This window comes from Klebsiella sp. D-Nf1, assembly GCF_002810515.1.
GTDB classification, from domain to species: domain Bacteria; phylum Pseudomonadota; class Gammaproteobacteria; order Enterobacterales; family Enterobacteriaceae; genus Klebsiella; species Klebsiella variicola.
In genome coordinates this window covers 337,776-395,446 of sequence record NZ_PIOK01000002.1, presented here as the reverse complement: position 1 = coordinate 395,446, position 57,671 = coordinate 337,776, and the positions used below count along the sequence as shown (strand labels likewise).

Below are 57,671 nucleotides of genomic sequence, written 5' to 3'. Positions count from 1 at the left end.
TCGCTGATATGCAGAATGTCGGTTAAGCGCCGCTCGCCGCCGCGGGTCGCCAGCAGATTCTCGGCGATATGCCGGGCCGTCATCAACGCCCGCAGCATCGGCATCACTCCGCGCTGACGCCAGATCTGGCGGTATTCGCTGAACTCTTCCACCAGCGCGTCCCACGCCTGCTCATCCTGGTTCAGGTTTTCAATATCCAGCGCGGTCAGGCCAAACATCGAGGTCGCCAGCGCGCTGCGCAGGGTATTTTCCCGCTCCGGGGCCAGCACCGCCTGCAGCAGCCAGAGCAGCTCCTGGGCCTCCAGCGTCTCAAAAACGCTGTCGCGGTTAGAGAGGTAGACCGAGGGGATGCCCAGCGTCTGCAGCGCTTCACGCACCTGCGCCGCCTCCAGCCGGTTGCGCACCAGCACGGTGATATCCGAGGCCTGCACCGGGCGCGAGGTTTCCCCGCGCCACAGCAGCGCGCGCCCCTGCTGGCCGGCGCTCAGCAAGTCGCGGATCTGCGTGGCGCAGAGCTGCGCCATAAACGTCTGATAATCGCCAGAGCCGACGGTGTCGCCGGGCATCAGCCAGACGTTCATCGCCGGTACGTCCGCCGCGTCAACGGTAAAGCGCAGCCCCTGATTCTTTGCCGCCGCCTTCACCGGCAGAAACGGGATCTCGCGGAACATGAAGGGGTTATCGCTGAGGCTGAACAGCCGATTGACGCTGCCCACCATGCCCGGCGAGGAGCGCCAGTTGGTATCGAGGGTGTAGTGCGCGGCAACGTCGCCGCGCGCTTTCATATAGGTAAAGATATCGGCGCCGCGAAAGGCGTAGATGGCCTGCTTCGGATCGCCGATCAGCAGCAGCGCCGTCTCCGGCTGCCGGCGCCAGATGCGGCGGAAAATACGGTACTGCTGGGGGTCGGTGTCCTGAAATTCATCGATCATCGCCACCGGAAAACGCTGGCGAATGGCGCTGGCCAGCGTCTCGCCGCTGTCGCCGCGCAGCGCCTCGTCAAGCCGGCTGAGCATATCGTCAAACCCCAGCTCGCCGCGGCGGCGCTTTTCGCGGGCGACCGCATCGCGGATCTCGACCATCGCTCTCGCCAGCACCAGATCGGTGAGCGTTAGCGACGAGGCCAACAGCGACTCCACGGCGCTAAACAGAGGGTGCACCGGCGGTTCGCCACCGGCTTTGGTACGCTCATGCAGAAACGACTGGGCAAATTTCTCCAGCGCGTCGGGCAGCTGGTAGCTCAACGTCTCTTCCTGCGCCCAGGCGTTCACTTTCTCAATCCACTTGCCCTGGTTGCCACGATTGAACTTCCGTCGGTCGAGCCCGGAATTTTCCAGCACGCCTTCTATCTCGCCCACCTGATCGCGCCACTGCTGCTTGAGCGCGTCAATGCGGCCGATGATCTGCTGATGGCGTTCGGCCAGCGTCTCGTCGGGGGCTGGCGGCGACTTAAGCTGCGGCGCTTCGCCCTGCAGCCAGCGGTCAAGGGACTTCAGCAGATCGCGCGGCCCTTTCCAAACGTCGTGGATCACCGCCGCGATATCACGGGTCAGCGGATAGCAGTGGCGGCGCCAGAAGTCAGCGCAGGCTTGATAGCGCAGGCGGGATTCATCCTCGATCAGCTGCTGCTCGAACAGCATGCCCGACTCGAAGGCGTTAAGGCTCAGCATCCGTTGGCAAAAGCCGTGGATGGTGAATACCGCCGCCTCGTCCATCTGCCGTTCGGCCAGCAGCAGCGTCTTCGCGGCGTCGTCTTTATCGTCGATCTCCGCCAGCAGCGCGCTGTAGAGCGGGTTGTCGGATTCGCCGCGCAGGCAGGCGATGCGCAGTTCGTGGATGTTGCTGCGGATACGCCCGCGCAGCTCTTCGGTCGCCGCCTCGGTAAAGGTCACCACCAGCAGCTCTTCAACGCTGATGGCGCGGGGATAGGCAGACTCGCCGCCCAGCCCCAGCAGCAGCCGCAGATACAGCGCGGCGATGGTAAAGGTTTTTCCGGTGCCCGCAGAGGCTTCTATCAGGCGCTCGCCCCTCAGGGGCAAGCGCAGGGGATCCAAAGACTCAGCGGTGTCGGTCATTCATTCTCTCGCATCAGGGGTAAGGATTGCTGCAATGCGCTGACGTTTTCCCACACTTTGCCGCCTTTCGGCTGGGCATAGTCCGCTTTGCCATTCTGGCTACCGGAAATCTGGGACAGTATCGTCATGCCCTGCGGATCCACCACCGTCTGATGGAAGAAGTCGGCAAGTTTTTGCGGCGTCAGCAGTTTAATCTGAGCCACTACTTTATCACGTGAATCAAAACGCATATTACCGCGATCGAAATCTTTGCTCAGTTTCGAGGCTTCATCGCCCAGCGTCTGCGGCGCCTGCAGCATCTGGCTTATCACCGCCTGCTGGAGCTGAGCAAACTCTTCCGGCTTCATCGCCCGCAGCTTCGCCTCCGCGGTGGGGAAGAAGGCCTGGAACCGCTGCCAGAGGTAGGCCGGTTGCTTATCGCTACTCTGCAGCAGGAAGCCCATGCCCCACTGGCGCCCCACGTTCATCGGGAAGGCAAAGACCGCATAGCCGAGCTGCTCTTCGGTACGCAGCTGGTTGTAGAACCACGGCTGAATAATCTGTCCCAGCAGGGTGCTGGCGGCGGTACTGCTGAACTCATCAACATTGGGCGGCGCGAACACCGCGGCCAGCGCGGAGTCGGTGCTGTTGCCCGCTTTGTTGAAGATCGCCAGCTGCTGCCGGTTCACCACCACGTCTTTGTTGCGGCACCATTCGTTGCCGTCAGCGCCCAGCTGCTGCTGGATCTGGCGGGCCAGCGTCGTGGCGGCATCGGCGGTCATATTGCCGATCACCATCAGTTCAGGACGCCCCTTGGTTTTCAGGTTGGCGCGGTAGTCGAGCACCTCTTTAAGAGTGATGGAGGGCAGCAACGCCCGGCGCACTTCGCGCTGGAAGTACGGCACCTGGGAGACCATCTGGATCGGCATTATCGCCTGATCGTAGGCTTTGCCTTTCTCGGCGGAGTCCATCATCTGCGCATACCAGGATTTGGCCTGCTCCAGCTGCTCCTCGGTCGGCGTATAGCTGAAGTATCCCTGCAACAGATCGCTGAACAGCGCCGGAAGGTGCTGGGTATAGCCGTTGGCATTAACCATTAATCCGTTATTAGCGCCGGTGGAGAACGAAATGCCGCCGACCGCCGCCTGGTTACTGAGCTGATCGAGGGCGATGCCGGCGAGATAATCGTTGAGGGCAAACATCACCTGCCGGCGAGCGCTGTCCATCGCCTGGGGATTACGCAGCACCAGGGAGATATCCGCCTTCGGCTCGCTGGCAAAATACTGGCTCGGGGCATACACCACCCGCAGCGTCGGTTCATCCAGGATCAGCTGCGGATGCGGCCAGGCTTTATCGCTTTTGATGAGGGTGAAATCATCCGGAATATAGGGGTTGAGCACCGGCAGCTGCAGCTGGATGGCCTGCGATTTTTGCTGCCAGTCAGCGAATGTCTGCTCGCTAATCTTATCCACCTGATACGGCGCATCGACAAAATAGGCCGTCTTGTTATGCGGCTCCTGGGGGCTGATATACCAGATACGGGCGTTCTGCGGGGTCATCATCGCCAGCCGGTCTTTGATCGCCTGCGGGTCGTACTGGTCGGCAATATTCACCACGTCCAGCGCATGCTCGACCGGCACCCGGATCATGGTATCCGCCAGCCATTCCACGTAGTCCATGTCGCGGTTGATCGACGGATAGCGGAAATCCAGCGCCAGCACATGCGCCAGTTCGTCGAAGTACCGTTTGTCGATGCCCTGGGTACGCAGGAGGTCAAGGTAGCTGAAAATGGCCGCCGTCACTTCGTCGCGGTGAGCCAGGCCTTTATCGGTGAGAGTGGCAGAGATCGCCAGCACACCGCTGTTGCCGTTTACCACCGGATCGGAATCCGCGCGGATACCTTCCGCCAGCCCCTGCTTTTGCAGCCAGTCGGAGAGCGTGCCCGGGCTGCGGTTGCCGATGAGATAGGTGACCAGCTCATCAGTTTTGCTGCGGAAGCGATCGCTGTTGTTGTCGATGCGAAACTCGACGCGCAGCACTTTACGCGGCATCGCTGGAACATAGTGAATAATGATGCCTTTTTGCGCATCCGTTACCACCGGGACGGTAATTTCCGGCCTGCTGATCTGACGATTCGGCACGCGGCCAAAAGTGTCAGCAGCCATGCGCGCCAGCTCCGGCAACGGCTTGTTGCTGTAGATCACCGCTTTCATCAGGTTGGCGGAGTACCAGCTATCGCGGAAGGTGTGCAGCGCATCAAGCACCGGACTGCCGGGCTTATCGCTGAGCGTCTCGAGGTTACCACCGGAGAAGTGGGCCGCCGGGTGGGCCGGGTTGATGGTCTCCGCGCTGACCTGGGCCATACGCATCCCGTCTCGCGTCCGGGCCATCGTCAGCTCGGCGTTGACCGCGTTACGTTCGCGGTCGGCATATTTTTTATCCAGCAGCGGCGCGGCGATGGCGTCGGCCAGGCGGTCTACGGCCCCGTCTAGCGCATCATTCTCCACTTCGAGATAAAACGCGGTGCGGTAGGGCGCGGTGCTGGCGTTATGGCTGCCGCCGTGCAGCTTAAGAAACTCTGCAAGGCTGTCAGGCTGGGGATATTTTTGCGACCCCATCAGCGTCATATGTTCCAGAAAATGCGCCAGCCCCTGATGATCGGCCGGATCCTGCAGGGATCCCACCGGCACCACCAGCGCCGACAGCGATTTCACCGCCTGCGGATCGGAAACCAGCAGCACGACCATGCCGTTATCAAGGCGGATCGCCTGATACTGACGCGTATCTTTTTCGCTTTTGCGGATCGTCTCCTGAATCGGCTGCCATCCGGTGTCGGCCTGACTAAACGGCGCCCAGAGGGCGGCCAGCACAACAAAAACCTTGAACCATAAACTGCGGGGCATTCACGAACCTCATCATTAACAAACTTGCGCTGCACAGCGTGCAGCCTTTTATGTCCATCAGTCCGTGATACGTTGCGCATAATAAATGAACCGCCATTCACTGCGCAATTTTTATACTATTTAAATTTGTGTGGACTGATGGTAACGATATAGCGGTAACAGATAACGCTGCGTCTGGGCAATGATTTCTTCGTAATGCGCCGGCTCCAGCGAACGCCACAGGCGTTGATACCAGATATCGGCGCCCTCCCCGCTGACCACCATGTTACCTTCGTAGGTCTGCAGGAATTTGCTCCGCGCTTTCTGCTGCGTCTCTTCGTCCATTAAGATGACATCCTTTTCGGCGTCGTAACAGGCTTTCAGCCAGGCACCACCGCTTTCCGGCAGCAGCAGCAGCGGCTGTGACATCCCCTGCAAATAGCCATCCACCAGCGCATTAAGGTACGCCTGCGCCTCGGCGGGCGCCAGCGCCGGGAAGCGCCACTCTCCCTCTTTACGCACAAACAGCCGGCTCTCGCCGGTGCCGCCGCTGGCACAGTAGACAAGATGTTCCAGCCAAAGTTGCATCCCCTGGGAGACGCTCAGCAGCGAAGGCCGCCAGCGCAGCAGCCCGTCCGGCTGCACCTGCTGCAGCCAGCCGGTGAGATTTACGCTGCCGCACTGCAGATCGATCTCCATGCTCTGCGCCTGCTGGCGCTCGGCCATCACTCGCTCGGCCAGGGCCTGCATCTCCAGGCGCTGCGTCTCCCAGACCAGCTCGCCAAAGGCGCCATACGGCAGCTCGCCGGCGGCGCGAAAGCGGCGGAACATAGCCGAGACGTCCTGCTCCTCGATAAGTGTATTGAGCAACTGCTGATTCAGTTGATAACGGCTCAGCCCTTCAAGAGTGAAGGGTTCGTCGTCAGGAATATCGTCCTCTTCCGCGCGGAAATTGACCCGCAGACGCTGCTGAAAAAACGCGCGAACCGGGTGCTGCCAGAAACGCAGGAGCTGCTCGAACGGCAGGCTGTCAATCGGCGGCGCGGTGAGCGGCTGAATGAAGTCGCTATGCGCTTCCCCCTGCTGACCGGCGGCGGCCAGCCATTCGCGGGCGTAGCTTTTGTTCTCGTCCTCCTGAAAATTGGCGACGTCGAACGGCATGCGCGTATGCAGATGGGTGATATGAGCTTTGACACGGGCTTCGCTGGCGTCACAATCAAGCGCCTCGTCGCCAGCGAGACAGTGGCTCTGGCCGATATAATCCGCCAGCTCCTGCACCAGCACCGAGGGAAAGCGCTCGCTGTTATCCTGGATCGAACGGCCGATATAGCTGATATACAGCGTCTGTTCGGCGGACATCAGCGCTTCGAGGAACAGATAGCGGTCATCATCACGCCGGCTGCGGTCGCCGCGCTGCGGCTTCTGGCTCATCAAATCAAAGCCCAGCGGCGGCAGCGTTCGCGGATAAACCCCGTCGTTCATCCCCAGCAGGCAAACCACTTTGAAAGGAATAGAGCGCATCGGCATCAGGGTGCAGATGTTGACCGGGCCGGCAAGAAAGCGCTGACTGATCCGCTGCTGATCCAGACGCTGGGCCAGTTCGTCGCGCAGCAGCGTCAGTGGCACCTGGTCGCCATACTGTGCTTCCAGACCGCTATCAATAACCGCCAGCCATTGTTGCTCAATCAGCGCCAGCGCCGCTTCGGTCTCGCTGTCCGGCAGGAAAAAGTCATTCAGCAGATCGCGACAAACCGGCAGCCACTCCGCCAGCGGCCGCTGCTGGGCGAGGCCGCGTCGCCACAGATTAAGCTGCATCAGCAGCGACGCGAGGTTGCCCACCAGTTCGGCGATCAAACCGCTGGATTCGTCATACGGCAGCACCGACTGCCATTCTCCCTCGCGGCTGTCCATGGCGTAGCCCAACAGCATGCGGGTAAGGCCGAACCGCCAGGTATGCTGCCCGGTCGCCGGCAGGTCCAGCTCGCGAACGTTGTCGTCATCCATTCCCCAGCGGACGCCGGACTCGTTCACCCACTGACGCAGGTAGCGCAGCCCTTCTTCCGTGATATTAAAGCGCGCCGCCAGCACCGGTACGTCCAGCAGCGCCAGCACATCTTCGCTGGCGAATCGGCTGTCCGGCAGCGAGAGCAGCGTAATAAACGCCTGCAGCACCGGGTGCGACTCGCGGGCGCGCCGGTCGGAGATCGCCCACGGCAGCCAGCGATCGCCGCTGGCCGCGCCAAACACCGCCTGTATGTAGGGGCTGTAGCTGTCGATATCCGCCACCATGACGATGATATCCCGCGGCGTGAGCGTCGGATCCGCCTCCAGCATCGCCAGCAGCCGATCGTGCAGAACTTCCACTTCGCGCTGCGGACTGTGGCAGACGTGAATGCTCAGACTGCGGTCATCCAGCGCCAGCGGACGTTTGTCGCGACTGTGGGCGAACGCCTCTGCGCTCTGCCCGGCCACCGCCGCGTTGCGCAGTTCGAGGATATCCGACTGCAGGTTATGCAACAGGTTATCAGGGGCAATGTCGACAAAGGCATCCAGCTCCTCATATCGCTCCAGCCCTGCCAACAGGTAGATATAGTCGCGCCCCAGTTTGCCCCAGGAGGCGAGCAACGGGTTGCCGACATCCTGCTCCCCTGCGTCATTAAACAACCCTGGCGCCTGCTCGGTGTCGCGAAACAGGGGTAGCGCGCGCGCCTCACGGTGATGGCGTCGCTGGCGCGACAGCAGCTTCGCCAGAAACGCCGGATCCTTAATGTCTCCCCAGTAGTAGCGGCAGGGGTTGGTGAACAGCACATAGACATCAACATGCTTACCCAGCGCCTGCAGCGCCTGCAGGTAGACCGGCGGCAGCGCAGAAATCCCGCAGATGAAAACGCGCGACGGCAGCCCGGCGGGCGGTTCGTCCGCTTTCTCCAGGGTGCTGATAAAGCGCTGGTAGAGATTGGCGCGGTGCCACTGCGGTTGCCCCAGCTCGGCGGTGTAGCTCACCAGCGCCTGCCACAGCGGCGCCTGCCACTGCTGTGCGTCGCCGAGGCCATCAACCCGCTGGCCGGCCTCCCAGCGCATCAGCCACTCCGGGCGATAGACGAGGTACTGGTCATAGAGGTCCGCCACCCGGGCTGCGAGTTGAAACAGCTTGCGCTTGTCACCGTCATCGCTCAGATACTGGCGCAGCAAGATAAAATCGTCTTCCTCCAGGTGCTGCGGCAGGAGGGTCATCAGCTTCCAGCTCATGCTCTGCTTGCTGAAGGCGCTTTCACCCGGAATATCTTTCAGGACGCGCACAAACATGTCCCAGATAAAGCTCGCCGGCAGCGGGAACTCGATATTGGCGGCAATCCCGAAGCGCGAGGCCAGGGTCATCTGCAGCCACTGCGCCATGCCGGTACTCTGCACCAGCACCATTTCGGCCTGAAAAGGGTCATCCAGCCGCTGGCGCTCGACGATAAATTCCATCAACGCCTCGAGAACATCCAGCCGGTTTGAGTGGTATACCCTTAACATAATTGCTCCTGACTACTGACTGACCGGGCAATGCAGCCGGGTCATCTGCGCCCGCTTGGCAACGGGCCTACTGATCGTTACCGTGATGCTGACACATCTTTGCGTCGATGTCTGCATACGGCTTACCTGCCCGTGTGCCGGCGACGACGGCGCGGAGAGCTGGCTATAGCGCCACGCGTCGCGCCACAGCTGACGCGTCTGGTTCAACTGGTGAACCCCTTGCGCCATTCCGCGCTGATAGCCGCCCAGCGCGGTAACCGTCAGCACCATCAGTGCCATCGCCAGCACGGTCTCCGGCAGGCTAAACCCCCGCTGACGCTTCAGGGCATTTGACATAAGCTCACCTCCCTGAGCGGGCAAAAATCGCTCCAGCCGTGGGCGGAAAAACGCACCTGCCCGCCGCCCACCTCGCCGGACTGCCAGACCTGCACCTCGCCGCTGGCGCTGCTGAGCAGCAGCGAACCGTCGCTGAAGATACGCAGACAGGCACGCCAGCCCTGCTGTGCCTGCTCCCGGCAGGCCAGTGGTACCTGCGCCGACCAGGCCTGCTGTTTTCCCCACTGCAGCGCCGAATGGGCAATGGCCGTATCGCGGATCGCCTGCGTTTCGCTAGCAGTTTGCGCCAGCAGCGCCCGCTGCTGCAGGTTAAGCCCCTCGAGTAACAGGCTGCCGAGAGTCAGCAACAGGAGCACCATCAGCAGCGACGACATCCCACGCTGGCGGATCACAGGTTATACCCCGTCACCCGCTGCTCCACCTCACTCACCAGCCCCGCCTGCCGGGCAGAGCGCGCCGCCAGCGTCACGCTCAGCTCCGGCGCAAAGCCCGTGGTGACCAGACGCTGTACCGAGAAGCGCGTCACTACGATAGCGGCCGGGTTGGTGATTTTTTCCCATCCGCTGCCGCGGCAGTCGCTGGCCCCGCGCAAGGTCTCCAGCGCACCGTCGCGCAGGCGAAAGCCAGTACTCTCCGCCATTGCCGCAGGGGAGGTTTCCCATCTCCCGTTGCTGTTCGCATCCCAGCGTACAATCAGGCACTCGCCGCCGGCGGTTAGCTCCAGCCCGGCGCCGCCGCACGCTCCCCGGCAATACCCGGCGCGCTGCAGGTGTTTCCCCACGGCATGCACGCGCTGCCACAGCTCATTCTCCAGGGTCAGCTGTTCGCCCTGGCGCAGAATATGGCGCTGCAGGGCAGGCAGAAAGCGGCAGGCTCCGATCAGCAGCAGCGAGCCAATTGCCATGGCGATAAGCGCCTCCGCCAGGGAAAATCCGCGGCGGCTCACTGGCATCCTCCTGCGCTGTCGCTGGGGCATAAACGAATCCGCCCCCAGTGTGAGATCACGATGCTCCAGCTGCCGGCCGCGCTCTGCAGCCGCAGATTCCCCGCCCAGGCGGTGCTGCGCAGACCATAAAACCCGAGGCCAGGCGTAACACCGACCAACGTGATCCCCGGCCAGCGCGGGCGCAGCGTGAAGGCCGACCCGGCGGTGCAGTCCGCCCCTTCCCCCTGCGCACTCAGGCACCAGCCCTGCTCGTCCTGGCCGACGCGAAGCACACGGTCACGGTTGTACGCGTTGGCGTCATCGCGCAGAAAGACCAGAAAATCCCGCACCTGGACGGCGGTTTGCCACAATCGTTGCTGTTGCTGCCAGCGCTGCCAGCCGTACAGGCCGCCGACGCTGAGGATCATCATCAATGTCAGCGTTACCAGGGTTTCCATCAGGGTATAGCCATGTTCTCTGTTCATGGCGTCGAGTATGCCGCGGCGGTTGGCCCTGGCGCGACGACGGAAAATAGCTTTCCCGGCCAGATACGCAAAAAAGGTTTGCATACTCGACAGAAGAACATTTTTTTGCGAGCGTCTACCCAACTTCGCCTACCGCAACCGCCGGGGGGCAGTGGGCAGGCTGAAGCGAACTTATCCCTGTGGCTATGGAGATATCCTCCATTCTGATGGTGCAAAAGGCATAAAAAAACCGGCGCCATCGGGCGCCGGTTGGTCATCTCTGCTGGGGGTTAAATCGCCACCGGCGCTTTAATGCCCGGGTGCGGATCGTAACCTTCAATCTCGAAGTCTTCAAAGCGGTAGTCGAAAATCGACGCCGGTTTGCGTTTGATGACCAGCTTCGGCAACGGACGCAGTTCGCGGCTCAACTGCAGGTTGGTCTGCTCAAGATGGTTGCTGTACAGATGGGTGTCGCCACCCGTCCAGACGAAATCACCGACCTGCAGATCGCACTGCTGCGCCACCATATGCACCAACAGCGCGTAGCTGGCGATGTTAAACGGCAGGCCGAGGAACACGTCACAGGAGCGCTGGTACAGCTGGCAGGAGAGCTTGCCGTCGGCGACGTAGAACTGGAAGAAGGCGTGGCACGGCGCCAGGGCCATTTTATCCAGCTCGCCGACGTTCCACGCCGAGACGATGATCCGGCGGGAGTCCGGGTCGTTTTTCAGCTGGTTCATCACCGTGGTGATCTGGTCGATATGACGACCATCCGGCGCAGGCCAGGAGCGCCACTGTTTGCCGTAGACCGGCCCCAGGTCGCCATTTTCATCTGCCCACTCATCCCAGATCGTGACGTTGTTGTCGTGCAGATAGGCGACGTTGGTGTCTCCCTGCAGGAACCACAGCAGTTCATGGATGATGGAGCGTAAATGACAGCGCTTGGTGGTCACCAGCGGGAAGCCTTCCTGCAGGTTAAAACGCATCTGATGGCCGAAAATAGAGATCGTGCCAGTGCCGGTGCGGTCATTTTTTGGCGTGCCCTCGGTGAGCACTTTCTGCATCAAATCAAGATACTGTTTCATGGTTCCTCAAGAATTCTGTTGCTGCGGACGGCGGCGGTAAGCCCAAACCATCATAATGATACCCGCAAGCACCATCGGGATCGAAAGAATCTGCCCCATGCTGATGTACTGCACCCAGCCGCCGGTGAACTGAGCGTCGGGCTGGCGGAAAAATTCCACGATAATACGGAACAGGCCGTAGCCAATCAGGAACAGACCGGAAACGGAGCCGGTCGGGCGCGGTTTACGGATAAACAGGTTCAGGATCAGGAACAGCACCACGCCTTCCAGCGCCAGCTCGTACAGCTGCGACGCGTGGCGCGGCAGCGCGCCGTAGGTATCAAACAGCGATTGCCATTCCGGATGCGTCGGCAGCAGCGCCAGGTCTTCGGCACGGGAGCCCGGGAAAATCATCGTGTAGTGGAAGCTCGGGTCCACGCGGCCCCACAGCTCACCGTTGATAAAGTTGCCCAGACGCCCGGCGCCAAGGCCAAACGGGATCAGCGGCGCGATAAAATCGGAAACCTGGAAGAAGGTGCGTTTGGTGCGTTTGGCGAAGATAATCATCACCAGGATCACGCCGATCAGGCCACCGTGGAACGACATGCCGCCGTCCCAGACGCGGAACAGATACAGCGGATCGGCAAGAAATACCGGCAGGTTGTAAAACAGCACGTAGCCGATACGGCCGCCCAGGAAGACGCCGAGGAAACCCGCGTAGAGCAGGTTTTCCACTTCATTTTTCGTCCAGCCGCTGCCCGGACGATTAGCGCGACGGGTGGCCAGCCACATCGCAAAGACAAAACCCACCAGGTACATCAAACCGTACCAGTGGAGGGAGACCGGGCCTAGAGAAAAAATGACCGGATCGAACTCCGGAAAATGCAGGTAGCCACTATTCATCTGTCACCATAAAGACTTGTTATTCCGCCGAAAGTGGACAGCGGTGATGATCTATGCCCGATAAAAACGGGCACGCCGAAGGAGGCGAATCATAGCATAAGCCTGGGGTGCGATCCGCGCCGAACGTGTAAAAGATATGTATACGGATGCTAACAGAATGCCGTTTTCCCGGCGGTACCCTCATTTTGCCGAATGGCGCGAACAGAGGATCCCCGGGTTACGGCTTACGCCTCACCCGGGCTACCGCTATCGCCCGCCGCGGATCAGGCCGCCGAGACCGCGACGCTCCATAAAGGCCGCCACCTGATGGCGCACCTCGGCGGTCATCTGGGCATCGAGGCTGCGACGCGACAGCTCCTGCGCCTCTTCGATATCAATGCGGCGCAGCAGATATTTCACCCTCGCCACCGAGCGGCCGTTCATCGACAGATGGCGATAACCGAGGCCGATAAGGATCGTCACGCACATCGGGTCGCCTGCCATCTCGCCGCACAGTCGCAGATCGATGCCAAAGCGCTCCGCGTCATGGGCAATCATCGCCAGCGCCCGTAATACCGCAGGATGCAGGCTGTCATACATGCTGGCGACCCGGGTATTGTTGCGGTCGACGGCCAGCAGGTACTGGGTCAGGTCGTTCGTCCCTACCGAGATAAAATCGATCCGACTGGCCAACTGCGGCAGCATAAAGACCATCGACGGGACCTCCAGCATCACCCCCAGGCGTGGACGTGGGATGGCGTAGCCGATCATCTCTTCCACTTCCCGGCTGGCGCGGTCGATCAGCCGACGGGCCTCATCCACCTCCTCCAGACTGGTCACCATCGGCAGCAAAATGCTGAGGTTGCCGGTGGCGGCGTTGGCGCGCAGCATCGCCCGCACCTGGATCAAAAAGATCTCCGGCTGATCGAGGGTGATGCGGATCCCGCGCCAGCCGAGGCACGGGTTCTCTTCACTGATCGGCATATACGGCAGCTGTTTATCCGCGCCGATGTCCAGGGTACGCAGGGTCACCGGTTTGCTGTTAAACATCTGCAGCATGCCCTGATACTGCGAGACCTGCTCCTCTTCAGAGGGGAAGCCGCTCTGCAGCATAAAGGGAATTTCGGTACGGTAGAGGCCAATGCCGTCAACAAAGCTGCCGAGCTTCTCTTCGTGCTCCGGGCTTAAGCCGGCGTTGAGCATGACTTTCACCCGCTCGCCGCTTTTCAGCTCCGACGCGCGCTGGAGATCGTCCTCCGCCAGGCGGCTGAGCTCGTTCTCTTCACTAATAAGGCGCTGATATTCCTGCAACAGGACAGGTTCTGGATCCACCAGCAGCTCACCGCGATAGCCATCGACAATCAGGGTATGGCCATGCAGCAGAGAGGGCTGGATATCGGCGCCCATCACCGTCGGGATCCCGAGGGCGCGTACCATAATGGCGGCATGGGAGTTGGCGGCGCCATCGCGCACCACCACGCCGACCAGACGATCCTGCGGCACTTCGGCGAGGGTGGTGGCCGACAGCTCGTCCGCCACGAGGATAATGCGCGCCGGCCAGGTGTTGGGCCCCTGAATGCTGTCGTCGAGATGGAACAGCAGACGCTGACCCAGGGTACGCAGATCGCCGGCCCGCTCTTTCAGATAACCGTCGCTGAGCGCGGCAAACTGTTCGGCGAACTTCTCAATGATCTTTTTGACCGCCCACTCAGCCACCGCGCCTTTGTCGACTTCGGCAAACAGCTCGCGACGCAGGCGGGCGTCAGAGAGGAGGTGCGAGTAGAGATCGAAAATCGCCGCCGTCTCTTTTTGCGCGCCGGCAGCATAGCGTTTGCTGTAGCGACGAAATTCGTTAGCCGCCTCTTCCAGCGCGCCGGTCAGGCGTTCGCGTTCCGAGGCGGTGTCCAGCGTCGAGGCTTCATACACCTGCTCCATCAGCGGCAGGCTGACGTCCATCCAGCCCTCGGCAATCGCCACCCCGGAAGAGGCCGGCAGGGCGCGAATGCGCGTCTGACGATACTGGCCGAACAGGGCGTTCAGCTGGGACTGGGAGAGGATCGCCGCCATCTGGGTGGCGAGGGTGACGAGGAAAGACTCTTCGCTTTCATCAAACTGACGCAGCTCGCGCTGCTGGACCACCAGCACGCCCAACAGCTGGCGGCGCTGAATGATCGGCACGCCAAGGAAGGCGCGGAAGCGGTCCTCTTTGACGGCAGGGATATATTTGAAGCTGGGGTGTTTTTGCGCATCAGCGAGGTTGATGGGCTCTGCCAGGCGGCCGACCAGCCCCACCAGGCCTTCATCGAACGCCAGCGCAACGGTGCGCCCGCGAGGTTTTTTTAACCCGCGGGTGGCCATCAGGTAATAGCAGCGTCGGTCATTGTCAGCCAGGTAAACCGAGCAGACTTCCGTCTCCATCGCCTGGCAGACATCCGTCACCAGAATATCCAGCGCCTCGTTTAAACGCGGCGCACTCGCGACCTTCTCGACTATTTCTCGCAACCGAGTGAGCATAATGTGCGTGGCTTAACCTCTTTTACGTCGATATGCAGGCGCGCTTTGCGGCTTAGGTGCACTCTCCGCCAGCGACATGGTCACGCTGGCGAACTCTTTCATCACCCGGCGGTAGACGTCGCGCTTGAACGACACCACCTGGCGAACCGGGTACCAGTAACTCACCCAACGCCAACCATCAAATTCAGGTGTACTGCTGGTTTGCATATTGATGTCCGCATCGTTGCCGATCAACTGCAAAAGAAACCACTTTTGTTTCTGGCCGATACAAACCGGCTTTGTGTCCCAACGCACCAAACGTTTAGGCAACTTGTAACGCAGCCAGTTACGGGTTGAGGCAAGGATCCGCACATCTTTACGGCTTAACCCGACCTCTTCAAACAATTCCCGATACATCGCCTGCTCTGCGGATTCTCCTGGATTTATGCCCCCTTGCGGGAACTGCCACGAGTGCTGACCATAGCGTCGGGCCCACATGACCTGGCCCTGACGATTACAGATTACAATACCGACATTTGGGCGGTAGCCATCGTCATCAATCACCGGACTACCTCAAGATAAGCTTCAATGTGAATGATTGTTTCACACTCGCCGGAAACGGTAAACCACTCTGTTCGCACACTGAGAACGGATAACATTTGAATAACTCACAGTAATTGCCAGAGTTATAAACAATGAATGCGGTTGGCGCCCTATTTTATTCACTTTTTCTGTGGATAGAGTTGTGAAGAAGTACGGAATTACCCCGGGAAAACCCGGAGTAATCTGAACATCGCACCGCTAACACCTTAAAATAATGATAGCATATTCATTAAGTTAGAATATATTCCTTTCACTTATTACAGCGTAACGTGACGATCATCACATATGCGATCCGCTGACTGATGAAAGATCGAGCAATGTCGATTTTATCCACAGATTACGCGCAGACCGCGGGCAGGTTTTCTCTAAAATTTCGATTTTCGTCGCACGTCAAGGCTGTAAATCGAACCAGTAGTGAGGCTTTTCCCCAGTTATCCCACTTTTCTGTGGATAACATGGTGTAAGATCCTGTTTATTGTCAGTGACCAGTTCTGGAAAACCTGTTTTCACGGTTTTCACCCGCGGCGAAATAAGTTTAAAAACTCATATAAATCATGGTATTGGTATAGTTACTCAGAAAACGGTAAACTCTATCCACAACGCGCAAAAATAGCGCTCATTTTTTAGCCAAAGGTAGCGACCTATGCCCACTATCGCCCCTCTCTCCTCGCCGCCGCAAAGTCAGGAACAGTTGCTGGCCCAGGCCCGTCAGCTGGCTGGCTATTCGCTGGGCGAGCTGGCGGCGCTGGCCGGGATCCCCATTCCGCGCGATCTGAAACGCGATAAAGGCTGGACGGGCATTTTGCTGGAGCTGTGGCTGGGCGCCAGCGCAGGCAGTAAACCCGAGCAGGATTTCGCCGCGCTGGGGGTCGAGCTCAAAACGATCCCCATCGACAGCCAGGGACGTCCGCTGGAGACCACCTTCGTCTGTGTCGCCCCGTTAACCGGCAATAGCGGCGTCACCTGGGAGAGCAGCCATGTGCGGCATAAGCTGCAGCGCGTCCTGTGGATCCCGGTGGAGGGTGAGCGCACCATCCCGCTGGCGGCACGGCGCGTCGGCGCACCACTGCTGTGGAGCCCCGACGAAGACGAGGAGCGCCAGCTGCGCATGGACTGGGAGGAACTGATGGATCTCATTGTTCTGGGCGAAGTTGAGCGCATTACCGCCCGCCACGGCGAGGTGCTGCAGTTAAGACCGAAAGCCGCCAACAGCAAGGCGCTGACCGAGGCCATCGGCGCGCACGGGGAGACGATCCTGACGCTGCCGCGCGGCTTTTACCTGAAAAAGAATTTTACCGCCGCCCTGCTCGCCCGCCATTTCTTGTTACAACACGATTAATTTTTTGTTCTGCGTTAGGGCTTGCATATAATTGCTGCTTTCTATTTTGCAGGACTTTGAACAATGTTATTTGCATGGATAACCGATCCTAACGCCTGGCTGGCGCTGGGCACGTTGACGCTGCTGGAGATCGTGCTCGGGATCGATAATATTATTTTTCTCTCTCTGGTCGTGGCCAAGCTCCCCACCGCCCAGCGCGCCCATGCGCGTCGGATCGGCTTAATGGGGGCGATGCTCATGCGCCTGGCGCTGCTGGCCTCTATCGCCTGGGTGGTGAAACTGACTAACCCGCTGTTCAGCGCCTTCGGACATGAGATTTCCTTTCGCGACCTGATCTTGCTGCTCGGCGGACTGTTCCTTATCTGGAAGGCCAGTAAAGAGATCCATGAATCTATCGAAGGTGAAGAAGAGGGGTTGAAGACGAACGTCCACTCCTTCCTCGGCGCTATCGTGCAGATCATGCTGCTGGATATCATCTTTAGCCTCGATTCAGTGATCACCGCCGTCGGCCTGTCGGATCATCTGTTCATCATGATGGCGGCGGTAGTGATTGCGGTGGGGGTGATGATGTTCGCCGCGCGACCTATCGGCGATTTTGTTGACCGTCATCCTTCGGTGAAAATGCTGGCGCTGTCGTTTCTGATCCTCGTCGGCTTTACCCTGATGCTTGAAAGCTTCGACGTCCATGTGCCGAAGGGATACATCTACTTCGCCATGTTCTTCTCTATTGCGGTGGAGAGCCTTAACCTGCTGCGCAATAAGAAAAACCCGCTGTAAACCACAAAATTGCAGCCTGGTCACAGGCTGCAACCCTTTTTCAGACTTTACTGCTTTTTATGTCTCACAAATCAGGCTATTAATAGAAGGGTATGGGGTGCAGCTACTCAAGAGGTGATGACGATGAAAAAATGGGCAGTATTGATTTCCGCCGTAGGACTGGCGTTCTCGGTTTCCGGTTGCAGCAGCGATTACGTCATGGCGACCAAAGATGGGCGAATGATTCTGACCGACGGTAAACCTACCGTGGATGACGATACCGGTTTAATCAGTTACGAAGATCAGCAGGGTAATAAAATGCAGATCAATCGTGACGACGTTTCGCAAATCATTAAGCGTTAATCTTTCCCCGTCGGCCCCAGCCTCTGTTGACGCTGCGCTTACCGACAACCAGTCTTTTGAGAAGAGTCGGGATACACCAGGACACCGCGGGTTCCACCCACCGCCCTCCTCGTCACCCGGCTTTTTTGATTTTTTACTTCCTCTTTTTCTCACCCTCTGCCATGTTGATACTCCTTTGTCGGGGAATGCCTGACCTTATAAATAAAAAGGAAGCTGGCTATGCAGTATCACCGTATCCCACACAGTTCTCTTGAAATCAGCACCCTCGGGCTGGGGACCATGACCTTTGGCGAGCAGAACAGCGAGGCCGATGCCCATCAGCAGCTCGACTATGCGGTTGCCAATGGCATCAATCTGATCGATGTCGCCGAAATGTACCCCGTCCCGCCGCGCCCGGAAACTCAGGGGCTGACCGAAACCTACGTCGGCAACTGGCTGGCGAAACGCGGCAATCGCGAAAAGCTGGTGCTGGCCTCCAAAGTCAGCGGGCCCGCGCGTAATAACGACAGCAGCATACGGCCTAATCACGTCCTGGACCGCAAAAATATCCGCGAGGCGCTGCACGCCAGCCTGAAGCGGCTGCAGACCGATTATCTCGACCTGTATCAGGTACACTGGCCGCAGCGCCCAACCAACTGCTTTGGCAAGCTGGGCTATACCTGGGCTGATGCCGCGCCCGCAGTGACCCTGCTGGATACCCTCGAAGCGCTGACCGAGTTCCAGCGAGCCGGGAAGATCCGCTACATCGGCGTGTCGAACGAAACCGCCTTCGGCGTGATGCGTTATCTGCACCTGGCGGATAAGCACGACCTGCCGCGGATTGTGACCATTCAGAACCCCTACAGCCTGCTGAACCGCAGCTTTGAAGTTGGCCTGGCGGAAGTCAGCCAGTTCGAAGGCGTGGGGCTGCTGGCCTACTCCTGCCTGGCTTTCGGCACACTGACCGGGAAATATCTCAACGGCGCCAAACCGGCAGGGGCGCGTAACACGCTGTTCAGCCGCTTTACGCGCTACAGCAGCGAACAGTCGCAGAAAGCGGTAGCGGCCTATGTGGATATCGCCAAACGCCACGGCCTCGATCCGGCGCAAATGGCGCTGGCCTTTGTGCGTCGGCAGCCATTTGTCGCCAGCACCCTGCTGGGCGCGACGACCATGGCGCAGCTGCAGGCCAACGTGGAAAGTTTGCAGCTTGAGCTGAGTGAAGAGGTGTTAGCGGAGATTGAAGCGGTGCATCAGGTTTATACCTACCCGGCACCGTAAGAAAGCAAAGCCCCGGGTGGCGGCGTATACGCCTTACCCGGGCTACCGAAGAGCAGACATTGGTGAACCCGTCGCCCGGTTAAGCGCAGCGCAAGCCGGGACGTTATTTACGCCGCCCCCAGACCCACAGCGCAGCAATGGCCACGGCAAAGACCGCACCAAACCCTACCCCAACGGCGACCGGCGGAACGCCCACGCTCACCGCCAGGGAATAGAGCCCCAGCATCAGCAGCATCGCCACGTTTTCGCCCAGGTTCTGTACCGCAATCGCGTTACCTGCCCCGACCGAATGTTTCCCACGCTCCTGCAGCAGCGCGTTCAACGGTACGATAAAGAACCCGCCGAACACCCCGAGCAGTAACAGCAGACCGAACGCCGGCAGCAGCGACTGCTGCACCGCAAAGGCCATCACGGCGATACCGATCAATATTCCCGCCGGCATACAGCGCGATACCGTCTCCAGGGTCACCAGCTTCGCCGCCGCCCCGGCCCCCAGCACAATCCCCACCGCCACCATCGCATTGAGATAGGTAGGCATGGCGTTGCTGGTAATGCCCAGCGCCACCGGCACCCAGATCACCAGCAGGAAGCGCAGGGTCACGCCAGCGCCCCAGAACAGGCTGGTCCCCATCAGCGAAAAACGGGTTTCGCCGTTGCGCCACAGCGTGCGGCAGGCGCTGAAGAAGCTGTGCGTCATTGGCTTAAAACGCCACGACTGCCCCGGACGCGCCGCCGGCAGCCTGGGTATCCACAGGTTTGCCACTACCGCCCCGCCGTAGACCAGCGCGCAGACGATCAGCGCCGCCAGTACGTGCCAGTCGGCGAGGATCCCGCCAGCCATCGAGCCCAGCAGGATCGCCGCGATGGTCGAGGACTCCATCAGTCCGTTAGCCTTCACTAACTTATCGCCGGTGGTCAGTTCGCCGAGAATGCCATACTTGGCCGGCGAATAGGCGGCGGCGCCAATCCCTACCAGCGTATAGCCGATAAACGGATTGACGCCAAAGCAGATACAGCCGGCGCCGAGCAGCTTCAGACCGTTGGCCACCATCATCACCCGGCCTTTGGCAAAGCTATCGGCAAACTGGCCGACAAAAGGAGCAAAAAGAATGTAAGCGCCCACAAACAACATCTGCAGGACCGGCTGGCTCCACTCCGGATAATAGAGCTGCTTCATCAGCGCCAGGGTGGCGAAGAGAAGCGCGTTGTCGCCGAAGGCCGACAGGAACTGGGCGCAGATCACCGCCATCATCCCTTTCGAGTACAGCGAAGGGTTAGTATGTACTGACTCACTCATGGGTTGTTTCCGCCTCGTCGACCATGTTTTTCAGGGTGACATAGTCTGGCTTGCCGCTGCCGAGCACCGGCAGTTGCTTCAGCCAGCGTATATCTCGCGGTAACGCCAGCTCCGGTACTCCGTGCTGGCGAGCGTAGCGCAGCAGGGCTTCGCGAGTCAGTTCATTATCGGTGGTAAACAGCACCAGCGCCTCGCCTTTGCTGGCGTCCTGTTTAATCGCTGTGGCGTGCATCTTGTCCGGCGACGCGCCGAGGGCCACCTGCTCCACCATCTCCAGGGAGATCATCTCGCCGGCGATTTTGGCGAAACGCTTAGCGCGGCCCTGAATGCGAACATAGCCCTGCTCGTCGAAGGTCACGATATCGCCGGTGTCATACCAGCCCACTTCCTTCTCACCGTGCTGGTTTTCCGCCGCTGGCGCTTCCAGTACCCCGGGGTTTTCCACCCGCAGGTAGCCTTTCATGATGTTTGGCCCTTTCAGCTGCAGTCGTCCCCCTTGCTCGATGCCAGGCATCGCCAGCAGGCGGGCGTCCATCCCCGGCAGGATACGGCCCACGGTGCCGACCTTCGCCGCCATCGGCACGTTAATCGAGACCACCGGCGCGCACTCGGTCACGCCATAGCCTTCAAGAATGCGCAGGCCGAATTTATCCTGCCACAGCTGTTTGGTGCTCTCCTGCAGCTTCTCCGCGCCGGCGACCACGTAGCGCAGGTGGTAGAAATCATACGGATTAGCGAAGCGGGCATAGTTGGCGAGGAAGGTCGAGGTACCGAACAGCACCGTGCAGTTGCGATCGTAGACCAGCTCCGGCACCACGCGATAGTGCAGCGGGCTGGGATAGAGAAACACTTCTGCCCCGGTAAACAGCGGCGTCAACAGACCGACGGTGAGGCCAAAGGAGTGGAACAGCGGCAGCGCCGACATAAAGCGGTCGTTGGCGGTAAAGTCGGCGATGGTTTTGATCTGCTCGACGTTTGCCAGCAGACTCTTATGGCTGTGCACCACCCCTTTCGGATTGCCCTCTGAGCCGGAGGTAAAGAGGATCATCGCCGCGTCTTCCGGCTGCTGCTTAACCTGCGCCAGACGCGGCGCCAGCAGATGACCGAAAATCCATAGTTTGTCCGCGGGGGTGATATCGCCTTTGAGATCTTCCAGGAACACCCAGCGCACCTGGGTCAGCTGCTCCGGCAGATGCCAGAGTTTGCCTTTATCGAGGAAGGTGCGTGAGGTAAAAATAGTGTTGATTTCCGCAGCGGCTATCGCGCTGCTGAGCCCTTTCACCCCAGCGGTATAGTTCATCATCGCCGGAATGCGCCCGCGAGCGATAGCGCCGAAAATCACCGCCGCGCTGATGCCGGCGTTGGGTAGCATCAGGCCGATCTTCTCGCCCTGCTGGCTGTATTTTTCCAGAATGCGGGCGACAAACAGGGTTTTGGTCAGCAGCTTGCGATAGGTATCCGGCTGGAAGTTGATATCCTCCACGCAGGGTTTGCGCGCGCCGAAGCGGTCCTGCGCCGCCAGCAGCGACTCATACAGGGTTTCCCGCGGACGCACTGCCATCCGGGCTTCCATCATGATTTGATGCAGCATTTCTCCGGCGATTTTCCGCCGGTCGCGGGCGCGCGGCGCCTCGGGCATCGGCAGATGGGTGGGCGGCAGCAAATGCAGCTGAATACGCGGGAACAGGCGACGCTTCACCAGCCCCTTCAGCCGGCTGAACGGCGTCAGTTCGGCGCCTTCAATGCGTAACGGCACGATGGTCGCCTGCGATTTGGCGGCGACAAAGGCGGCGCCGTCATAAATTTTCATCAGCGAGCCGCTGACCGAAATTCGCCCCTCCGGGAAGATAACCACCGGCCGCCCCTGCTCAATCAGGCGCACCAGATGTTTGATCGACATCGGTTTGGTCGGGTCCAGCGGCACAAAGTCGATAATCGGCGTCAGCGCGCGCATAAACCAGCGCTGGCTGATTGAGCTATAGACCGCAAAAACCGGTCGGACCGGCAAAAACAGTGCCAGCAGAATGCCGTCGAGGAAAGAGACGTGGTTCGGGGTAATTAAGACCTTTTGCTGGTATAAAGCCTGCGTGTCGCCGGTCAGTCTGACCCGGTATAACCCCTTGAACAGCAGTCTGAAAAATCCCAAAAGCATAACAACTCCATGTGACCGGTTGATGAGTCAAAGCAGGTTACACGAGAAGGCGTGGGAAAGCAGTGCAGCGGGGAGATTTTCGGAATAAAAAAAACCTGCGCATCTGCGCAGGTCGGTGTAAGACGTTCAGTACGAAGAGCGTACTTAAGAAACTCACCTATCAATACCTCTGGGATCTCGATTGTCGCGTTTTTCGACCGTAACGGGCCAGCGGGAAAACGCAAGGGAGTGAGCCTAAGTGCAACCAGGTATTACGATTTTCGGTATCTGTAACAACGTCGACGGCGGGCAAAAAAAAACCTGCGCATCTGCGCAGGCTGGTGTAAGTAAAGTGGTCAACTTGGCGTTGACTCCACCTATCAATACCTCTGGGATAGCCAGAATATCAACCTGATCCGCGAACAAACCAGCGAACATTCGCAACAGCACATCGCAAAGTGTAAGCAAAGGTTTGTATTTCCCTGCGCCGGTTTCAATTAGCGATGGCGTCAATGTAAACAGGTTACCCATAAGCCCGGTCTGAATCACATTTGCGCTATTCCTTCGCCGCCGCGCCTTGAATCTGCCGCTCTTTCCCGTAACATAGCAGTATGTAAACGCTTACCCTATAAAAGGCATGGTATGGCGACAATTAAGGATGTAGCCCGACTCGCAGGAGTCTCCGTCGCTACCGTCTCCCGCGTCATCAATAACTCTCCCAAAGCCAGCGAAGCCTCGCGTCAGTCCGTGGGCGCGGCGATGGAAACCCTGAACTATCACCCCAACGCGAACGCCCGGGCACTGGCCCAGCAGTCAACGGAAACCGTCGGCCTGGTGGTGGGTGATGTCTCCGACCCCTTCTTCGGCGCGATGGTCAAAGCCGTCGAACAGGTGGCTTACCGCACCGGCAACTTTTTGCTGATTGGCAATGGCTACCACAACGTGCAGAAGGAACGCCAGGCGATAGAGCAGTTGATCCGCCACCGCTGCGCGGCGCTGGTGGTGCACGCCAAAATGATCCCTGATGAGGAACTGGCGGGGTTAATGAAGCAGATCCCCGGCATGGTGCTGATCAACCGCATCCTGCCCGGGTATGAAACCCGCTGCGTAGCACTGGACGACCGCTATGGCGCCTGGCTGGCGACCCGCCATTTGATCCAGCAGGGGCACACGCGTATCGGCTATCTGTGCTCAAACCACCATATCTCCGATGCGGAAGATCGGCTGCAGGGGTACTACGCGGCGCTGGAAGAGAGCGGCCTGCCGTGCAACGACCGGCTGGTCGCCTTTGCTGAACCGGATGAAAGCGGCGGCGAACAGGCAATGACCGAACTGCTTGGCCGCGGCCGCCACTTTAGCGCCGTCGCCTGCTATAACGACTCGATGGCCGCCGGCGCGATGGGCGTACTGAACGACAACGGCATCGACGTGCCGCGGGAGATTTCGCTGATTGGCTTCGACGATGTCCTGATCTCCCGCTATGTCCGCCCGCGGCTGACCACTGTGCGCTACCCGATCGTCACCATGGCGACCCAGGCGGCCGAGCTGGCCTTAGCGCTGGCGGAGCACCGCCCGGCGCCGGAGATCACCCACCTGTTCAGCCCAACGCTGGTGCGCCGTCATTCGGTGGTGGCCCCGCTGGAAGGCGATAAATCGTAGCGATAGAGGTACACGGCAGTGGCCGGGTAATCCAGCCCCTCGCCGAGGTAGCGCCAGCCGAAGCGTTCATAGAAATCCCGGCAGGCGGAGTAGAGATAGAGCTCCCGAAAGCCCGCGCGGCGGGCATAATCGATCACATGCCGCTGCAGTTTTCCGGCCAGCCCCTGACCGCGGGCGGCGGGCGCGACGTACAGCGCCGCCAGCCAGGGAAACAGATCCTGGCGGCTGATCAAATCGCAGCGCCAGAGGCCAATCGTGCCGAGCAACTGCTCGCCTTCCACGGCAATAAAGGTCAACGGCAGCGCCTCCGCCGTCTGGCTATGCTGCACAATGCTGGCGAAAAACTCCCGCGGCAGCGTCTCGCCGCCAAAGGCGTGCCACAGCCAGTCGGTCACCTGCGGGGCGTACTGCGGCGCAGCGTACAGCGGCAGGATCGTCATACCAGCTTCCCCTGAAAAATCGGCACCGAGTCGAACAGATAGCCGTCAAAGTCGGGGGCGTCTTCATCGGACAGCTCCAGCAGACTGTTTTTGACATTTTCCAGATGCTGCCACATCGCCTGCCAGGCGCCCATCACATCGCGACGCCGCAGCGCGGCGAGCAGCGTCTGTCGGTCACCGAGCCACTTCAGCCGCCAGGCACGGCTGGCAATATGCACATTGAACTGCTGCCACAGCGGGCTGCTGTCCATCTGCAGCCAGATCCGCTCTACCGTCGCCAGCAGCATCTGGTTCTGCGTCGCCCCGGCCAGCACCAGATGAAACAGACGAGCGTTATCCTGCGCGGTGTCGTTGAGAGCGATAGCCCGCTGCTCCTGCTCGATAATCCGCTTCAGATTGTCGATATCGGCGCGGGTGGCCATTTTCGCGGCAAAGGCGGCTATATTGCTCTCCAGCAGCTGGCGCGCCTGCAGAATTTCAAACGGACCGACGTCGCTGCTGAGCAGTTGCTCCTCTTCGCTGTCGTTCTCGTGGGGAATACGCATGACGTACACCCCGGATCCCTGACGAATATCCACCGTCCCCTGCAGCTCCAGCATCAGCAGCGCTTCGCGCACGATGGTCCGGCTGACGCCGTAGGTTTCGGCAATATGGCGTTCCGGGGGCAAACGCGACCCGACCGGGTAGCGCCCCTGCGCGATCTGGGCGCGTAAGTCATCACCAATCTCCTGATAGGGCTTCTTTTCCGGCGGAATTATCGCTTTTTCCACAAAATCACCTGTGCGTTACATGCCTGCGAGTCAAATACGCCGCTATCTTAGCAAATATTGCCCCCGGCTAGCGGTATTCATCATCGATATCCAGCACCAGTTCACGCCGTTCGCCCAGCTGACGAAACCAGTGCGCCGAGGCTTTGGGTCGCCGGGCGCGATGGTTTTGCAGGTCGATTTCGATAAGCCCGTAGCGGTTTTTAAAGGCGTTCATCGGCGATACGTTGTCGGTAAACGCCCACAGCATATAGCCCTGGCAGTTGGCCCCTGCCTCGCGGGCGCGCAGGGTGTGCCACAGATGTTCGCTGATGAAACGGATGCGGTAACTGTCATCGATGGTGCCTTCGCGGTTACGGAACTGGTCTTCGTTTTCCACGCCCATCCCGCTCTCCGCAACGAACCAGGGGATGTTGCGATAGTCATTTTTTATCCGCATTGCCATATCAAAGATGATTTGCGGGTAGATTTCCCAGCCGCGGGAGGCGTTCATCCGCCGGCCGGGCAGCTCAAACGGCTCATAATACCAGGCCGGATGAAACGGGGTATGCGGATGCCAGGCCCGCGACGGGGCTTTGACCCGGTGCGGGTAGTAAAGATTAATCCCCAGCTCATCGACGGTGTGCTCGCGGATAATCGCCAGATCCTCCTCGCTGGCGTCCCACGTCACCTGATGCTGTTCGAGCAGTGCAAGAAGCTCCGGCGGCCAGACCCCGTGCACCAGCGGGTCGAGGAACATGCGGTTGTAGAACAGATCGTAGATCTCCGCCGCGCGCAGGTCATGAGGGGCGCGGGAGCGCGGATAGGTCACCTCCGGATTGAGGATGCAGCCGACGGTCCCGGGATAGCCGAGCTCACGAAACCGCTTCACGACGTTGGCGGTGGCCAGCACCTTATGGTAGTTCCACTGCATCCAGGTGCTGGTGTTCTGCTCATAGGGCCAGCGCAGGGCATCCAGATAGACCCGGGTCTGCACCACGATCGGCTCATTAAAGGTAAACCAGCGGGTCACCTTCGGGTGGTAGCGGGCAAAGACCTGCTCCGCGTAGCGCACAAACAGCTCGATCACCGTTTTCGACCCCCAGCCGCCATACTTTTCCAGCAGATAGCCGGGTAATTCATAATGCTCAAGGCAGATCATCGGCGTGATGCCGTTGGCCAGCAGCGCATCGAACAGCTGGTCGTAATAGGCCGCATACTCCTCATCCACCGTGATGTTTTCATAGTCGGTCAGAAAGCGCGACCAGTTGATTGAGGTGCGGTAGTGGGTCAGCCCGGCCAGCTTCATCAGCTGCACATCTTCCTGAAAACGGTTGATAAAATCGGTGGCCACCGCCGGGCCATAGCCGTTATGCCAGACGTGGCGGTCGTTTTTGTACCAGAGATCGGGCCAGGAGTCCTGCCCCGGTTTTTTCCCGCTCCAGCCCTCGGTCTGCCAGGCGGAAGCCGCCGCGCCAAGGATAAAATCATCGGGAATGGTCATCCGTACGGTAGTCATAGGCTCCTCAGACAGGGTTGGCGGTCTGTTGATTGTCGGCCTGACGCTGTGCGGCATCGGCACGGCGGGAGGCGATTTTGACGAAAGGCAGATAGATAAGCACCGCGGCCACGATGCAGATAAGCTGAGTCACCACCGCCCCCATCGAGCCGGCGGTGGAGAGCCAGGCGTTGATCAGCGGCGGCGTGGTCCAGGGCACCATCACCACCGCCTTGCCGGCGAAGCCGGTCAGGGTGGCGAAATAGCCGATGCTGCCGGTCACCAGCGGGGTGATGATAAACGGGATAGCGAGGATCGGGTTGAGCATGATCGGCATTCCGAAGATCACCGGCTCGTTAATATTGAACAGTCCCGGGCCTATCGACAGCTTGGCGATCTCTTTCATCTCTTTGCGCTTCGTGGCGATCATCACCGCAATCAGCAGGCCGATGGTCAGCCCCGAACCGCCAATGCTCATGTAGACGTCCCAGAATGGCATCGTGATAATGTTCGGTACCTCTTTTCCCTGCTCAAAAGCGCTCATATTGACGGTGATCGCCCCCAGCAGCAGCGGCTCGCGGATCGGCTTGATCATCTGGTTGCCGTGAATGCCGATCACCCAGAACAGCTGGGCGACGAACATCAGCAGCAGGATCCCCGGCAGGCTCTGCACCACCCGCTCCAGCGGCTGCTGCACCACCTGGTAGACCGCATCATAGAGATACATCCCCGTCAGCTGGTGAAAGAGAAAACCAAAGGTGGCGATCGCGGTGGTGGTGATGATCGCCGGGATCAGCGCGGAAAAAGAGGCGGAAACGTTCGGCGGCACGGTATCCGGCATTTTAATTTTCAGTCCCTTGCGCCCCTCCAGCCAGCAGTAAATCTCCACTGACAGAATGGCGATGAACATCCCAAGGAACAGACTGCGGGTATCGGAGAACTGGCGCAGCAGGACATCTTTCACCACGTGCATCTGGCCATCGACCATCATCTCCACCGTCGTCGGCGTCACGCAGATAAAGCAGATCACCGCCAGCAGGCCGGGAAACAGGCTTTTGATGCCGTTGATCCGCCCCAGCTCAATACCGATCAGAAACACGGCGCCGATATTGAGGAAATTGAGCGTGGCGTAGTTGAGCGCGCTGGTGATCGGCTTCAGCGCCGCGAGAAAGGAGAGCGAGGAAAAGCTGGCGAGCCCATTCTTCGGATCCAGCACCATATTGGAGATCAGTACCGAAAAGGCCCCGACGATGATCACCGGCATCAGAGTAATAAACGCCGATTTGATCGCCATAATGTAGCGATAGCTGTTGAATGTCGTCGCGAAACGCCCCAGCGCGTCGATCAGTTTGTCCTGTAATGCCATAAAAGAGTACCTCAGAGTAAAGGGCTTATTGCGGCCAGGTGAACAGCCAGAGACTTTTGGCATACCAAAACATAGTCGCCAGGCAAAAACAGTTCTGTGACAGCGCTCGCAACGCGCAGTGTGGTATCCCAAATAACTGATAAAATCGACATTGGCATGCCAGAGTATGTCGGCTCGTCAGTTCCTGCCAAAAGCGTGATCGCGATGGTTTTTCCGCCCCGCCCCGTCGATATGTCCCTTTTCGGTCTGTGATAAACTGCGCCTTACCACGTGAAATCAGGAATCGATGAATGGCTACAATGCTGGATGTCTCAATTCGCGCAGGCGTCTCGAAAGCGACGGTTTCCCGCGTGTTGAACGGCACAGGTCAGGTGAAAGAGAGCACCCGCCAACAGGTCTTTAAAGCGATGGAAGAGCTGGGCTACCGGCCGAATTTTCTCGCGCGCTCGCTGGCCAATCAGACCAGCAATAGTATCGGGCTGGTCGTCTCCACCTTTGACGGCTTCTATTTTGGCCGTCTGCTGCAGCAGGCGTCACGCCAGACGGAAGCCTGGGGAAAGCAGCTTATCGTCACTGACGGCCATGATACGCCGGAGCGCGAAGAGGAAGCGGTGCAGATGCTCGCCGACCGGCAATGCGATGCGATCATCCTCTATACCCGGCACATGAGCGAAAAGGCGATCATGTCGCTGATTAATTCGATCGCCATGCCGTTGGTGGTGATTAACCGCGATGTGGCGCAGGCCCGCGAACGCTGCGTGTTCTTCGAGCAGCAGGAAGCCGCCTTTCAGGCCGTGGAGTATCTGATTACCCAGGGCCACCGCGATATCGCCTGCATGACCGTCCCGATGCACACCCCTACCGGCCAGGCTCGCCTGCAGGGCTACCGCAACGCGCTGATAAAACATGGTATTGAGTGGGATCCGAGCCGGGTGAAGTACGGGGACTCGACGATGACCCGCGGCTACGAACTGTGCCGGGAACTGCTGGACGAGAAAGCCCGCTTCAGCGCGCTGTTTTCCTGTAACGATGATATGGCGCTGGGGGCGTCAAAGGCGCTGCATCAGGCAGGGCTGCGTATTCCGCAGGATGTGTCGCTGTTTGGCTTCGACGATGCGCCAAGCGCGAAATGGCTGGAGCCGGGGCTGTCGACGGTCTATCTGCCGATCGACAACATGATCACCACGGCTATAGATCAGGCGATCAAGCTTGCTAACCAGCAGCCGATAGAAACGATCCCGCCGTTTACCGGCACGCTGGTGTTGCGCGAGTCGGTAACGACGGGACCTTTTTTTAAATAAGCTCTAAGGCCAGCAGCTCCTGAATGGTCTGGCGACGGCGGATCAGCCGCGCCTTGCCGCCATCAAACAGCACCTCCGGCAGCAGCGGACGGCTGTTATAGTTGGATGACATCGAGGCCCCGTAGGCGCCGGTGTCATGGAGCACCAGATAATCCCCTGGGGCCACCGCTGGCAGCAGGCGGGTCTCGACTTTGCCCCCTTCCTGCTGGGTAAAGACGTCCCCGGATTCGCACAGCGGCCCGGCCACCACGGTTTCCACCTGCGGTGCGGCGCTGAGATCGCGACCATCCGCCGCCAGGGCGGTGATATGGTGATAGCTGCCGTACATCGCCGGACGCATCAGATCGTTAAAGCCGGCGTCAATCAGCACAAAGTGACGGCTGCCCATCTCTTTCACGCTGCGCACCTGCGACACCAGCACGCCGGACTCGGCCACCAGGAAGCGTCCTGGCTCAATCTCCAGTTTTACCGGGTGCCCCAGATGGGCCGCGATCTGCTCCCGGGCGCGGTTCCACAGGCCATAATAGTGGGCGGTGTCGATGGCTTCTTCACCTTCGCGGTAAGGAATCGACAGACCGCCGCCGGCGGAGATGGCCTGCAGATCCTGGCCAAAGTCGACGACCTGACGCACCATCGCGCCGCACACCTGCTCCAGGTGACCGTAGTCAACGCCAGAGCCAATATGCATATGGATCCCGACCAGCTGCAGCTGATAGCGACGCATCACTTCCAGCGCCGCCGGCAGGTGGCTGTACCAGATGCCATGCTTGCTGTTCTCCCCGCCGGTATTGGTTTTCTGGCTGTGGCCGTGACCAAAGCCCGGGTTGACGCGTAGCCAGACGCGATGGCCCGGCGACACCTCGCCCAGCTGGCTCAGCATGTCGATCGAGCCGGCGTTCACCGGGATCTGTAACGCCTTCACCCGATCGAGGGTGGCGTCGTCGATCAGATCGGCGGTAAAGACGATATCCTCTGGATTCTGCTGCGGATCGTAGCCCGCCGCCAGCGCCCGCTCGATCTCCCCCAGCGACACCGAGTCCACCTTCACCCCCTGCTCACGCATCAGACGCAGAATATGAATGTTAGAGCAGGCTTTTTGCGCAAAACGCACCACGTCAAACTGGCTGAGCTGGGCAATCTGGCGGCGAATAATCTGCGCATCATAGACCCAGACCGGACAGCCAAATTCCGCGGGCAGGCGCAGCAGGTTGTCTGCGGTCAGGTCAGTATCGGTGGCGTAAAGCGAGTGTGGCATAAGAACTCCGGTGCAGTGCGTGTGTTGGTCGCTGTTTTTTTTCGATTACGCCACAGTGGCGGACGAATAAAAAATATCGTTTTATCGCGACTCTATGCAAAAATGATATGGTTACAGCCAAGCCTCACGGAGACCGCATGCCAGCCGTTAATTTGCGTCATATCGAAATCTTTCACGCGGTGATGACCACCGGCAATCTGACCGAAGCGGCGCGGATGCTGCACACCTCGCAACCCACGGTCAGCCGCGAGCTGGCGCGCTTTGAGAAAGTGCTCGGCCTGAAGCTGTTTGAACGGACCCGCGGTCGCCTGCAGCCGACGGTGCAGGGCCTGCGTTTGTTTGAGGAGGTTCAGCGTTCCTGGTACGGCCTGGACCGCATCGTCAGCGCCGCCGAGAGCCTGCGCGAGTTCCGCCAGGGCGAGCTGTCGATCGCCTGCCTGCCGGTCTTTTCCCAGTCCTTTCTGCCGCTGCTGTTGCCGCCGTTTCTCGCTCGCTACCCGGAGGTCAGCCTGCAGATCGTCCCCCAGGAGTCGCCGCTGCTGGAGGAGTGGCTCTCCGCCCAGCGCCATGACCTCGGCCTGACGGAGACCCTGCATACCCCGGCGGGCACCGAACGCACCCCACTGCTGACGCTGAATGAAGTCTGCGTGCTGCCTGCCGGCCATCCGCTGGCGGTGCAGACGACGCTGACCCCCGCCGATTTTCAGGGCGAAAACTACATCAGCCTGTCGCGCACCGACAGCTATCGCCAGCTGCTCGACGCCCTGTTCCTTGAGCATCAGGTTAAACGGCGGATGGTGGTCGAAACCCACAGCGCGGCCTCGATCTGCGCCATGGTGCGCGCCGGCGCCGGGATCTCGGTGGTGAATCCCTTGACCGCCCTGGATTATGCCGATAGCGGCGTGGTGGTGCGCCGCTTTAGCGTCGAGGTGCCGTTTACCGTCAGCCTGATCCGCCCGCTCCACCGCCCGCGATCGGCGCTGGTCGACGCCTTTGTTGCACACCTGCAGGAGAGTCTGCCGCAGATCCTCACACCGCTGGCGTCGGTCCTGCAGAGAGCATAAAGTTGACCGCGTCTTCTGCGTGGATCGCCGCGGTGTCAAAGACCGGCAGCGGGCTGAGCTCGGCAGGCACCAGCAGGCCAATTTCCGTACAGCCGAAAATAACCCCTTCCGCCCCCTGCTCCGCCAGGGCGGCGATCACCTGCAGATAATAATCCCGCGACGCCTCGCTGAAGGTGCCGAGACAGAGCTCGTCGAAGATGATCTGATTGATCCGCGCCCGATCGTCGGCCTCGGGGATCAGCGTCTCGATGCCAAACTGCTCCTGCAGACGGCCGCGGTAAAAGGTCTGCTCCATGGTATAGCGGGTGCCCAGCAGCGCGACCCGGCGCTGGCCTTTGGCGGCAATCGCCCGCCCGGTGGCATCGGCAATATGCAGGAAGGGAACCTGGCAGCGGGCGGCGATGGCATCCGCGACTTTATGCATAGTGTTGGTGCACAGGACAATGCCTTCGGCCCCCGCCTGCTGCAGCCCAACCGCGGCTTCAGCAAGGATCTCCCCGGCGCGATCCCAGTCGCCGGCGGACTGGCACGCTTCGATGTCGTGAAAATCGACGCTGTGCAGCACCAGGCTGGCAGAGTGCAGGCCGCCCAGTCGCGCCTTAACGCCCTCATTGATCAACCGATAATAGGGGATCGTGGACTCCCAGCTCATGCCGCCTAACAGGCCAATGGTTTTCATCTTCTGCTCCTTATGTCGTTTCTGCCAGTGAAGCAAACTTGTGATCAACTTTCCACTTCTCTGGCCGTGTATTTCTTTTTTATGAAGAGTGGGATAAGTTAAATGAAACAATGTTTCACTTTAACAACAGGACCGCCCGATGTTTATTTTCCATAAAGACACCACCCTTGAAGACCTCGGCAATGGCGTAACCCGCCGCATTCTGGCCCACGACGGTAAAATGATGGCCGTGGAGGTGAATTTTGCCGCCGGCGCCGTCGGCCCGATGCATAACCATCCCCACGAACAGCTCACCTATGTGCTCTCCGGTGAGTTTGAATTCACCATCGGCGAGGAGACGCGCGTCGTCAGCGCCGGCGATACGTTGTATAAGCAGCCAGGGATCATGCACGGCTGCGTCTGCCTGCAGCCAGGCACGCTGCTCGATACCTTCACGCCGGTCCGCGAAGATTTTCTCTCTCGCTGATCCATGACGGGGGCGTTCACCGTCCCCGGTTTACGTCTTACCGCAGGCATTAAAAAAGATGCCGTCACAATCATTATCCTGGTAATAATATTTTTCGCTCAGTTAACGCTGAATCTTCATTCTTTTCAGGTTCCCGCAGGCCCCTAAAATGCTTACCACCTCACCTTTTTGAAACATCGTTTCGACTTTGATCACATTTCCGCCCAGATCTGCATGACGCAGAAACAAATTGCAATAAAATGAAATTAAAACGGTGTTTTATAAAAAATATAGCCGTATAAAAGCGAGCCTGAAAGCACGCTATTTGTCGGCCCAGTTAGAGGCTAACCCATTTATTAACAAGGAAATGTTATTCGGGGAAAACGTTCAGACACTTTTGCGTTGTCAGCAGTAAAAGGCCGACAGCGCCGCATCACCGAATCCGTATTACAACGCGTAAGCCAGGTAGGTATGTATGAATGAAAACAAGCTGCTGGGATTGGCATGGATATCGCCCTATATCATCGGGCTGATCGTCTTTACCGCTTTTCCCTTTGTTTCATCTTTCTTTCTCAGTTTTACTGAGTACGACTTGATGAGCCCGCCGGTATTTAACGGCATCGAAAACTATCGCTATATGTTGACCGAGGACAGCCTGTTCTGGAAATCGATGGGCGTGACCTTTGCCTACGTTTTTTTAACTATTCCCTTAAAACTGGCTTTCGCCCTCGGCATTGCTTTTGTGCTCAATTTCAAACTGCGCGGCATCGGCTTTTTCCGTACCGCCTACTACATTCCGTCGATTCTCGGCAGCTCGGTGGCTATTGCCGTGCTGTGGCGCGCCCTGTTCGCCATTGACGGTCTGCTGAATAGCTTCCTCGCCGTCTTTGGCATCGATGCCGTCAACTGGCTGGGGGAGCCTTCGCTGGCGCTGATGTCGGTCACCCTGCTGCGCGTCTGGCAGTTTGGCTCCGCGATGGTCATCTTCCTCGCCGCGCTGCAGAACGTTCCGCAGTCGCAGTATGAGGCGGCGATGATCGACGGTGCCTCAAAGTGGCAGATGTTCATGAAGGTCACCGTGCCGCTGATCACTCCGGTCATTTTCTTCAACTTTATTATGCAGACCACTCAGGCGTTCCAGGAGTTTACCGGCCCGTACGTGATAACCGGCGGCGGCCCGACCTATTACACCTACCTGTTCTCACTCTATATCTACGATACCGCCTTTAAGTACTTCGACATGGGCTATGGCGCCGCGCTGGCATGGGTGTTGTTCCTCGTCGTCGCGGTCTTTGCATCGATAGCCTTTAAGTCATCGAAATACTGGGTCTTCTACTCCGCCGATAAGGGAGGCAAAAATGGCTGATATTCAACAGATGGCGCCGGTAATGAGCAACGCCGATCGTGAGGTCGCTCGTACGCTGCGTCGGGAAAAGGTAAGTCGGGTGGTACGCTACGTCGTGTTGATATTCGTCGGCCTGCTGATGCTCTACCCGCTGGCGTGGATGTTCTCCGCCTCGTTCAAGCCGAACCATGAGATCTTCACCACCCTCGGACTGTGGCCTGCCCACGCGACCTGGGACGGGTTTATCAATGGCTGGAAGACCGGCACCGAATACCATTTCGGCCACTATATGCTTAACACCTTTAAATATGTGATCCCGAAGGTGGTGTTAACGATCATCTCCTCCACCATCGTGGCGTACGGCTTTGCACGCTTTGAGATCCCGTGGAAGAAGTTCTGGTTCGCAACGCTCATCACCACCATGCTGCTGCCAAGCACCGTCCTGCTGATCCCGCAGTACCTGATGTTCCGTGAAATGGGGATGCTGAACAGCTATCTGCCGCTGTACCTGCCGCTGGCCTTCGCCACCCAGGGATTCTTTGTCTTCATGCTGATCCAGTTTCTGCGCGGCGTCCCACGCGATATGGAAGAGGCGGCGCAGATCGACGGCTGCAACTCCATCCAGGTGCTGTGGTACGTGGTCGTGCCGATCCTCAAGCCGGCCATTATCTCGGTGGCGCTGTTCCAGTTCATGTGGTCGATGAACGACTTTATCGGCCCGCTGATCTACGTCTACGGCGTCGATAAGTATCCCATCGCGCTGGCGCTAAAAATGTCCATCGACGTCACGGAAGGCGCGCCGTGGAACGAAATTCTGGCAATGGCGAGTATCTCCATTCTGCCGTCCATCATTGTCTTCTTCCTGGCTCAACGCTACTTCGTGCAGGGCGTGACCAGCAGCGGAATCAAAGGTTAAGAGGGAAATATCATGGCTGAAGTCATTTTCAACAAACTGGAAAAAGTCTACTCCAACGGTTTCAAAGCGGTGCATGGTATCGACCTGAAGATTGCCGATGGCGAATTTATGGTGATCGTCGGCCCCTCCGGCTGCGCCAAATCGACCACCCTGCGCATGCTGGCGGGTCTGGAAACCATCAGCGGCGGCGAGGTGCGGATTGGGGACAAAATCGTCAACAACCTGGCGCCAAAATCACGTGGCATCGCGATGGTATTCCAGAACTACGCTCTCTATCCGCATATGACGGTGCGCGAAAACCTCGCCTTCGGCCTGAAGCTGAGCAAGCTGCCGAAGGCGCAAATCGACAGACAGGTGGAAGAAGCGGCGAAAATTCTCGAACTGGAAGAGCTGCTGGATCGCCTGCCGCGCCAGCTCTCCGGCGGCCAGGCGCAGCGCGTGGCGGTGGGGCGGGCGATCGTCAAAAAACCGGACGTTTTCCTGTTCGACGAACCGCTCTCCAACCTTGACGCCAAACTGCGCGCCTCGATGCGGATCCGCATTTCCGATCTGCATAAGCAGTTGAAAAAATCCGGCAAACCGGCGACCACCGTCTACGTCACCCACGATCAGACGGAAGCGATGACCATGGGCGACCGCATCTGCGTGATGAAGCTCGGCCACATTATGCAGGTTGATACGCCAGACAATCTCTACCACCAGCCGAAAAATATGTTTGTCGCCGGGTTCATCGGCGCGCCGGAGATGAATATTCGCCCCAGCCAGCTGGTTGAGCACGACGGTCGCCTGCATCTGACGCTGGGCGATCAGCGACTGCCGCTCAACGACCTGCTGCAAAGCAAAGTTGAGACCCATAAGAATCAGCAGGTTTTCTTTGGCGTGCGCCCGGAGTTTGTCTCTCTCTCCGATGAACCCTTTGCCGAGGGTTCCTGCACGGGTGAAATGGTACGTGTGGAAAACATGGGACATGAATTCTTTGTTTATCTGAAGGTTGCTGATTATGAGCTGACCGCCCGCGTGCCGTCCGATGAAGCGAAACCCATGATCGAGAAGGGCCTTCATCGCAAAGTGTATTTCAAATTTGATCTCAATAAGTGTCACATCTTTGACGCGAAAACCGAACAGAACCTCTCTCTGTGAACACTGGAGTATTAAAATGAAAAACGTGCTTTTAAGCGCCGTCATCTCCGCCACTCTGGGCCTTACCGCATTACCGTCAATGGCGAAGGATGTCGACCTTCGTATGTCCTGGTGGGGGGGCAACGGCCGCCATCAGGTCACCCTCAAGGCGCTGGAGGAATTCCACAAACAACATCCAGATATCAACGTCAAAGCAGAATACACCGGCTGGGACGGCCATCTTTCGCGCCTGACCACCCAGATTGCCGGCGGCACTGAGCCTGACGTGATGCAGACCAACTGGAACTGGTTGCCGATCTTTTCGAAAAATGGCGATGGCTTTTACGATCTCAATACCCTGAAAGACGAGATCGACCTCAGCCAGTTCGATGCCAAAGAGCTGCAGTCCACCACGGTCAACGGCAAGCTTAACGGTATTCCCATTTCCGTCACCGCCCGCGTCTTCTACTTTAACGACGAAGCGTGGAAAAAGGCGGGCATCGCCTTCCCGAAAACCTGGGATGAACTCATGGCGGCGGGCAAAACCTTCGAAAGCAAGCTCGGGAAACAGTACTACCCGGTCGTGCTCGAACACCAGGACGTGCTGGCGCTGCTCAACTCTTATATGGTGCAAAAATACAATCAGCCGGCCATCGATGAGAAGGGGCGCAAATTCTCCTACAGCAAAGCGCAGTGGGCAGATTTCTTCGGCATGTATAAGAAGCTTATCGACAGCCATGTGATGCCGGACACCCGCTACTATGCCTCATTTGGCAAGAGCAACATGTACGAGATGAAGCCGTGGATCCAGGGTGAATGGGGCGGCACCTACATGTGGAACTCCACCATCAACAAATATTCCGATAACCTGAAGCCGCCGGCGAAGCTGGTGCTGGGGGAATACCCGATGCTGCCGGGCGCCACTGATGCCGGACTGTTCTTCAAGCCTGCGCAAATGTTGTCGATTGGCAAATCGACGAAAAACCCGCAGGCGGCGGCGAAAGTGATTAACTTTCTGCTGAACAGTAAAGAAGGGGTGGATATTCTCGGACTGGAGCGCGGGGTGCCGCTGAGTAAAGCGGCGGTCAACTACCTGACCGAGGACGGGATCATCAAAGCCGACGATCCGGCGGTGTCTGGCCTGAAACTGGCGCAATCCCTGCCGACTACCCTGCCGGTCTCCCCGTACTTCGACGACCCGCAGATCGTCGCCCAGTTCGGCACCACCCTGCAGTACATCGACTACGGTAAAAAGTCGGTGGAAGAAGCGGCAGAGGACTTCCAGCGCCAGACCGACCGCATTCTGCGCCGCGCAATGCGCTAACTTGCCCGTCTGAACTCTCCCGCGGCGTCCGCTGCGGGAGAGCCTGCCTGAGTATCCTGTCAGAAGAAATATTTAAAGCGTACCCGAGCGCCGTAGCGTTCATCGGGATTCCCGCTCTTCGCTGCCGTGGAATCGAGCCACGAGGCATAGGCGCCAAGGTAAATATTGAAGTTCGGCATCGCCATCATATTCGGCAACTGCCAGGAAGTGTGCAGGGTATGGATGTCATAGCGCCCCGGCGCCAGGATAGCGCAGTCGCCATCGCATTCGCTGGTCACCCCGGCCATATTGAACTGGTCGATTTTATTGTGCGCATAGATATAGCCCAGCTCCACGCGATGCCACAGGGCGTTAATTCCGGCGCTGAAGTCGGTTTCGTCCGCCGCGTCCAGCAGGGCGGTACTCAGGTTGACCACCGCCCCATCCTGCGGATCGCTTTTCAGGGTGTTCCAGCTCATGGTCAGCCCGTAGCCGGTGCGGTTTGACTGGTCGACCCAGCGTCCGCTCTGGTTCTGATAGCCGTAAGCATTGTTGACGAGGTTGCTCTCTACGGCCGCGGCCGCCGACCAGGCACCGGACTGCCACACCGCCACCGGCCGCACGTACACCACATTTTTGCGGTTTTCCAGCGCGTTACCGTGATAGTTCTGATCGACAAACAGCGAACTGCCGTCCTCCACCAGGGTGTTAACCTCGAAATACCAGTTATCCACCGTTTTGCTGAACAGGAGGTTGCCGCCGCTGCTGCTGCGCCCGCGCCCCTCTTTCATCATGTAAATATAGCCATAGCCGTCGGAATAGAGATCGTTGGCGGTATTGCCTGAATATTGAATAAAGGTGTCCTGATTCAGCGGGAACATATCCCAGGCTTCGAAGCGGCCTATTTTAATTTTCCAGTCATCCTGCTGGCCAAAGAAAAATACCGCATCATCAAGATTCATTTTTCCGTTAATATCCGCCAGGGGCTGTACGCTGAATCCGGCATATTGCCCATCAGCGCCATTACGCCTGCCGTCAATCCCCAGCAGAATACGACCATTAATATCCCAGCGCTCTTTATCGCCGGGCGCCCAGCTTTTATTCGCGCTGGTTTTGACCGACGTCAGACTGCCGGTGCGGCTGGCGCCATCGAGGTTAAATTCGACGTCGCCATAAAATTTTAATTCGCCATTGTCGTTTAGCTGCAGGCGCGGCGTAGCCGGCGCCGTGCGGGCAACCGTCGTGGCCTGCTGCTGGCCTTTCAGCGTCTTAATTTCCGCCTCTGCGCTGGCGGCGCGCGCCTCCGTTGCCTTTAGCCGCTGCTCCATTTGCGCCAGTCGATCCTCCAGCGATAACGGCGCCTGCGCCATAACGGATGGCAGATACAGAGACGTGAGAAAACACCCGACCCAGATTTTATTCATCGGTAAACCCTTTTATTATGGAATGAACTGAATTTGTTATTAATGGGTAACGCACGACGATGCAGGCAATAATAACCCGCCCATCGTCAAAGACGGGTTATTAACGACAACAGCCTTATTATTATTCGAGCTGCCAGGCGCCGGCTTCAGTTAATGCAGCTGAGCCGCTCCAGGCAAATAACGCTAATTCACGGCAAGGGACCTGCGGATAGATACGGCTGCTCAGGCAGGCTTCGCCATCATTGACGAAAACCTCGACCGAAGAGCTATCGAAAAATATCCGCAGGTTGAGATCCGCCCCGGCGATCAACGGCACGCTGCGCGTCCCGCACAGGCCAAACTGCGGATAATGCCGCTCCAGCACCAGACGCTGCTGTTGGGCATCCACGTAGATGCGCAGGCCATCGCCAAAGCGCAGACCATACTGCTCAGCGCTGCTGCGGGCGCAGTCCCAGCGCAGGTGCACCTCCATCGCCTCGCAGTTGTCGACCATCGTCGTCTGCTGGTTGTTCAGGGTGCTGACCGGCCACGGGAACCAGGCGCCACGCAGGCTCTCCACTTCTTTCGCCGGGCGCATCTGCAGACGGTTATCCGCGCTCAGGCTCAACTCGCGCGGCAGGGAGAGCATGCCCGCCCAGCCGTCCTGCTGCTCCGGCAGCGGCGATTCCCACATATCCAGCCAGCCAATCACGATCCGCCGGCCATCGGGGGTGGCGAAGCTTTGCGGGGCATAGAAATCGTGGCCGTGGTCCATCTCCCTGAATTCGCCGTGGCGAATAAAACGCTGCCCCGGCTGCCACTCGCCGATCAGATAGCCGCTCTGGAACAGATTGCGGTTGCGGAACCCTTCGGCCTGCATCCCCTGTGGGGAAAACATCAGGACACGCTTGCCGTTGAGGGTGAAGAAGTCCGGGCACTCCCACATGTAGCCCATGGTGCTTTCCGCTTCATCCAGCACGCCCGCATCCTGCCACTGGCGCAGATCGGTTGAACGGTACAGCCGCACCTGGCCGGTATCGCCTTCACGCGCGCCGACAATCATGTACCAGCTATCCCCTTCCCGCCAGACCTTCGGGTCGCGGAAGTGGTGCATGCCTGGAGGGGTGTCGACCACCATCCCCTGGCGCTCAAAGTGGATCCCGTCGCGGCTGGTGGCCAGACACTGCACCTGATACAGATTGGCTTCGTCGCCAGGATCGCCGTGGAACTTATGCCCGGTGTAAATCAGCGCCAGGGTATCGCCATCAACCACCGCCGAACCGGAGAAGCAGCCGTCTTTATCTTCCGGCCCTTCCGGCGCCAGCGCCACCGGCAGGTGCTCCCAGTGCACCAGATCCTTACTGCGCGCGTGCCCCCAGTGCATCGGCCCCCACTGGGTGGAATACGGGTGATGCTGATAAAAGGCATGGTACCAGCCGTCGAACCACACCAGACCGTTTGGGTCGTTAATCCATCCGGCGCGGGCCGCCAGGTGATAGTGTGGATACCAGCGCAGATTAAGCGCCTGGCGTTGTTTCTGCAGTACCTGTTCAGCCCGGGAGATTGTGTAAGTCATCATTTTCACTCTTTTTGATTCAGATAGCGGTAGGTTGCGACACCAGCGGATCGGCCGAGGATTTACCGGAGCGCAACAAGAAGATGGAGATAAAGGTGGTGCAGAACACCAGCAGGCCCATGATCAGATAGGACTGGGCGAAGCCATATTTTTCATAGCTGTAGCCCGCCAGCGGCGACAAGATGCTGGCAATGATCGAGCTGGTGCAGGCGAAACCCACCAGATAGAGGGTGGAGGAGAGGCGTTTATCGAAGTTGATGCTGTTGTACTTAAAGATAGCCACCAGCAGTATCGGCAGCTCCACCGCGTGCAGCAGTTTGGTAATGGAGATCAGCAGCGGCCCCTCCACCAGGCCGGAAGCCACCATGCGCATCGCCATCACCATGCCGGCAAAAATCAGGCCGTTCTTGGCGCCGATGCGGTTCACCAGCCACGGCGCGCAGAACATGCCGGCCGCCTCGAGGAACACCTGGAAGGAGTTGAGATAACCATACATCTCATTGCCTTCCTGCAGGGTCGCGAACTGCGATGAGAAATAGACCGGGAACTGCTGGTCATAGACGCCGTAGATGCAGGTGCCGATGACGAAAAAGACCAGCGCCCAGAACCGCGGCAGCGTCAGCAGGCGCAGCGCATCTTCCAGCGTCACCTTACCGCCCGATACCGCCTCCTGCATCGCATGCGGCGCCGAGGAGACCCGCAGCCGCGCCAGCAGGATAAAGAACACCAGCCCTGAGCAACTGGCGACGAGGAAATTAAGCTGCGGATTGATATTAAACAGCAGGCCGGCGAAGAAGGTGGCCACCGCCCAGCCGAGCGAGCCCCACATCCGTGCCCTGCCGAATTCAAACTGGCTCTGACGCGCCACGCGCTCGGTGTAGGATTCCAGCACGCCAATGCCGCCGTTAAAGGTCAGGCCGATGTAGATCCCGCCGAAGATGCTGCCCAACAGGACGTTAATCTTCAGCAGGTGGCCGAACAGCAGATACGCCGGACCGGAGAGGATCAGCAGCGCGGTGATATACCAGAGCAGATGTTTGCGCAGCCCCAGTTTGTCCTGAATGAAGCCATAGCAAACTTGCGCAAACAGCGCGGAAACCGACAGTACGGCATAGATAATACCGGTATCGCCAGCCTTTAACCCAACCTCCTGGTGAAGCCAGATAGAGAGCAAGGAGCCGGATGACGACCAGGTCACGAAAAAGAAAAACAGTAAGGCACTGAGCAACGGGTAGCTGTGTGAGTGATGCGCTTTCATCATGACATTCTCGTGTTAGAGGAATGCAATTATGGTAACGTTAACAAAAAACAAAACGCAGGGGGATTCGCTGCGATACATGATGTTAATCACAAAAGTTAACGTTAACATAATGAAGATGCGATCGCGATCAAATATTAACCGCGGCAGCGTTCAGGACGACGATAGCAGAAAATCGTTTCACTCTTTTACATCAGCGACTTAGTTGTATAGCCTGTACTCTGCAGCCACGGCGGAGGAAAAAATGGCGTCCCTGAAAGATGTAGCAAAACTGGCGAATGTATCTCTGATGACCGTCTCGCGGGCGCTGAACACCCCGGAGCGGTTAAAGCCGGAGACCCTGGCCCGCGTGCAGGCCGCTATCGCCGAGACCAACTACGTCCCCGACCTGTCGGCGAAGAAGATCCGTGGGGCGCGCGCCACCCCCAGCACCATCGGCGTGCTGGCGCTGGATACCGTCACCACGCCCTTTTCGGTGGAAATCACCCTCTCGATCGAAGAGACCGCCCGCGCCCATGGCTGGAACAGCTTTGTGGTCAACATGTTTTCGGACGATAGCCCGGAAGCGGTGGTCGACCTGCTCCTCTCCCACCGCCCGGACGGCATCATCTTCACCACCATGGGCCTGCGCCAGGTGCCGCTGCCGGACAAACTGCTGACCCTGCCCTGCGTGCTGGCCAACTGCGAAAGCCTCAGCCAGCCGGTGGCCAGCTATATCCCGGACGATGAACAGGGCCAGTACGACGCGGTAAAAGCCCTGCTTGCCGCTGGCTATCGTCGTCCGCTGTGCCTGCACTTACCCGCCAGCCAGCTGGCGACGATCCGCCGCCGCCAGGGGCTGGAGTGCGCCTGCCGGGAGGCGGGTATCGAACCGGACCATCTGATCCATTCGTATATGGGCCAGGGCGATGAGCATTACCACGATATCCCGGCGGTGGTGCTGGCGCATATCCGCGAGGGTAAACCTGGCTTTGACTCGGTGATCTGCGGCAACGATCGCATCGCGTTTATGGTCTATCAGACGCTGCTGGGCCAGGGGTTACGCATTCCCCAGGACGTGGCGGTGGTGGGATACGACAATATGGTGGGCATTGGCGATCTGTTTCTGCCGCCGCTCTCCACGGTGCAACTGCCGCACTACGACATCGGGCGCCTGAGCGCCCTGCATATCATTCATGGCGACAACCATCGGGAGACGCGCAAAGTCGCCAGCCCGTGGTTGCCGCGCGCCTCACATTAACGGTTACCGATGTTGCGCAGCTTCTCACCCGCCATCAGGTTGCGCTCAATGTGCTCGAGGGTGACATTCTTGGTTTCCGGGATCAGCCAGAAGGTGACGCCGATAAAGGCCACGTTGAGCACCGTGTAGAGCCAGAAGGTACCGGCGGCGCCAATCGCGTCAAGCAGCGTCAGGAAGGTGGCGCCGATGATCATGTTCGACACCCAGTTGGTGGTGGTCGAGCAGGTGATACCGAAGTCGCGGCATTTCAGCGGCTGGATCTCGGAGCAGAGGATCCACACCACCGGCGCCGCGCTCATCGCATACCCGGCAATACACATCATGGTCATGCCGACGGAAAGCCAGGAGAGGCCGCTGGAGGCTGTGCCATTGTCGAACTGCATCAGGCAGTAGCCCAGCACCAGGGTGCCCAGCGCCATCACGCTAAAGCCGATTTTCAGCGCCGGCTTGCGGCCCGCTTTATCCACCGTGAACACCGCGATAAAGGTGGCAAACATAAAGGTCAGGCCCACCACCAGGGTGGCGATCATCTGCTGTTCGGTAGTGGTAAAGCCCGCCATTTTAAAGATACGCGGCGCGTAGTACATGATGATGTTCATGCCGGTGAACTGCTGCATCGCCTGTAGCAGCATGCCAAGGAACACCGCCCGGCGCACGTTACGATTGATCTTAAACAATGCCCAGCCGCCCTGCTTCAGCTTCAGGCTCTCGCGGATCTCGTTAAGTTCATCGCGCGCCTTTTCCGAGGTATCGCGCAGCATCCGCAGCACCTCTTCCGCTTCGATATGGCGCCCCTTCTCCGCCAGCCAGCGCGGGCTGTTCGGCAAAAAGACCACCAGAATAATCAGGATCACCGCCGGCAGCGCCAGCACGCCTAACATGGCGCGCCAGTTACCGCTGTAGCTAAAGGCGGTATCGGAAAGAAACGCCAGCACAATGCCGAGGGTCACCATCAGCTGATACATACTGATCATTTTCCCGCGCACGTTCTCACTGGCCATCTCGGAGAGATACAACGGCGCGGTATAAGAAGCGATCCCGACGGCCACCCCCAACACCACGCGGGCCATCAGCAGCACCTCCACGCTGGCGGCAAAAGCGGAGCCGATAGAGCCGGCAACAAAGAGCACAGCCCCCGCCATCAGGCTGTATTTACGGCCAAGGCGGAACGACAGCCAGCCATTAAACAGCGCACCGATCGCCGCCCCCAACATCATACTGCTGACCACCCACTCCTGAAGCTGGCTGGATAAGGTGAAATGGTCGGTAATAAAGGGTAGCGCCCCGGATATCACGCCGATATCCAGGCCAAAGAGCAACCCCGCCACCGCCGCAGCGATAGAAACAAACCAGTTCATCCGCCGGGTGTCACGTTGCGTCCGCGGCGTTAATGCAGAGTCGTTACTGATTGAAGTCATTTTTATTCCTGCCACACAGAGAAAGACATAGGACGAAAGTACGTGACTGGCGGAGGAGTTTGTCAGGCTGGATAAGCCAAAGATATGGACTATTTTGCTGGCAGGAGAGGTTTTGTGATGGACATTAAACTTTCGAAGTAACAAAAAATGCCTTTGTCATAGTGAATAACCCTGTTCATACAGGGCAGTAACATTAATCAGGCGATATGGAATATGGACGATTATCACTTCTTGATATGGACAATAATTGCTCACTCGGCCGGTGCGATACTCACCGCCCCGGCCGTCGCGGAGGCGTTTAGCGCGCCAGCCAGCCGCCGTCCACCGCCACCGTGTAGCCATTGATGTAATCGGAAGCTGGGGAGGCAAGGAATACCACCGGCCCCATCAGATCGGCCGGCAGGCCCCAGCGCCCGGCGGGAATGCGGTCGAGAATTTCGCTGCTACGCTGCTCGTCGGCGCGCAGCTGCTGGGTGTTATTGGTCGCCATATACCCCGGGGCGATGGCGTTGACGTTGATATTGTGTTTGGCCCATTCGTTCGCCAGCAGGCGGGTCACGCCCATCACCGCGCTTTTGGACGCCGTATACGATGGCACGCGGATCCCGCCCTGGAATGACAGCATGGAGGCGATGTTAATGATTTTCCCGCCGTTGCCCTGGGCGATAAAGTGCTTCGCCGCCGCCTGGGACATGAAAAATACGCTCTTGATGTTCAGGTTCATGACGTCGTCCCAGTCCTTTTCGCTGAACGCCAGCGCGTCCTCACGGCGGATCAGCCCGGCGTTATTGACGAGAATATCAATATGGCCGAACTCGGCCACCGCACGCTCCAGCAGCTGGGGGATACCGTCGATCTGGCGCAGGTCGGCGGTCAGGCTGAGAAAGCGGCGTCCCAGCGCCGTCACCCGCTCGATGGTTTCCACTGGCTCAACGATATTGATACCAACAATATCGCAACCCGCTTCCGCCAGCCCGAGGGCCATCCCCTGACCTAAACCGGTATCGCATCCGCTCACGACGGCCACTTTTCCCTGCAGGGAGAATGCATCAAGAATCATAATGTGTTCCTTAATCGTTCAGAGCCTGCTGCATGCAGGCAAGGTTCTCTCGGCCCGGCCAACGCCGATGGCGGAGCTGAGCGTGGGGCGAACTCTCGGGCATAGCCCACCATAATGAAAATAAAACAGAGTTCCGTTTTGCTGATGGGAGCCATCTTAGCCTCGCCCCTTGTCATTTTCAATGATAATTAAAACGATGTTTCATTTTTTATGATGTCGATTGCAAAAAAAGAAAAAGCGAAGGCACCTGGCGGCACGCGCCGGGCCGGAAGCGATTTTAAAAGGATGATGATTCAATCGGTTGTCTGAAGAGACGGCAGAAGACAGGCCAACAGGCCGCTGAAAATGCGGGAATTACGCTGAACTGCGTGAAGCATCACAAATAATGAAACAATGTTTTGATAAATTAACACTCATCTTTTAAAACACATCACTCAGCGACACGCCTCTGGTCCAGCGGCATCGCAGGAAAGAAAGGAGCACTACATGGCTAAAGGCATGCGGGTCAAACTGAATTATCAGGTCAGCCACGATCCGGATACCGGAGCGGAAGTTACCCGCTTAACCCCTCCGGAGGTCACCTGTCATCGCAACTACTTCTATCAGAAGTGTTTTTTTAACGATGGCAGCCATTTACTGTTCGCCGGCGAGTTTGACGGCCACTGGAACTACTATCTGCTGAATATCGCCAGCGCCGAGGCCATCCAGCTGACGGAAGGCGCCGGGGATAACACCTTCGGCGGCTTCCTCTCCCCGGACGATAAGTCGCTTTATTACGTGAAAAATGACCGCACCCTGCTGGAGGTGAACCTGACCACCCTCGCCGAGCGCGAAGTTTATCGCGTCAGTGATGACTGGGTCGGCTACGGCACCTGGGTGGCAAACAGCGATTGCAGCAAACTGGTGGGCATTGAGATTGCGAAAAGTGACTGGACGCCGCTCAACGACTGGCAGATTTTCCATGACTTCTTCCACAAAGGACCGCACTGCCGCCTGCTGCGCGTCGACCTGCACAGCGGAGAGAGCCAGGTGATCCATGAGGAAAAAATCTGGCTGGGACACCCAATCTATCGTCCCTTCGACGACCACACCGTCGCCTTCTGCCATGAAGGGCCGCACGATCTGGTGGACGCCCGCATGTGGCTGGTCAATGAAGATGGCAGCCACGTCCGCAAAGTGAAAACGCATGCCCCGGGCGAAAGCTGCACCCATGAATTCTGGGTACCGGACGGTTCGGCGCTGATCTACGTCTCCTATCTGAAAGGTCAGCAGGGGCGGACTATCTATCGCTTTGATCCCGAAAGCGGCGTCAACGAGGCCCTGATGACGATGCCGGCCTGCTCGCATCTGATGAGCAATTTCGACGGCACGCTGCTGGTGGGCGATGGCTCAGGGACCCCGGTGGATGTCAAAGATACCGGCGGCTACTCCATTGATAACGATCCTTATCTGTATGTCTTTAACGTGGCGCAAAAACGCTACTTCCGCGTCGCGCGTCATGATACCTCGTGGGCGACGGTGGCCAACAGCCGTCAGGTGACTCACCCACACCCCTCGTTTACCCCGGACGACAGCGCCATTCTGTTCAGCTCCGATAAAGACGGTAAACCGGCCATCTATATCGCGAAATTACCCGAGCATCCGCCAATGCTCAGCGCCTGATCCACGCCACACGTCTTTCTGTCACTGGCCTTGCCCTCCTTCGCGGAGGGCTTTTTTGTCCCTTCTCTTTCACCCATAAAAAACCCCGGCTGACGGCGCCGGGGAAAACAAACGATGAGGGCTGAATGGTCTGTCAGAATGAGTAGGCGACCCCAACGCGGAAGCGGGTCTGACGATCGCTGCGGTCGTTCACCCCGACGTTGCCAATTTCACCATACGGTGACCAGTTGTTATCCAGCTTATAAGCCACCTTCACGTTATATTCCTGCGAGTAGGGTTTGTTGTCGTTACGGCTGACCCCCTCGGAACTGCGGGCATAGACATAGTTCAGCTCTGTACGCCAGTCGCCGAGCGCAAACCCGGCCCACGCGTCGCCGCGGTTAACTTTGTCATCATCTTTGCCGGCGTTGTTCGGATAGCGGGTGTATTCATAGCGATAGCGAGCGGCGACATAGAAGCCGTTGTCGAAGCTGTATTGCACGTGGAGGTGCGGCTTGTAGATGGAGCGGCTGTCGTTGCTCTCAATGGTAAATCCGGGGGTGAGGAAAAAGTTCGACGTTGCTTTCCAGCGCCAGCTGATGGTGTCTTCATGACCATTACCCACCACGTCTGAATAGGGCTGCGAACCGTTGTCGCCACCCGAACGCCATTTGGCCTCGACGGTAAAGCCTAACCCGTTGGCAAAACGGTGGGAAACGGAGACGCGGTCGGCATTACTTTTATCGCTCTTGCCGCCATCAATAAATTCATGACGTAAATCTATCGTTACCGCAGTCGCCGCAAAAGACATACCACAGAGGGCGGCCAGAACCAGAGATCGTTTTAACATAGGGTACCCCTTATAATAAATAAAATGTCATTTCGTTTTTATGAAACGTTATTTTATTTTTTAAGCAACTTAGTTTTAGTGACCAGGATCGTAGTTATTTGTTTCAAAAAATGTGGCACAACAAGACGTGACGGAGCTCAATAAATTCGCTGAGGGGAAAGTGAAATACAGGAGAAAAAGCAGGGTTCGGCAAAGCGCGGCGCATAAAAAAGCCTCCCGCAGGAGGCCATGGTCAGTGAGGTGTGACTGTCGTCGCGTCAGGCGCGCTCTACCGCCAGCGCCACGCCCTGACCGCCGCCGATGCACAGCGTCGCCAGCCCTTTACGGGCATCACGCTTGATCATTTCATGCACCAGCGACACCAGAATCCGGCAGCCGGAGGCGCCGATGGGGTGGCCGAGGGCGATAGCGCCGCCGTTGACATTGACCCGCCGTTCATCCCACTCCAGTACCCGGCCAACCGAGATCGCCTGAGCGGCAAAGGCCTCATTGGCTTCGATCAGATCGACGTCGTCCAGCCGCCAGCCGGCCCGCTCCAGACAGCGACGGGTGGCGTGCACCGGGGCAATACCCATCAGCGCCGGATCGACCCCGACGCTGGCGAAGGCGCGGATCCGCGCGAGGATCGGCAGCCCCAGTTCAAGGGCTTTGGCTTCACTCATCATCATGACCGCCGCCGCGCCGTCGTTGATGCTGGAGGCGTTGCCGGCGGTCACTGACCCGAGGCGGTCGAAGGTAGGCTGCAGGCTGGCCAGCCCTTCCGCGCTGGCATCCACCCGCGGCTGTTCATCGGTATCCACAGCGCGCGCGGCGCCGTTATGCTCGGTGATAACCGGGACAATCTCGTCGCGAAAGCGGCCGGAATCAATCGCCTTGCGTGCCTTGTGCTGTGAGCTGAGCGCCCAGGCATCCTGCAGTTCGCGGCTGATGCCGTATTCCCGGGCGAGGTTTTCCGCCGTGACGCCCATATGATAATCGTTGAAGGCATCCCACAGGCCGTCATGCACCAGGCTGTCAATCAGCTGGCTATTGCCCAACTGGGCGCCGGTGCGGCTGTCGGTGAGCACATGCGGGGCGCGGCTCATGTTCTCCTGGCCGCCGGCGATCACCACATCCGCTTCCCCACACTGGATCGCCTGGGTGGCGAGGTGCAAAGCCTTCAGGCCGGAACCGCAGACGTCGTTGATGGTAATGGCCGATACGGTGTTAGGCAGCCCGCCGCGAATTGCGGACTGCCGCGCGGGGTTTTGCCCGGTACCGGCGGTCAGCACCTGGCCGAGGATCACCTCATCCACACTCTGCGGATCGATCCCTGTCTGCTCAACCAACGCTTTCAACACCACGCTCCCCAGCTCGACGGCTGAATGGCGCGATAAGGCGCCCTGAAAGCAGCCAATCGGCGTTCGCAGCGCCCCGACGATCACGACATCCTTCATCCTCTACCCCTGCCCGTGCTTTTGCGCAAAGAAACAGCGATATACTAGATAATTGTTATCAAAAAACTTTGTAATTGTTTAAAAAAAGTGAAGCCAATCACAAAGAAACCGCTTTTTATTAACGTTCACGCCGCTGCAGATGCTCGCGCAACCAGCTGCCAGCTGCCCCCGGCGGCGTTTTCTTATTCCACAGCAGATCGACCGAAATCGCCCGCGGCCAGCCGGGAATATCAAGCGCCACCAGCCCGCCCTGTGGGGCAAACTCCGCCACCAGCGCACAGGGCAGAATGCACCAGCCAAATCCCTGTACTGCCATGCTGAGCAGCAGCAGGTAGTTTGGCGCCGACCAGACCTGACCTGCGGCAGGTTCGGTGGCGCTGGCCAGAAAGGTGCTCAACCGCAGCTCACGCCAGCTGCGCAGCTCATCCCAGACGACCTTGCCCTGCGCCGCCAGCGGATGGTCAGGCGCCACGTAAATGCCCATCGCCGTCTGCAGCGGCAGGCGGGTACTGCCGATGTCGGTCGGGTAGCGATCTCTGGCCTCAATCAGCCCCACCTGGGCGCGGGCTTTTTGCAGGAGATCGATCACATCCTCGTCTTCGCCAATCAAACACTCAAACTCGGTGTGGGGGAAGCGGCGGTCAAACTGCACCAGCAGATCTTCCAGCACGTCCGGGTGCAGGGTGTCCGAGAGCACGAAGGTCAGCCGCGGTTCCGTTTCACCGGAGAGCGACACCGCCAGCTCATCCAACCGCTCGCTGGCGGCGAGGATCGCTTTGACATAGCTCAGCACCTGCTCCCCCTGTGGCGTCAGCGTCGGCTGCCGCGTTGCCCTGTCAAAGAGGGTCACGCCGAGATCGGCCTCCAGGTTGGCGATAGCGGTACTGATCGTCGACTGGCTTTTACGCAGGCGACGGGCGGCGGCGGAAAACGATCCGCTGTCGACCGCCTCCACAAAGGCGGTTAACGCTTCCGGGGAATAACGCATAATCTATCTACTTTATCGATGGTTTCTATCTTTTGTTTATCATATTTTTCCATAAAATGCCGGGTAATTTCCTGTTCAGGCTATAACTGGAGGTCGCTCGCCATGCAACAGATCCCTCATCAGCGCAAGACGCTCACGGAACGCGTTATCCACGCCATCACCTTCGAAGGACTGGCGACGCTGATCCTCGCCCCTACCGCCGCCTGGCTGATGCAGCGCTCGGTCGTCGAGATGGGCGGGCTGAGCATTCTGCTCGCCACCCTGGCGATGGTATGGAATATCATCTACAACGCGGCGTTCGATCGCCTGTGGCCGGTCTCCCGCTTTCCCCGCCAGTTGAAAGTACGTGCGCTGCACGCGCTGGGCTTTGAGACCGGATTCGTCATCATTGGCGTCACCATGGTGGCCATCGTGCTGGGCGTATCGCTGCTGCAGGCGTTTATGCTGGAGATCGGCTTCATGCTCTTCTTCCTGCCCTACACCATGGCGTTTAACTGGGTATGGGACACCCTACGCGAGCGCGTTATCCGCCGCCGCCGCCCACGCCAGCCAGCGCGCGGGTAGTGCCCCGGGCGGATCCTCCTCGATCCGCCGCGACTTTATCACCAAAAACTATCGCAACAGACGAACCATAAATATGGTAAATTGCACTCCTTTTTTTTGGTTTACCGGTTGATAAAGTCGCATAATGTCTAAAATTTGGTCTAAAGAAGAAACTCTATGGAGTTTTGCCTTATATGGCACTGCAGTAGGCGCTGGGACGCTATTTCTACCGATCCAGCTGGGTTCGGCTGGCGCCATTGTCCTTTTCATCACCGCGCTGGTCGCCTGGCCGCTCACCTACTGGCCTCACAAAGCGCTGAGCCAGTTTATTCTCTCGGCCAATATCGCGCCGGGAACCGGGATCACCGGCGCAGTCAATCACTACTATGGTAAGAAAATTGGCAACCTGATCACCGGCCTCTATTTCCTCGCCTTCTTCGTCGTGGTGCTCATCTATGCCGTGGCCATCACCAACTCGCTGGCCGAGCAGGTGGCACACCGTACGCCGGTTACCCCCGCGCTGCGCGCGCTGCTGAGCCTGGGCGTCGTGCTGGTCCTCAACCTGATCTTTCTCATGGGACGGCAGGTCACCATCAGGGTGATGGGCTTTCTGGTCTTCCCGCTTATCGCCTGCTTCCTGTTTCTCTCCCTCTATTTAATCCGCGACTGGCATCCCGAGCACCTCACCAGCCAGATGCAGTTCAGCACCCACACGCTCCACCAGATCTGGATCTCCATTCCCGTGATGGTTTTCGCTTTTAGCCATACGCCGATCATTTCTACTTTTGCTATCGACCAGCAGGAGAAACATGGCGACCTGGCCATGGGTAAATGCAAAAAAATCATGAAGGTGGCCTACACCATCATCTGCGCCAGCGTGCTGTTTTTCGTCTTCAGCTGTCTGCTGGCGATCCCGGCGACCTATATTGAAAGCGCCCGCGATCAGGGGGTGACCATCCTCTCCGCCCTGTCGATGGTGCCAGGCGCGCCCGGCTGGCTGGCGGTGACCGGCATCATCGTCGCCGTGGTCGCCATGTCGAAATCCTTCCTTGGCACCTACTTCGGGGTGATTGAAGGCGCCAGCGAAATCGTCAAAAGTTCGCTGGCGCTGGTCGGCGTGCGCAAGAGCCGCGCCTTCAACCGGGCGATGTCGATCCTGCTGGTCTCCGCCTTCACCTTTGCGGTGTGCTTTATCAACCCGAATGCCATTTCGATGATCTACGCCATCAGCGGGCCGCTTATCGCCATGATCCTGTTTATCATGCCCACGCTGTCCACCTGGCTTATTCCGGCGCTTAAACCGTACCGCTCGGTGGGTAACGCCATTACGCTGGTGGTCGGCCTGCTCTGCGTTTCAGTGATGTTCTTCGGCTAATCGCCTCTGGCGGCAGCGGCTTACCTGAGCCGCTGCCGCACATTCTGACAACATTCTCGCCCTTCCCTTTCCCCTGAGCGGATTACACTTACGGCTTAGCCACCGTAAGGAGAGTTCGTATGTCCAGTGTCACCTTATCCGGTCGCGGCACGCTCGGCGATCGCCAGGTTTATCGGTTGGGTTATGGCGCGATGCAGCTGGCCGGCACCGGCGTCTTCGGCCCGCCGAAAGATCCCGAGGAGGCGGTGCGCGTCCTGCAGGCTGCCGTCGAGGCCGGGGTAAACCATATCGATACCTCTGATTTTTACGGTCCGCATGTGACCAATCAGCTGATCCGCAAAGCGCTCCATCCCTATCCTGACGACCTGTGTATTGTCACCAAGGTTAGCGCCCGCCGCGACGAGAAGGGCAACTGGCTGCCAGCCATGTCGCCTGCCGAGCTGACCCAGGCCGTCGAGGATAATTTGCGTAACCTGGGGCTCGACGTGCTGGAGGTGGTGAACCTGCGCAGTATGCTCAGCCCTCACGGCCCGGTGGAAGGCTCGCTGGAGGCGCCGCTCACTACCCTGCTGGAGCTCAAAGCGCGGGGATTGATCCGCCATATCGGCCTCAGCAACGTGACGGCAAAACAGGTCGCGGATGCGCAGAAAATGACGCCCATCGTCTGCGTGCAAAACCTCTATAACATTGCCCATCGCGCCGACGACGCGCTGGTCGATGCGCTGGCCGCGCAGCACATCGCGTGGGTGCCCTTCTTCCCGCTGGGCGGTTTTACGCCGCTGCAGGCGCAGGAGCTGAACGAGGTCGCAGCCTCGCTTGAGGCGACGCCGATGCAGGTCGCCCTGGCCTGGCTGCTTCAGCGTTCACCGAATATTCTGCTGATCCCCGGCACGTCATCCCGCACGCATCTGGCGGAAAATATTGCCGCCGCGCAGCTGGTCCTGCCGGCAGACGCCCTGCGCATCCTCGATAATATAGCCACCAGCGCACGCCCCTGACCCGTGGGGAGAAAGGGGGGAACGACATCTATCCTTAATATTTGCCTGGAAAAACCTCAACACTGCTGGCACTATAGATCTTACAAATGGGGTGTGATCGACGATCGTTTTCTCATTATCCCCGTTAATCAAACTTATGTTTTTATCCTTCGACCGGTCTCCAGCATGGAGGCCGTTGTCGTTTTTGTCATGACCAAAATTTGAAACTCTTGATTACAGGAAACACAATATCGAATTCCAAGTTTATACATATCAATCTGGCTGCAAAGATAGTCAATAACATCAAACGCTCATAAAAACATCTGATTAACCCAATCAGAATGTTGCTATTGCTATAAGAAAAATCAAACGCCTCACGACAACTATTTACAAGGGAAGCACATGACAGAGGGAACGATAAAGACCAGTAAGTATGAAATTATTGCTATTTTCAGAGAGGAGTTGCGCAAACGTACTGAAATTGAAATATTTTTTAACAACACTAGTATCGTAACCCAACTGACACGTGTGGATTTTGCCGAGTTCCATATTCAGACCCATCGCAAAATCCCGCCGGGGCATAAAATTCGCTTTCTCCTGCATAGCGATTCAGGGAAAATTGAGTTTAATGCACCCCTGACAAAACATGACAATAGCGGTGTGGATAAAGGTATCCGCTACGCCTTTTCTTTGCCTGAATGTCTGCAGGTCGTACAGCGCCGCCGCGATCCCCGCTTTCGTTTACGCCACGAACATGACTTTTATTGCCGCGGTCGCCATAAAAATGGCGAAAACTATCTTTTCGACATCAAAGACATTTCAGATGGCGGTTGCGCATTGATCACCAGGACGCCGAATCTGAAATTTCTCAACCATAACGCCTTGCTGAAAAATGCTGTGCTGATGCTTGCGGAATATGGTGAGATCACCATCGACCTGGTGGTAAAGAATGTCATTGTTATCACCCTTGATGACGCCAATGAAGAGAGTGAAAGCTACTACCAGATATCCTGTCAGTTTAAGTTCCGCCATCTCGACGACCAGCGCAGAATAGAGAAGATACTGCTGGACCTGATCTTAGAAGCCAAGCGCAAAAAGAGAATCTGATACCCTTGGACAGTATATTGCTGTACTCCAATGATAATCTCATTGGTCACTCAATCTATCACTACCTTATTGATAGCCATGAAAATACCACGCGTCTGGGTTATGGCGATGTTATCCATGGGAAACATCTACCTCTGGCCCAGACGGTTATTTTCAATTTAATTAATAAGGATATTTCTGCCATCAGAATCGTCGACCTGCTGAACGCGCTCCGCCTTTCCCTGCAGCGCTGCCAGCAGCCGGTGCTGGTAGTAAAAAGCGACATTGCCGGGCTGTGCAGAGAGTTGATAACTGTTGATAATGCTATGATTATTAGCGAAAAATGTCCGTTATCTATTTTTTCTTCTATCGTCAAACGCGCAGAGGGTGCCAGCGAGCTGCCACCGCGAAGGTTGCGCAAACAGCTTTCGCCGCGGGAGTGCCAGATCCTCGAACTGCTGATTGCCAACAATAATAACAAGCGCATTGCCGCCCTGCTCGGCATTGCCCATAAAACGGTTCACAGCCATCGTATCCATATCATGCAAAAGCTGGGCATTGATAATTCCCGCGCGATGAACCAGCGTATTGCCGCACTCCATCAATGTTAAATTATGCTCCAGTAAATCAATAGCGGATAAAGCGTACTTATTCGCTGTTGATTTACATTTCCTGCCATTCCCATTAATCATCAGGTAGCCTATAATTAGTGTATCCTCTGCCTATTGTCTGACTAACCTCGTGATGAGGGATAATGAACACTAAAATAACCGAAGACAACATTTTATCTCGTAATGATATCGCTGTACGCTACGTCTTTCAGAAAATGTTTTCCCCACAAGGTACCTTAGTCGCGGTCGAATGCCTGAGCCGCTTCGATAATCTTCCCGTCTCTCCTGAATACTTTTTTCGTCATGCTACCGCGGCGGTTCGTGAGCGTATTTTTCTCGAGCAACTGGCATTGATTGAAAAACATAAAGAATGGTTTTTACGCAACAACATTTCCGCCACGATTAACGTCGATGACCATATCCTGAATCTGCTGCGCCAGAAGGAAATAAAAGATAAAATTACCGCACTCACCTGCGTCCATTTTGAAGTGACCGAAAACGCTGAGAATCTTCTCAATAATTCCCTGGCTGCCTGGCAAAGCCCGCAAGATACCTCGCTGTGGCTCGATGACTTCGGCTCAGGCTATGCGGGGATTAACGCCATCAGAGGTTATCATTTTGACTATGTCAAAATTGATAAAGATTTTTTCTGGCATCTGATGCGCAAAGAGTCCGGCCGCCAGTTGATGGATGCGCTGGTGACCTTTTTATCCCGCAATCATCACAATGTGATTATTGAAGGTGTGGAAAGCGAAGCCCATAAAAAATGGCTGCAGGGAATGGAGTGGTTTGCCATTCAAGGGCATTACTGGCAGGAAGTCAGTATTGAACAACTGGTCGCTGACGATATTCGCAGATAAAAAAGCCGGGGATTTCCCGGCTTTTTTACATTGCTTAGTTATAAACTAATTCCCACGTTGCCCAGCTGGTAATCGGTCCGCTAGTGGCGCTTTTTGGCGTTGGGGAAACGTAGCCTACGTAATAGGTAAACAAGCCACTGCTGACCGCGCTTTCCTGCAAATGCACCTGATTTTGCTGCGGGTCCGTCGGGACAATTTTATTACTTTTATCCAGCGTATTATTATCATTGGTCGACAGTGCCAGATAAATATTCTGCGCCCCATCTGGCAAGGTATTGGCCAGATAGCCCGCATTCTCATTCCCAACCGCCGTCAGTAAAAAACCGTCGATCCAGCGAACGCTGACACGTCGCACTTCGTCCTGCGAGGCGGCCCCGCCATCATGGCGCAACTGGCAGTTTGACAGCGCCAGGGTAAAAGACTGCGGCTTCATAAACGCCCCGGCCCCGCGATCGTGTACTTCCGCCAGACTGACTGGCGCCAGCCAGACGTTGCCATTGCCGGCATGCTGACCGCCATTCAGCGCGACGCTGCAGGAGATATCCGTCACCCGCCCGGCAAATTCGACCCGTCCGCGGTCATAATTAGTCTCGAAACCCCACGCCGAGGGGGCGGCGAGGCTGCCGCAGAATAGCAGCCACGCGATAGTGTGTTTCGGCAATCCCTTCATTCCCCCTCCCGTATTAATCGTACGTCAGGTTAAAGATCATATGCGACTCCACCTCGCCGGTGCTGGTCGTCGGCCCATACTGATAAAAGCGCGCGTGCAGCGGTATGGTGATGTAGCGAGTCTCCTGATTGTTCAAGCGACCAACGGTGTATTTCTTATTAAACTGCAGCGGCGATCCATCCTTCAGCACCTGAATACCGACGCCTTTCGCCATGCCGCTGCCGGCCTTTTCATTGAGCAACGCGCCCATGGTCGCCGTCGTGCTGGTAGCCAGCGTTCCGGAGAACGACGTGCTGATATTGGCATACCCGGTTTCACTCAGGCCGCCGCTGCACTGCAGGTCGATATTGAAATCTTTCCCGCCCGCGGTAGTGCCCACCCCTTTCAGGTCACTGCGTCTGATGGAACCGACATCGACATTCATATTCTTCCCGCTCATCACCGTACAGGAGGGCGAGACCACGGTGATGGCGTTGGCGCTCAGATAGGTTTCGAGGATTGGGTTACCGCCGCTCTCCCAGTCATAGGAGGTGTATTTCCCTGTTGCCAGGGTGCCGCTGCCGGTGGTCGCTGCAGTTTTAATAATCTCCAGCGTAAAGCGCGACCCCTCCAGCGAATAGTTGGTGGTACCTGATACCCGCGACGAAAAGACGTCGGGATAGACGATATTGACCGTCGCGCCGCCGCGGCTGAAACGCATGCCGATACCCGGCACGTTGGTGGAATAGATTTTATTCCCGAGATCAGTGGCCCCTGGCGCAACAATCTTCGCCGCGAAGCGGTTGGTGCCGGAGGTACAGCGATAGCTCGCGCCGCCGGGGGCGCTCATCGTCCAGTCGCGGGTGAGGATCACCGATCCCACCGGCAGATCCGGGGGGACCACCACCCTGCCCACCACCATGTCCAGCATCACCGTCGGCGAAGTGAGGCGCGTACAGACGGCCCAGGACGAGGTGGTTCCCAGCGCCATTAAGACGATAAAAAGCGTTAGTAATTTCCTCAGCGACATACGCTATCCTTTGTTGTTTGCTGTCCCAGATCCACCGAACACTGCCCACCGCTCCACTTCACAATCGCGCGTTTGGCATTCGCATCGCTGATAAACATCATGCTGCCCTGGCCGACAACGCCGATCTCCTTACCGTCAGGGGAGAAAATACTCGCCGCAAACGGCA

51 protein-coding genes and 1 pseudogene (2 of these 52 cut by a window edge) are annotated in these 57,671 nt (G+C 58.1%); 21 read left to right on the top strand and 31 right to left on the bottom strand.

Features of this window, described 5'->3' with window-relative positions; genetic code table 11:
* From recB to rppH, 11 genes are all read right to left on the bottom strand, one after another.
* Positions 1-2,075, bottom strand: partial view of an exodeoxyribonuclease V subunit beta gene (recB, locus tag CWM54_RS11910; RefSeq protein WP_100697195.1) — the 5' portion only. The gene continues 1,462 nt to the left of window position 1, outside the view; 2,075 of the gene's 3,537 nt are visible here — the first part of the coding sequence; it begins with the start codon at positions 2,073-2,075; the stop codon falls past the left edge of the window.
* Positions 2,072-4,957: a pitrilysin gene (ptrA, locus tag CWM54_RS11905; RefSeq protein ID WP_100697193.1), complete on the bottom strand. Its 2,886-nt coding sequence runs from the start codon at positions 4,955-4,957 to the stop codon at positions 2,072-2,074. Before ptrA ends, recB begins: the two co-directional genes overlap by 4 nt.
* Positions 4,958-5,077: 120 nt before the next feature.
* A complete protein-coding gene (gene recC / locus CWM54_RS11900) occupies positions 5,078-8,455 on the bottom strand; it encodes an exodeoxyribonuclease V subunit gamma (protein WP_100697191.1) in 3,378 nt (1,125 codons plus the stop codon).
* A gap of 12 nt (positions 8,456-8,467) precedes the next feature.
* Positions 8,468-8,791: a prepilin-type N-terminal cleavage/methylation domain-containing protein gene (locus CWM54_RS11895; protein WP_100697190.1), complete on the bottom strand. Its 324-nt coding sequence runs from the start codon at positions 8,789-8,791 to the stop codon at positions 8,468-8,470.
* Entirely contained in the window at positions 8,776-9,183 is a 408-nt protein-coding gene (locus CWM54_RS11890; RefSeq protein ID WP_100697188.1) for a DUF2509 family protein, read from the bottom strand. The genes CWM54_RS11895 and CWM54_RS11890 overlap by 16 nt, the downstream gene beginning before the upstream one ends.
* Entirely contained in the window at positions 9,180-9,737 is a 558-nt protein-coding gene (locus CWM54_RS11885; protein ID WP_100697186.1) for a prepilin peptidase-dependent protein, read from the bottom strand. The genes CWM54_RS11890 and CWM54_RS11885 overlap by 4 nt, the downstream gene beginning before the upstream one ends.
* Entirely contained in the window at positions 9,734-10,285 is a 552-nt protein-coding gene (locus CWM54_RS11880; RefSeq protein ID WP_100697184.1) for a prepilin peptidase-dependent protein, read from the bottom strand. The genes CWM54_RS11885 and CWM54_RS11880 overlap by 4 nt, the downstream gene beginning before the upstream one ends.
* Positions 10,286-10,470: 185 nt before the next feature.
* Positions 10,471-11,265, bottom strand: a complete 795-nt coding sequence (gene thyA, locus CWM54_RS11875) for a thymidylate synthase (protein ID WP_100697182.1) — start codon at positions 11,263-11,265, stop codon at positions 10,471-10,473.
* A 6-nt stretch (positions 11,266-11,271) separates the two neighbouring features.
* Entirely contained in the window at positions 11,272-12,147 is an 876-nt protein-coding gene (lgt, locus tag CWM54_RS11870) for a prolipoprotein diacylglyceryl transferase (protein WP_061153416.1), read from the bottom strand.
* A gap of 246 nt (positions 12,148-12,393) precedes the next feature.
* Positions 12,394-14,640 carry a phosphoenolpyruvate--protein phosphotransferase gene (gene ptsP / locus CWM54_RS11865; RefSeq protein ID WP_100631300.1) on the bottom strand — a complete coding sequence of 749 codons (2,247 nt, stop codon included), beginning with the start codon at positions 14,638-14,640 and terminating at the stop codon, positions 12,394-12,396.
* Between the two features lie 12 nt (positions 14,641-14,652).
* Complete coding sequence (gene rppH, locus CWM54_RS11860; RefSeq protein WP_004205443.1) at positions 14,653-15,183, bottom strand: RNA pyrophosphohydrolase; 531 nt, start codon at positions 15,181-15,183, stop codon at positions 14,653-14,655.
* 453 nt (positions 15,184-15,636) lie between these two features.
* On the opposite strand from rppH, the pseudogene CWM54_RS11850 reads away from it, so the two are divergent.
* The 5 genes and pseudogenes from CWM54_RS11850 to CWM54_RS11830 form a co-directional block, all read left to right on the top strand.
* Positions 15,637-15,777 (top strand): annotated as a pseudogene (locus tag CWM54_RS11850) (hypothetical protein); the annotation flags it as partial.
* 88 nt (positions 15,778-15,865) lie between these two features.
* Complete coding sequence (gene mutH / locus CWM54_RS11845; protein ID WP_047666896.1) at positions 15,866-16,561, top strand: DNA mismatch repair endonuclease MutH; 696 nt, start codon at positions 15,866-15,868, stop codon at positions 16,559-16,561.
* A gap of 63 nt (positions 16,562-16,624) precedes the next feature.
* Positions 16,625-17,338 carry a TerC family protein gene (locus tag CWM54_RS11840; RefSeq protein WP_100697178.1) on the top strand — a complete coding sequence of 238 codons (714 nt, stop codon included), beginning with the start codon at positions 16,625-16,627 and terminating at the stop codon, positions 17,336-17,338.
* Between the two features lie 123 nt (positions 17,339-17,461).
* On the top strand, positions 17,462-17,680 hold the full coding sequence (locus tag CWM54_RS11835; protein WP_002915974.1) for a YgdI/YgdR family lipoprotein: 219 nt from the start codon (positions 17,462-17,464) through the stop codon (positions 17,678-17,680).
* Positions 17,681-17,899: 219 nt separating this feature from the next.
* Positions 17,900-18,940 (top strand): NADP(H)-dependent aldo-keto reductase, encoded by a 1,041-nt coding sequence (locus CWM54_RS11830; RefSeq protein ID WP_100697177.1) that lies wholly within the window; start codon positions 17,900-17,902, stop codon positions 18,938-18,940.
* Positions 18,941-19,043: 103 nt separating this feature from the next.
* On the opposite strand, the gene lplT is transcribed toward CWM54_RS11830, so the two are convergent.
* Together lplT and aas are read right to left on the bottom strand one after the other, a co-directional pair.
* A complete protein-coding gene (gene lplT / locus CWM54_RS11825; RefSeq protein WP_100697175.1) occupies positions 19,044-20,237 on the bottom strand; it encodes a lysophospholipid transporter LplT in 1,194 nt (397 codons plus the stop codon).
* Positions 20,230-22,389 carry a bifunctional acyl-ACP--phospholipid O-acyltransferase/long-chain-fatty-acid--ACP ligase gene (aas, locus tag CWM54_RS11820; protein ID WP_100697173.1) on the bottom strand — a complete coding sequence of 720 codons (2,160 nt, stop codon included), beginning with the start codon at positions 22,387-22,389 and terminating at the stop codon, positions 20,230-20,232. The genes lplT and aas overlap by 8 nt, the downstream gene beginning before the upstream one ends.
* 621 nt (positions 22,390-23,010) lie before the next feature.
* On the opposite strand from aas, the gene galR reads away from it, so the two are divergent.
* On the top strand, positions 23,011-24,027 hold the full coding sequence (gene galR / locus CWM54_RS11805) for an HTH-type transcriptional regulator GalR (RefSeq protein ID WP_061153410.1): 1,017 nt from the start codon (positions 23,011-23,013) through the stop codon (positions 24,025-24,027).
* On the opposite strand, the gene CWM54_RS11800 is transcribed toward galR, so the two are convergent.
* From CWM54_RS11800 to CWM54_RS11785, 4 genes are all read right to left on the bottom strand, one after another.
* A complete protein-coding gene (locus CWM54_RS11800) occupies positions 23,988-24,467 on the bottom strand; it encodes a GNAT family N-acetyltransferase (protein ID WP_100697171.1) in 480 nt (159 codons plus the stop codon). The two genes, galR and CWM54_RS11800, sit on opposite strands and share 40 nt — an antisense overlap.
* Positions 24,464-25,237, bottom strand: a complete 774-nt coding sequence (locus tag CWM54_RS11795) for a GntR family transcriptional regulator (RefSeq protein ID WP_004205433.1) — start codon at positions 25,235-25,237, stop codon at positions 24,464-24,466. The genes CWM54_RS11800 and CWM54_RS11795 overlap by 4 nt, the downstream gene beginning before the upstream one ends.
* Positions 25,238-25,304: 67 nt before the next feature.
* Complete coding sequence (locus CWM54_RS11790; RefSeq protein ID WP_100697169.1) at positions 25,305-26,732, bottom strand: glycoside hydrolase family 1 protein; 1,428 nt, start codon at positions 26,730-26,732, stop codon at positions 25,305-25,307.
* A 7-nt stretch (positions 26,733-26,739) separates the two neighbouring features.
* The gene (locus CWM54_RS11785) at positions 26,740-28,077 is read right to left on the bottom strand and encodes a PTS sugar transporter subunit IIC (RefSeq protein ID WP_100697167.1); all 1,338 of its coding nucleotides are present in this window, start codon (positions 28,075-28,077) and stop codon (positions 26,740-26,742) included.
* A 299-nt stretch (positions 28,078-28,376) separates the two neighbouring features.
* Here CWM54_RS11785 and CWM54_RS11780 point away from each other — a divergent pair, with 299 nt between their 5' ends.
* Entirely contained in the window at positions 28,377-29,378 is a 1,002-nt protein-coding gene (locus CWM54_RS11780; RefSeq protein ID WP_162493303.1) for a LacI family DNA-binding transcriptional regulator, read from the top strand.
* Here CWM54_RS11780 and lysA read toward each other — a convergent pair.
* Entirely contained in the window at positions 29,371-30,633 is a 1,263-nt protein-coding gene (gene lysA, locus CWM54_RS11775; protein WP_004181191.1) for a diaminopimelate decarboxylase, read from the bottom strand. The two genes, CWM54_RS11780 and lysA, sit on opposite strands and share 8 nt — an antisense overlap.
* A gap of 137 nt (positions 30,634-30,770) precedes the next feature.
* On the opposite strand from lysA, the gene CWM54_RS11770 reads away from it, so the two are divergent.
* Positions 30,771-31,697 (top strand): LysR family transcriptional regulator, encoded by a 927-nt coding sequence (locus tag CWM54_RS11770; RefSeq protein ID WP_008806342.1) that lies wholly within the window; start codon positions 30,771-30,773, stop codon positions 31,695-31,697.
* Here the strand turns inward: CWM54_RS11770 and CWM54_RS11765 are convergent.
* Positions 31,663-32,376, bottom strand: coding sequence for an aspartate/glutamate racemase (locus tag CWM54_RS11765; protein ID WP_100697165.1), 714 nt, complete (start codon positions 32,374-32,376; stop codon positions 31,663-31,665). The genes CWM54_RS11770 and CWM54_RS11765 overlap by 35 nt on opposite strands.
* Positions 32,377-32,515: 139 nt before the next feature.
* On the opposite strand from CWM54_RS11765, the gene CWM54_RS11760 reads away from it, so the two are divergent.
* From CWM54_RS11760 to CWM54_RS11740, 5 genes are all read left to right on the top strand, one after another.
* On the top strand, positions 32,516-32,842 hold the full coding sequence (locus CWM54_RS11760; protein WP_012540645.1) for a cupin domain-containing protein: 327 nt from the start codon (positions 32,516-32,518) through the stop codon (positions 32,840-32,842).
* A 454-nt stretch (positions 32,843-33,296) separates the two neighbouring features.
* The gene (locus tag CWM54_RS11755; protein WP_004205419.1) at positions 33,297-34,187 is read left to right on the top strand and encodes a carbohydrate ABC transporter permease; all 891 of its coding nucleotides are present in this window, start codon (positions 33,297-33,299) and stop codon (positions 34,185-34,187) included.
* Positions 34,180-35,082: a carbohydrate ABC transporter permease gene (locus CWM54_RS11750; protein WP_100697163.1), complete on the top strand. Its 903-nt coding sequence runs from the start codon at positions 34,180-34,182 to the stop codon at positions 35,080-35,082. The genes CWM54_RS11755 and CWM54_RS11750 overlap by 8 nt, the downstream gene beginning before the upstream one ends.
* A gap of 12 nt (positions 35,083-35,094) precedes the next feature.
* Positions 35,095-36,222 (top strand): ABC transporter ATP-binding protein, encoded by a 1,128-nt coding sequence (locus CWM54_RS11745; RefSeq protein WP_022064919.1) that lies wholly within the window; start codon positions 35,095-35,097, stop codon positions 36,220-36,222.
* A gap of 16 nt (positions 36,223-36,238) precedes the next feature.
* Positions 36,239-37,525, top strand: a complete 1,287-nt coding sequence (locus tag CWM54_RS11740) for an ABC transporter substrate-binding protein (RefSeq protein ID WP_061153405.1) — start codon at positions 36,239-36,241, stop codon at positions 37,523-37,525.
* 59 nt (positions 37,526-37,584) lie between these two features.
* On the opposite strand, the gene CWM54_RS11735 is transcribed toward CWM54_RS11740, so the two are convergent.
* The 4 genes from CWM54_RS11735 to CWM54_RS28595 all read right to left on the bottom strand — a co-directional run bounded on the left by CWM54_RS11735 (position 37,585) and on the right by CWM54_RS28595 (position 41,891).
* Positions 37,585-38,928 (bottom strand): carbohydrate porin, encoded by a 1,344-nt coding sequence (locus tag CWM54_RS11735; protein ID WP_100697161.1) that lies wholly within the window; start codon positions 38,926-38,928, stop codon positions 37,585-37,587.
* Positions 38,929-39,049: 121 nt separating this feature from the next.
* Positions 39,050-40,483, bottom strand: a complete 1,434-nt coding sequence (locus CWM54_RS11730; RefSeq protein WP_100680875.1) for a glycoside hydrolase family 32 protein — start codon at positions 40,481-40,483, stop codon at positions 39,050-39,052.
* 19 nt (positions 40,484-40,502) lie between these two features.
* On the bottom strand, positions 40,503-41,744 hold the full coding sequence (locus CWM54_RS11725) for an MFS transporter (RefSeq protein ID WP_100680739.1): 1,242 nt from the start codon (positions 41,742-41,744) through the stop codon (positions 40,503-40,505).
* A 12-nt stretch (positions 41,745-41,756) separates the two neighbouring features.
* Positions 41,757-41,891 (bottom strand): hypothetical protein, encoded by a 135-nt coding sequence (locus CWM54_RS28595; RefSeq protein WP_046621754.1) that lies wholly within the window; start codon positions 41,889-41,891, stop codon positions 41,757-41,759.
* A gap of 94 nt (positions 41,892-41,985) precedes the next feature.
* Between CWM54_RS28595 and CWM54_RS11720 the strand changes: the two genes are divergently transcribed.
* Positions 41,986-42,981 carry a LacI family DNA-binding transcriptional regulator gene (locus CWM54_RS11720; protein ID WP_100680738.1) on the top strand — a complete coding sequence of 332 codons (996 nt, stop codon included), beginning with the start codon at positions 41,986-41,988 and terminating at the stop codon, positions 42,979-42,981.
* On the opposite strand, the gene araE is transcribed toward CWM54_RS11720, so the two are convergent.
* Together araE and kduD are read right to left on the bottom strand one after the other, a co-directional pair.
* A complete protein-coding gene (gene araE / locus CWM54_RS11715; protein WP_061153401.1) occupies positions 42,978-44,399 on the bottom strand; it encodes an arabinose-proton symporter AraE in 1,422 nt (473 codons plus the stop codon). The two genes, CWM54_RS11720 and araE, sit on opposite strands and share 4 nt — an antisense overlap.
* Before the next feature lie 298 nt (positions 44,400-44,697).
* Positions 44,698-45,459 carry a 2-dehydro-3-deoxy-D-gluconate 5-dehydrogenase KduD gene (gene kduD, locus CWM54_RS11710; RefSeq protein WP_057213035.1) on the bottom strand — a complete coding sequence of 254 codons (762 nt, stop codon included), beginning with the start codon at positions 45,457-45,459 and terminating at the stop codon, positions 44,698-44,700.
* A 486-nt stretch (positions 45,460-45,945) separates the two neighbouring features.
* On the opposite strand from kduD, the gene CWM54_RS11705 reads away from it, so the two are divergent.
* Positions 45,946-47,121, top strand: coding sequence for an oligogalacturonate lyase family protein (locus CWM54_RS11705; protein WP_012967272.1), 1,176 nt, complete (start codon positions 45,946-45,948; stop codon positions 47,119-47,121).
* 133 nt (positions 47,122-47,254) lie between these two features.
* Here CWM54_RS11705 and ompK26 read toward each other — a convergent pair whose 3' ends face one another.
* From ompK26 to CWM54_RS11690, 3 genes are all read right to left on the bottom strand, one after another.
* Positions 47,255-47,950: a KdgM family porin OmpK26 gene (ompK26, locus tag CWM54_RS11700; RefSeq protein WP_012967271.1), complete on the bottom strand. Its 696-nt coding sequence runs from the start codon at positions 47,948-47,950 to the stop codon at positions 47,255-47,257.
* Positions 47,951-48,207: 257 nt separating this feature from the next.
* Positions 48,208-49,386 (bottom strand): acetyl-CoA C-acetyltransferase, encoded by a 1,179-nt coding sequence (locus tag CWM54_RS11695; RefSeq protein ID WP_100680737.1) that lies wholly within the window; start codon positions 49,384-49,386, stop codon positions 48,208-48,210.
* A gap of 118 nt (positions 49,387-49,504) precedes the next feature.
* The gene (locus CWM54_RS11690) at positions 49,505-50,374 is read right to left on the bottom strand and encodes a LysR family transcriptional regulator (RefSeq protein ID WP_100680736.1); all 870 of its coding nucleotides are present in this window, start codon (positions 50,372-50,374) and stop codon (positions 49,505-49,507) included.
* A gap of 102 nt (positions 50,375-50,476) precedes the next feature.
* Here CWM54_RS11690 and CWM54_RS11685 point away from each other — a divergent pair, with 102 nt between their 5' ends.
* The 6 genes from CWM54_RS11685 (at position 50,477) to mkrJ (ending at position 55,826) form a co-directional block, all read left to right on the top strand.
* Positions 50,477-50,938 carry a multidrug/biocide efflux PACE transporter gene (locus CWM54_RS11685; protein ID WP_061153397.1) on the top strand — a complete coding sequence of 154 codons (462 nt, stop codon included), beginning with the start codon at positions 50,477-50,479 and terminating at the stop codon, positions 50,936-50,938.
* A 124-nt stretch (positions 50,939-51,062) separates the two neighbouring features.
* Complete coding sequence (locus CWM54_RS11680; protein WP_061153396.1) at positions 51,063-52,292, top strand: amino acid permease; 1,230 nt, start codon at positions 51,063-51,065, stop codon at positions 52,290-52,292.
* 119 nt (positions 52,293-52,411) lie between these two features.
* Positions 52,412-53,290: an aldo/keto reductase family oxidoreductase gene (locus tag CWM54_RS11675; protein ID WP_100697159.1), complete on the top strand. Its 879-nt coding sequence runs from the start codon at positions 52,412-52,414 to the stop codon at positions 53,288-53,290.
* Between the two features lie 381 nt (positions 53,291-53,671).
* Positions 53,672-54,376: a transcriptional activator MrkH gene (mrkH, locus tag CWM54_RS11670; RefSeq protein ID WP_061153394.1), complete on the top strand. Its 705-nt coding sequence runs from the start codon at positions 53,672-53,674 to the stop codon at positions 54,374-54,376.
* A 17-nt stretch (positions 54,377-54,393) separates the two neighbouring features.
* Entirely contained in the window at positions 54,394-54,966 is a 573-nt protein-coding gene (locus tag CWM54_RS11665; RefSeq protein WP_100680734.1) for a LuxR C-terminal-related transcriptional regulator, read from the top strand.
* Between the two features lie 143 nt (positions 54,967-55,109).
* Complete coding sequence (gene mkrJ, locus CWM54_RS11660) at positions 55,110-55,826, top strand: phosphodiesterase MrkJ (RefSeq protein ID WP_074387641.1); 717 nt, start codon at positions 55,110-55,112, stop codon at positions 55,824-55,826.
* 34 nt (positions 55,827-55,860) lie between these two features.
* On the opposite strand, the gene mrkF is transcribed toward mkrJ, so the two are convergent.
* The 3 genes in view from mrkF to mrkC are tightly spaced (at most 13 nt apart) and all read right to left on the bottom strand, a layout consistent with a single transcriptional unit that may run on beyond the window.
* Entirely contained in the window at positions 55,861-56,496 is a 636-nt protein-coding gene (gene mrkF / locus CWM54_RS11655; RefSeq protein ID WP_100697157.1) for a type 3 fimbria minor subunit MrkF, read from the bottom strand.
* 13 nt (positions 56,497-56,509) lie between these two features.
* Positions 56,510-57,505, bottom strand: a complete 996-nt coding sequence (gene mrkD / locus CWM54_RS11650) for a type 3 fimbria adhesin subunit MrkD (RefSeq protein ID WP_061153390.1) — start codon at positions 57,503-57,505, stop codon at positions 56,510-56,512.
* Positions 57,496-57,671 carry the 3' end of a type 3 fimbria usher protein MrkC gene (gene mrkC, locus CWM54_RS11645; RefSeq protein ID WP_100697155.1) on the bottom strand. It continues 2,311 nt past the right edge of the window, so only the last 176 of its 2,487 coding nucleotides appear in the window; its start codon lies off the right edge, out of view; the stop codon is at positions 57,496-57,498. Before mrkC ends, mrkD begins: the two co-directional genes overlap by 10 nt.

Bases quoted from the DNA above. Each gene is read 5' to 3' on its own strand.
- CWM54_RS11735 (WP_100697161.1), bottom strand. From the start codon at position 38,928: ATGAATAAAATCTGGGTCGGGTGTTTTCTCACGTCTCTGTATCTGCCA.
- mrkD (WP_061153390.1), bottom strand. From the start codon at position 57,505: ATGTCGCTGAGGAAATTACTAACGCTTTTTATCGTCTTAATGGCGCTG.
- CWM54_RS11780 (WP_162493303.1), top strand. From the start codon at position 28,377: ATGCTGGATGTCTCAATTCGCGCAGGCGTCTCGAAAGCGACGGTTTCC.
- lgt (WP_061153416.1), bottom strand. From the start codon at position 12,147: ATGAATAGTGGCTACCTGCATTTTCCGGAGTTCGATCCGGTCATTTTT.
- CWM54_RS11705 (WP_012967272.1), top strand. From the start codon at position 45,946: ATGGCTAAAGGCATGCGGGTCAAACTGAATTATCAGGTCAGCCACGAT.
- CWM54_RS11840 (WP_100697178.1), top strand. From the start codon at position 16,625: ATGTTATTTGCATGGATAACCGATCCTAACGCCTGGCTGGCGCTGGGC.
- CWM54_RS11790 (WP_100697169.1), bottom strand. From the start codon at position 26,732: ATGACTACCGTACGGATGACCATTCCCGATGATTTTATCCTTGGCGCG.
- CWM54_RS11895 (WP_100697190.1), bottom strand. From the start codon at position 8,791: ATGTCAAATGCCCTGAAGCGTCAGCGGGGGTTTAGCCTGCCGGAGACC.
- ptrA (WP_100697193.1), bottom strand. From the start codon at position 4,957: ATGCCCCGCAGTTTATGGTTCAAGGTTTTTGTTGTGCTGGCCGCCCTC.
- CWM54_RS11745 (WP_022064919.1), top strand. From the start codon at position 35,095: ATGGCTGAAGTCATTTTCAACAAACTGGAAAAAGTCTACTCCAACGGT.
- CWM54_RS11725 (WP_100680739.1), bottom strand. From the start codon at position 41,744: ATGATGAAAGCGCATCACTCACACAGCTACCCGTTGCTCAGTGCCTTA.
- CWM54_RS11880 (WP_100697184.1), bottom strand. From the start codon at position 10,285: ATGCAAACCTTTTTTGCGTATCTGGCCGGGAAAGCTATTTTCCGTCGT.
- CWM54_RS11755 (WP_004205419.1), top strand. From the start codon at position 33,297: ATGAATGAAAACAAGCTGCTGGGATTGGCATGGATATCGCCCTATATC.
- galR (WP_061153410.1), top strand. From the start codon at position 23,011: ATGGCGACAATTAAGGATGTAGCCCGACTCGCAGGAGTCTCCGTCGCT.
- araE (WP_061153401.1), bottom strand. From the start codon at position 44,399: ATGACTTCAATCAGTAACGACTCTGCATTAACGCCGCGGACGCAACGT.
- CWM54_RS11685 (WP_061153397.1), top strand. From the start codon at position 50,477: ATGCAACAGATCCCTCATCAGCGCAAGACGCTCACGGAACGCGTTATC.
- CWM54_RS11800 (WP_100697171.1), bottom strand. From the start codon at position 24,467: ATGACGATCCTGCCGCTGTACGCTGCGCCGCAGTACGCCCCGCAGGTG.
- CWM54_RS11750 (WP_100697163.1), top strand. From the start codon at position 34,180: ATGGCTGATATTCAACAGATGGCGCCGGTAATGAGCAACGCCGATCGT.
- CWM54_RS11690 (WP_100680736.1), bottom strand. From the start codon at position 50,374: ATGCGTTATTCCCCGGAAGCGTTAACCGCCTTTGTGGAGGCGGTCGAC.
- CWM54_RS11785 (WP_100697167.1), bottom strand. From the start codon at position 28,077: ATGGCATTACAGGACAAACTGATCGACGCGCTGGGGCGTTTCGCGACG.
- CWM54_RS11740 (WP_061153405.1), top strand. From the start codon at position 36,239: ATGAAAAACGTGCTTTTAAGCGCCGTCATCTCCGCCACTCTGGGCCTT.
- kduD (WP_057213035.1), bottom strand. From the start codon at position 45,459: ATGATTCTTGATGCATTCTCCCTGCAGGGAAAAGTGGCCGTCGTGAGC.
- mrkH (WP_061153394.1), top strand. From the start codon at position 53,672: ATGACAGAGGGAACGATAAAGACCAGTAAGTATGAAATTATTGCTATT.
- ptsP (WP_100631300.1), bottom strand. From the start codon at position 14,640: ATGCTCACTCGGTTGCGAGAAATAGTCGAGAAGGTCGCGAGTGCGCCG.
- CWM54_RS11720 (WP_100680738.1), top strand. From the start codon at position 41,986: ATGGCGTCCCTGAAAGATGTAGCAAAACTGGCGAATGTATCTCTGATG.
- lysA (WP_004181191.1), bottom strand. From the start codon at position 30,633: ATGCCACACTCGCTTTACGCCACCGATACTGACCTGACCGCAGACAAC.
- CWM54_RS11770 (WP_008806342.1), top strand. From the start codon at position 30,771: ATGCCAGCCGTTAATTTGCGTCATATCGAAATCTTTCACGCGGTGATG.
- CWM54_RS11695 (WP_100680737.1), bottom strand. From the start codon at position 49,386: ATGAAGGATGTCGTGATCGTCGGGGCGCTGCGAACGCCGATTGGCTGC.
- recC (WP_100697191.1), bottom strand. From the start codon at position 8,455: ATGTTAAGGGTATACCACTCAAACCGGCTGGATGTTCTCGAGGCGTTG.
- CWM54_RS11680 (WP_061153396.1), top strand. From the start codon at position 51,063: ATGTCTAAAATTTGGTCTAAAGAAGAAACTCTATGGAGTTTTGCCTTA.
- CWM54_RS11835 (WP_002915974.1), top strand. From the start codon at position 17,462: ATGAAAAAATGGGCAGTATTGATTTCCGCCGTAGGACTGGCGTTCTCG.
- CWM54_RS11760 (WP_012540645.1), top strand. From the start codon at position 32,516: ATGTTTATTTTCCATAAAGACACCACCCTTGAAGACCTCGGCAATGGC.
- ompK26 (WP_012967271.1), bottom strand. From the start codon at position 47,950: ATGTTAAAACGATCTCTGGTTCTGGCCGCCCTCTGTGGTATGTCTTTT.
- CWM54_RS11830 (WP_100697177.1), top strand. From the start codon at position 17,900: ATGCAGTATCACCGTATCCCACACAGTTCTCTTGAAATCAGCACCCTC.
- mutH (WP_047666896.1), top strand. From the start codon at position 15,866: ATGCCCACTATCGCCCCTCTCTCCTCGCCGCCGCAAAGTCAGGAACAG.
- CWM54_RS11765 (WP_100697165.1), bottom strand. From the start codon at position 32,376: ATGAAAACCATTGGCCTGTTAGGCGGCATGAGCTGGGAGTCCACGATC.
- thyA (WP_100697182.1), bottom strand. From the start codon at position 11,265: ATGAAACAGTATCTTGATTTGATGCAGAAAGTGCTCACCGAGGGCACG.
- aas (WP_100697173.1), bottom strand. From the start codon at position 22,389: ATGCTTTTGGGATTTTTCAGACTGCTGTTCAAGGGGTTATACCGGGTC.
- lplT (WP_100697175.1), bottom strand. From the start codon at position 20,237: ATGAGTGAGTCAGTACATACTAACCCTTCGCTGTACTCGAAAGGGATG.
- CWM54_RS11675 (WP_100697159.1), top strand. From the start codon at position 52,412: ATGTCCAGTGTCACCTTATCCGGTCGCGGCACGCTCGGCGATCGCCAG.
- mkrJ (WP_074387641.1), top strand. From the start codon at position 55,110: ATGAACACTAAAATAACCGAAGACAACATTTTATCTCGTAATGATATC.
- mrkF (WP_100697157.1), bottom strand. From the start codon at position 56,496: ATGAAGGGATTGCCGAAACACACTATCGCGTGGCTGCTATTCTGCGGC.
- CWM54_RS11730 (WP_100680875.1), bottom strand. From the start codon at position 40,483: ATGACTTACACAATCTCCCGGGCTGAACAGGTACTGCAGAAACAACGC.